The organism is Sphingomonas faeni, from assembly GCF_040407565.1.
Classification (GTDB): domain Bacteria; phylum Pseudomonadota; class Alphaproteobacteria; order Sphingomonadales; family Sphingomonadaceae; genus Sphingomonas; species Sphingomonas faeni_F.
The window spans coordinates 54,737-110,675 of sequence record NZ_JAPZPR010000004.1 but is presented as its reverse complement, the minus strand read 5'-3'; the positions used below and the strand labels follow the sequence as shown (position 1 = coordinate 110,675).

Genomic DNA, 55,939 nt, shown 5'->3' with positions numbered 1-55,939 from the left:
CTGCGTGGTATTGGGGAAGGTCATGTTCTGCAGCTTGTAGAGTTCCAGCCCGCCCTCGATCTGGGCGATATCGGCCTTCGCCTTCTGGATCCGCGCGGTGTCGCCAGAGGGCAGCACGTTGAGCGCGACGATGGTCGCGAGCAGACCGATGATCACGATGACAACCATCAACTCGACGAGGGTAAAGCCGGCCTCGCGGCGCTTCTTTTTATCTTCGGGACGCATGAACAACCTCATTGTCCGGCCAGCGTGTTGAGCTGGAGGATCGGGAGCAGGATGGATAGCACGATCGTCGCGACGATGCCGCCCATCACGACGATGATCAGCGGTTCGAGCAGCGAGAGTGCGGTGGCGGTGAAGCGGTCGAACTCGCGTTCGAGATAATCGGCGGCGCGCTCGAGCATCTCGTCGAGGCGGCCGGCAGCTTCTCCGCTCGCCGCGAGATAGGTCAGCAACGGCGGGAAGACCCCGGCGCGACGCATCGCGGCGGAGAGCGAGCCACCGCCGCGGATCGCGTCGACGATCTGGTCGGAGGCGAGGCGGAGGCGGCGGTTGTGGATCGTGCTGGCGGTGAGGTTGAGACCGTCGAGCAACGGCAGGCGGCTCGCCACCATCGTGCCGAGCGTGCGCGCCATGCGGGCCGCGTGAAGGTCTCGGATCAGGCGACCGAGCAGCGGGATGCGGAGCAGCCAGCCGTCGAACGCGAGCCGTAGCGTCGGGTCCTTGAGCGCCCGCCACCCGGCCAGGCCACCGCCGACGACGATCAGCAGCATCACCCACCAGTATCCGACGAGGAACGCCGAGAACGCCATCACCATCCGCGTGAGCAGCGGGAGTTGCTGGCCGACCGTGTCGAATTGCTCGACGACCTGCGGCACGACGAACATCATCAGCGCGGTGACGACGCCGAACGCGACGAGCGCGAGGATCGAGGGATAGGCGAGCGCGGTAATGAGCTTGCCGCGGATCTCTGCCTGGCGTTCGAGCAGGGCTGCGAGGCGGTCGAGGATGGTCGGGAGCGAGCCCGAGCTTTCGCCGGCGGAGACCATCGCGCGGTAGAGCGGGGGGAAGCTTTTCGGTTCGCGCGCCATCGCGTCGGCGAGGCGGCGGCCTTCGACGACGCCGGCGTGGACGTGCTGGACTATCGTGCGGACGCTGTCTTGTTCGGTCTGGCGCGTGATCGTGCGGAGGGATTCCTCCAGTGGCGAGACGCGGTTCAGGGTGGCGAGCTGGCGGGTGAAGAGGGTGAGGTTCTTGCCCGACATCTTCGGCGTTCCGAACTGGAGGCCGAACAGGGGGCGGCCCTTCGAGGCTTGCGGCGGCGCGCCGGGCGTTATCTTCACGACGTAGAATTTGCGCGCGTCGAGCGTCGCACGCGCAACGTCTATGTCCGACGCTGCGACGTGGCCGCGGCGTTCGGCGCCTTTGGTGTCGATCGCGATGTAGTCGAAATCAGCCACGACGCGCCCCCCTCCCTGAAAGGGAGGGGTTGGGGGTGGGTTGGCTGCTTAGGCGGGGGACGATGGCCCGAGCGGGCCGACCCACCCCCGGCCCCTCCCTTCCAGGGAGGGGGGAAGAGGCGTTACGCATCTGCCACCTCGGCTGCGACTTCGGTGGTGTCGCGGCGGGATACTCGGACGGCTTCTTCCGCGGTGATCTGGCCAGAGAGGACCAGGTCTCGCGCCGACTGCGCCAGGTTCGGGGACTTCGCAAACGCGTGCGCGGTTATCTCCGATTCGTGGCCATCGGTGTTGATCAGGCGGCGGATCGTGTCGTCGATGCGGACCGCTTCGAAGACGCCGATGCGGCCCTTGTAACCGGTCTGGTTGCAGTCTTCGCAGCCTTGCGCAACGTAGACGACCGCGTCGGAGGCGATGCCGAGCAGCGGCGCAACCGTATCCGAAGCGGGTACCGCCTTGCGACACGTCGGGCACAGCCGCCGCACGAGCCGCTGCGCAATCACCGCACGCAGTGTCGAGGCAAGCAGGAAGCTCTCGACCTTCATATCGCGCATCCGCGTGATCGCGCCGATCGCGTCGTTGGTGTGGACCGTCGACAGCACGAGATGGCCGGTAAGCGACGCCTGCACCGCAATCTCGGCGGTCTCGCGGTCGCGGATTTCGCCGACCATCACGACGTCGGGATCCTGGCGAAGGATCGCGCGCAGGCCCGCCGCGAAGGTGAGGCCGACCTTCGGGTTGACCTGGGTCTGGCCGACGCCGTCGACGGCATACTCCACCGGATCCTCGACCGTCAGGATGTTGCGGCTGCCGTCGTTGAGCAGGCGGAGCGCGGCGTAGAGCGAGGTGGTCTTGCCCGAGCCGGTCGGGCCGGTGACGAGGATGATGCCGTTCGGCTCGCTCAGCGCTTCGTTGAGCAGCGCGAACAGTGCGGGCGGCAAGCCGAGCGCCTCCAGATCGATGCCGGCGTTTTCCTTGTCGAGGATACGCAGCACTACGCGCTCCCCTGCCCGGGACGGCAGTGTCGAGACGCGGACGTCGAGCAGCTTGCCGCCCAGCGTCAGCCCCATACGACCGTCCTGCGGTACGCGGCGTTCGGCGATGTCGAGGCGCGCCATGACCTTGATGCGGCTGACGACGACCGGGGCAACGTTGGGCGGCATCCGCAGCGTCTCGCGCAGCACGCCGTCGATCCGCATGCGGACGACCAGCCCGGTCTCATACGGCTCGATGTGGATGTCCGACACGCCGTTGCGCGCGGCGTCGGCGATGATGCCGTTGATGAGACGGATCGCGGGCGCGTCGTCGGCGGTGTCGAGCAGGTCCTCCGCGGTCGGCATGTCGCCGGCTAGCAGGTCGAGTTCGTCGCCCATCCCGACCGCGGCGAGCGCGTTGGCCTGGCCGTCCATTGCGTAGACGTTGGACAGGAGCCGGTCGAACGCGACCTGTTCGACGAAAGTGACGTCGAACGGGCGGGCGAGGTAGCGGCGGAGTTCCAGCAGGACTTTCGGGTCGGCACCGGCGCGCATGGCGATGGTGAGGTGGGAGTCCGTGTCGGTATGGTCGACGACGACGCCGAACTTTCGGGCGAAGGCGTAGGGGATGGTGATCTGGGGGAGGTCACTGCTCCCCCCCCGCTCGCGGGAGGGGTTGGGGGAGGGACTGACATACCCCTCGATCGCGTCTTCCGTGAGTAAGGCAGCCCCTCCCCCGACCCCTCCCGCAAGCGGGAGGGGAGAAGAAGCGTCGATCTCGTGGCCTTCGCGGATGATCATTTTCTGGGCCGCACGACCATCGTCGAGGTGCGGACCGGCACCGCAATGCGCGGGTCTTCGATGCTGCCGGGGATCGGTGCGCTCGGGATCGGCGGGGCGGCGCCCATGTAGTCGCGGACGAGCTGGTCGATCGACGGCTCGGCGCCCGGCTCCTGCAGACCCTGCTGTAGTCGGACATAGCCGTAGCGCTGTTCGGTCAGCTTGCGGCTGTCCTCGGCAGTGCGCAGGATCGTCGGACGGATGAAGATCATCAGGTTGGTCTTCGACCGCTGTTTCGCTTTCGAGGTGAACAGATGGCCGAGCACGGGGATGTCGCCGAGCAGCGGGATCTTCTCGATCGTGCGGCGTTCGTTGTCGTCGAGCAGACCGCTGATCACCGCGATCTGGCCGTCGTCGACGGTGCGGACGGTCTCGACTTCGCGCTTGTTGAGGATCAGGTCGCTATTGTCGCTCGACACCGGGCCGGCGATCGAGCTGACCTCGAGCCGCAAGTTGAGCTTCACCGTACCCGACGAGTTCACCTGCGGCCGGACCGTCAACTCGATGCCGACATTCTGGCGCTGCGTGGTGCGGAAGGCGTTGTCGAAATTGGTGCTGAGCGCCTGCCCCGTGGTGATCGGGATTTCCTGCCCGACGAGGCTGTGCGCCTCCTGATTGTCGAGCGTGACGAGGTGCGGCACCTGGAGCAGGTTCGAGGTCGTGTCGCTCTTCACCGCGTTGATGATCGCGCCGAAGAACGTACTGCCGATCTTGCCGCCGAACCCGCCAAACCCGCCGGTGGCCGCGAGGATCGACGCGATCGCCGACTGCTGCAGCGCGTCCGCCGCGGCATTGGGGGTGTTCGTTTCGGTGCGCGTGCCGTCGGGCGCGACGACCGTCGTGCCGTTGCCGCCGATCGAGCGCGCGCCGATCGCGCCCGCGATCTGCAGGATGTTGGGCGCGGAGTTCGAGAAGGTCGATGCACCGAACGCGCCGCCGCTGGGATCGCCGACGATGAACTGCGCGCCGAGCGTGCGCGCGGTCGAATCGGAGACCTCGGCGACGATCGCCTCTACGAGTACCTGTTCGCGGCGCGTGTCGAGCTGGCGGACGACCTCGTTCAGCTGGCGCTGGATCTCGGCAGGCGCGGCGATGACGATCGCGTTGGCACCGGCAAAGCGCGTGACGACCGCGGCGGTCTTGCCGCCGGCTGCGGTGATCGCCGCCTGGCCCGATCCGCCGCCCCCGCCGCTCGAAGATGGGCCGGACTGCGGGATCTGGGGTCGCGAGAAGTTCGACTGGCCGCCGGACGCGCCGTTGGTACTGCTCGATCCGAAGTTCGAGCGCGACAATGCGGTCTGCACGGGCTGCGTCGGGGTCTGGCCGACGAGTTCCTGCAACACCGGCAGCAACTGTTCGGCATCGGCGTTCTCGAGGAACACGACCTTGATCTCGGTACCGTTGCGCGCCTTCTGGTCGAGGTCGGCAGCGACCTGTGCGAGACGGGCGACGGTGGTCGGATCGCCGCGCAGCGCGACCGCGTTCGAACCCTCGACCGCGACCACCGAAGCGCTCGGACCGGAGCCGGCGCCACCGCCCTGCCCGCCTTGACCGCCGCCTGTTCCGGTTCCGATCAGGCCCTGGAGCGCGGTGGCGATCTCCTTGGCACTCGCGTTCTTGAGCGCGACGACGCGCGTGGAAGACGTGTCGGTGTCGATCCGGCGGAGGACTTCGCGGATGCGGCGGATGTTGTCGGCGAAATCGACCACGACCAGGCTGTTGCCGCCGCGGTTTGCGCTGACCGACCCCTGCGCGCTGACGAGCGGGCGAACGGTTTCCACCGCGGACTGTGCGTCGATCGCGCGGAGGCGGATGATTTCGGTGACATAGCTGTTGCGCGCGGCACCCGCGACACCGATCCGGCTGGGCTGCGACGCGGCGTTATCGAGCGGCTGGACGCGGAACGCACCGCCCGAGGTCGGCACCGCGACGAGGCCGTTGGCGCGCAGGGTCGAGAGGAAGATCTCGAAATATTCGGAGCGCGACAGCGGGCGATCGGTGACCACCGTCACCTTGCCGGCGACGCGGTTGTCGATGATGAAGGTGCGCCCGGTGACCTTGGCGGCGTCGGCGATGAACGCGCGGATGTCGGCATCGCGGACGTTAAGCGTGGTCTGGGCGTGGACGCCGGCCGCGAGTACGAGAGCCACAACGGGGCCGAGAAACAGTTTTTTCATTTAGGTGGCGCGATCGTGATGGCGAGCGGCAGGGTATCCTGGCCGCGTTCTACGGTGATGGGGACGTTGCCGCCGCCCGCGAAATCCTTGGCGATCCGGTCGAGATCGCCGGGACCCGAGACGGGCCGCCCGCCGATCGAGGTGACGACATCGCCGTCCTTGAGCCCGGCCGAGCGGAACGCGTTGCCGGAGCCCTGCGACCGGACCGTCAGCCCGCTGATCCGGCCGCCGTCGATCCGCGGGATGAAGCCGATCTCGCTGCGCAACTGCGCGACGGGGATGCCGACGACGGGGGCAACCGCTCCAGTCGCACCCGCCGGTGCCGCGCCGGGAACGACCGGCGTGACCGCGCCAGACTGGTCCAGGAACAGGTCTTCATCAGCACCGCCCCGGTCGATCGTGACGTGATCGAACGCGACTGCCTTGAGACGCACGCCGGGCTGGATCTCGTCGCCGACCGCGACGCTCTGCTGGAGACCGTCGGGACCGGCGATGATCGCGGAGCTGCGGCCCATCGCTTCATCCATCCGCGTGCCGAACAGGGTCAACTGAAGCGACGTGACCGTAGCGGGCGCTCCCGCCGCGCCACCGAGCCGGAAGAACGGATCGAACCCGCGCAGGATGTCGGCGGGCGAGCCCACCACCATCGGCGCGGCCGGACGCCAGTCGCCGAGCGGCGTGATCGGCGTCACGATCGTCCACGCGAGCCGCGCACACTGCACGGCCAGCCCGGCCAGCAGCGCGAGTTCGACGACGTTATAGACATTCACGACGGGCATACGCCGCAAGATACGGCGCGCCCGCGCGTCCAGCTTCAATCGCATCCGCGACCCACCCCAATTTCCCGCTCTCTTCGTCGCGTAGGCATGCCATGTTACAATTCCGCGTCAATGGGTTGTCGATCGACCGCGCAAGTTCGGTCGGGATTGCGCGCCCGGTCCGCGTAGCGCGCGCTCGATCGGGGTAGCGTGGACCGTGCGAGCTTGGCAGAACGCCGGGCATGACAGCCCCCTTCCCGTCCAGCGGCTCCGGCCTGCCTCCCGAACCCGTCATCGCGCGGTTATCGGTGCCCGGCGTGCAGCGCGTGCCTAGCGCGAAGCTCGACCTGTTCGTCCGCCGCGACTTCCTGCCGCCCGACCTGTGCGTCGCGTTGATCGAGCGGATCGATGCAGTCCGACGACCATCGACGATCTCGGATTCGAACGGCGATGCAAGCTATCGGACGAGCGAGACGGGCGACCTCTCCGCCGAAGACCCGGTAGTGATCGAGGTCGAGGCACGGATCCTCGCGCTGACCGGGCTGGACCCGGCGCACGGCGAGCCGTTGCAGGGGCAGCGTTATGGGATCGGCCAGGAGTTCAAGGGCCATACCGATTATTTCGAGCCGAACGGCGTCGACTATCAGCGCTATTGCGGGATCGCCGGCAACCGGACCTGGACGGTGATGATCTACCTCAACCAGCCCGAGGCGGGCGGTGCGACGCGGTTCAAGGCGATCGACAAGATCGTCCAGCCCGAGGCGGGCAAGCTGCTCGCGTGGAACAACCGGCGGGCGGATGGGAGCCTGAACGCGGCGACGCTGCACCAGGGGATGAAGGTCCGGGCCGGAGTGAAGTATGTGATCACGAAGTGGTTTCGCGAGAAGGCTTGGGGGTAGCGTCCGATCCTCCCCCGCCAGGGGGAGGTGTCGCCGAAGGTGACGGAGGGGGAAGACACGGAACAGATGTGGCCCTCTCCTCCCCCTCCGTCAGGCGAGTGCCTGCCACCTCCCCCTGGCGGGGGAGGATTGCAGAGTGGGTCTCGATCGCCCCTTAGAACTGGACGCTAGCGCCCAGCGTGAAGACGCGGCCGAGCTTGTAACGGTTGATGTCGACCTCGGTACCGTTCGAGAAGGACTGATATTCGCGGTAGCCAGTGCCGGTCAGGTTGCGGCCTTCGAACTTCACTTCGATCTGCTTGCCGCCAACGTCGATCCCCTGGCGCGCGACGACATCGAAGCGAATGCCCGGCTTCTCGATCAGGTCGGGCAGCCGAATGCCGCTGCCGCCGCCGACCGGGCCGCGGTTGGTGACGCGATTGCTGGCATAGTTGAACAGCAGGGTGAGCTGCGACAGGCTCTTCTTGTCCTCGATGCCGAGCTGCAGGTTCACGAGGTGATCCGACTGGCCGACCAGCGGCGCGCCGTCCTGGAACAGCACGTTGGCGGGCAGCAGTTGGACCTGCGTCCCCGACTGGATCGGGCTGGCGATCAGCGAATCGTCGGCTTTGATCTTCGAGCTGGTGTAGGTGTAGTTCGCGATCAGCACGAGCCGGCGCGTCGCGAGCCAGTCGGGACCGAGACCGTCGAGATTCACGTATTTCTGGAACTCGGTCTCGCCGCCGTACAGCTTGGCCTGCGGCGCATTGGCGAAGCCGGTCTGGAGGCGATCACCGCCGGGGAAGAACGCAACCGCCTCGATCGGGTTCTCGATGCGCTTGTAGAAGCCGGCCAGGCTGAACTTCTGGTCGCGCGCGAAATACCATTCGTAGCGGGCCTCGGCGTTATACAGCTGCGAATCCTGGAGGAACGCGTTGCCGATGAACAGGCGATCGGAGTCGAAATCCTGGTACAGCTGCGGCGCGAGCTCGCGGAACTGCGGGCGGGCCAGCGTCTTCGAAAAGTGCAGGCGCGCCTGCATGTCGGCGGCGAAGTTGTAGGTGACCGTCACCGCCGGCAGGAAATAATCGTTGTTCAGGCGCGTGCTGCCGCGGTTCGCCGAGGCGATGACGCTCTCCTTGGCGGTCTCGTAGCGGACGCCGACGGTCGCGCGCAGGCCGTCGAGGATCTCGCCCTCGATCTGCCCGTAGGCGCCGTGGACCTTGAGCGACGCATCGTACGTCGCCGCGCCCTGATCCGACGAGGTGTTGCGCAGATAGATCCCGTTGGTCTGCACGGTATAATCCGACAGCAGATAGTCGGGGCGGAGCTGCGAGATCGCGAGCGGCAATGCGGCGTTGTTCGCGCCGGCATATTGGAACGTGTAGCGGCTCGAATCGCGGGTGGTGTCGTTATAGGCATAGCCGACCGACAGCGCGAACGGACGGTCCGTCGGCGCATTCCACGTCAGGCTGGCCTGACCCGACCAGAGCTCCTCGTTCAGTTCGCTGAACGCGACGGAGGCGCTTTGCAGCCCGGCGAGGCTGTTGACGTAATCCTTGACGGTCGGGCTGTACTCGTAAGTGAACTGGCGCTCGTACGGCGAATTGCGCTCGGTCTTGGCGTAACTGCCGCGCGTGTCGAACGCGAAATTGCCGAACTTGAATTCGCCGGTCAGCTGCGTGTCGATCAGCTGGCGTTCGAACCAGCTGGTGTTCTGGGTGATGAACGCCGGCACGTCATAGGGCGACGGGATACCGATGTTCGCGGTGTTGCCCGCGCTCAAACGGCCCTGCTTGACGGTGTCGTGGATATACAGATTGGTCCAGCGGATCTTATTCTCGCCGAACTCGGCGCCGAACCCGAGCAAGCCGTTCACGACCGCGCGATTGTCGGTCAGCACGGTGCGGAAGTCGCTCGTCAGGCCGCCATCGATATCGTCGGTCAGTTGCTGGCGGTTGTCGCGCGTGCGCCAGGTGTTGCTGATGCCGCCGGCGGCGATCACGCCGAGACGGGTGCTGCCGATATCGGTCGAGGTGCCGAAGCTCGCCTCGCCCGACCAGTTGGCGGGCAGCTGGTTGTTGCGCTGGAGCAGCGTGGTCTTGGCGTTCGACATCGACGTCAGGTCGATCGAGGCCGGCGACGTGCCGGCCTTGCCGGCCTGCTTGATGAACGCAGGGACATTGCGCTCGCCGCTGTCGAAGCCCGACCAGTCGTTCTTGCCACCGTCGTAGACATAGCCGAGTTCGCTGGTGGTGACGGTATCCGCGCCGACCGAACCGCCGATCTGGAGGAATGTCTTCTCAGGCACGGCCTTGGTCGTCAGGTTGATGACACCGCCACCGAATTCGCCCGGATAGTTCACCGAATAGCTCTTCTGGACCAGCGCGGAAGCGATGACGTTGGTCGGGAAGATGTCGAGCGGGACGACGCGGCGCAGCGGCTCGGGTGACGGCAGTGGCGACCCGTTGAGCAGCGACGACGAATAGCGATCGCCGAGGCCGCGGACATAGACGAAGCCGTTGCCGACCACCGACAGGCCGGTGACGCGCTGAAGCGCACCGGCGATATCGCCCTCGCCGGTCCGCGCGATGTCCGCGCTCGACAGCACGTTAACGACTTCGGCGGTGGCGCGGACGACGTTGGGGACGTTGCGGCCGATGACGACGATGTCCTCGCCGCCCGAATTGCCGCCGGGGGTCGAGACGTCGACGCGTTCCTGGTCCTGCTCGGCCTGCGCCTGGGGATCCGCCCGCTGTTCGGCAGGCGTGCCGGCCTGAGGCGACACCACGCTACCCGCCGGGGCGGCTGGGGCGGACTGCGCGAGCACATGGGCTGGCACGAGTGTCGTCGTCGCAAGAAGGACGGAGACGAGAACGGATGACTTCATGGCTGCCCCGGCAACAAGAGGAATTCTTTGATCTTGGATCGATCGCGCGGGAGGCCCCCGCCCCCCGCGCGATCCGCGTCGGTCAGCTGGTCGGAAGTGCCGTGCAGGCGCTGCCGGTGGTACCGAAGTTCGCGCGGTTCGAGTTGCAGGTCCAACCCCGATACCAGGTGTCGGTCGTGCCGTTGACCGCACCGACATAGTTAGTGCTGACCAGGAACGCGGTGCCCGACGGATTGAGCGTGGCCGCGTTGAACGCGGTCGTCGTCGAGGCGACACCGGCGGGCAGGAAGGTCCCGGTCAGGACCGAACCGACGGCGGCCGCCTCGGTGTTGTTGGTGCCTGCGCGGAACAGCGCCTGCTGCTCGGCCGAGGTGACCGTGATCCCGTTGACCGCGGTTTCGGCATACGGCGTGGTGCAGCTGAACACGACCGAGTTGAACACCGGCGGGCCGTTGTCTTCCAGAGCTGCATTGGCAGGGCGGATCGTCGTCTTGCCCCCGGCGTCTGCGCCAGCGATCACGTTGAGGCAGGCGCCGCTCGGGTTGCTGACGATACCGTTGACGAACACCGCATCGGCACCGCCGCGCAGGCGGATCGCCGCGTTGGTCGCGGTCGAGGTCTGGACGAAGGTGAAGTTCGCCAGGTTGTAGCGCTGGCGGGGCAGCGCGTCCTCGTTGTTGTTCGAATCGATCTCGGTCGAGTAATTGTCGCCGGTGGTGTTGCCCGGCTTCTGGATCGCCAGCACGAACTGGACGAAGCCCTGCCAGCCGACATCGGTATCCAGGCCGTCGTCATCCGCGCCGGTGATCGCCAGATAGCGCAGGTTGCTGCGGCCACCGAAGATCTCGATGCCGTCGTCCGAGCTGTTGTGGATCTGGATGTGGTCGAGCACGGTGCCCGATCCGGTGCCGCCGAGCGTCAGACCCTGAAGCTCGTTGTTCGGGCTGATGACGGTGCCCGAATAGCGGATCTGCACGTAGCGGACGGTGCCGCTGCTGTCGGTCGGCGTCGCGCCGCCGTAGAGCGCGGTGCTGGTGCCCTCGACGACGTTCTCGCACGCGGCCGAACCACCGACGACCGTGGTGTTGCAGTTCGAGATCGGCGCGCGACCGGCGAGGATGATGCCGCCCCACAGGCCCTGCGATTCGTCGTTCACGCCACCGGTCAGATTTGCCTGCGCGGTGAAGATGATCGGCTGTGTCTCGGTGCCCTCGGCGATCAGCTTCGAGCCGCGGTTGACGACCATGAAGTCGTTGTCCGAGTTGGTCGTGTTGGCATAGAGCAGCGAGCCCGCCGCGATCGTCAGCGTGGTGGCGATGCCGCCGGGAGCCGAGCCCGCGCCACCGATGTCGACGCCGACATCGACGCGGCCGTTGATCTCGTAAGCGACGCCGGCGACCTTGGGCAGGCTCAGCGCGGACGTGATCGCCGACGGCAGGCGGCACGACCGGTAGTTGCCGATGATCCCGACATCGGTGGTGCCGGTCGGGCACGACGTGGCGGGCGTACCGGCGGTCGGGGTCGGCGTGGCGGTCGGCGTCGGCGATGGCGTCGGCGTACCCGGCACGACGATCACGCCTTCACCCGGCGAACCGACGCTGTCGGCACCGTCGCAGGCCGACAACGCGACGCAAGCGGTGCTGGTCAGCAGGATAAAGCTCATGCGCTTGAAGATGGTCATTCAAGGGACTCCCGGTCGGATCGTTAATCTGATGGATCGACTCAGGCTCCCCCCCGCCGACCTCGATTAGCCGACTATGGGCAATGCGTGACGCTACGATGCGATTTGGATGACTGTTGGGTGACGGAGATGTGACGGATCGATGACGGTGGCGCCGGTCGCGCTCTTGAAACCGCCGCGCGCGAACACACCTCTTCCGATCCGGCGCGCGATGATTTAAAGGCGCTGCCAGAGTCATGGCCCGCGCATTCCTGCGATCGGGCTGCCAGACCTATTTTACAGGATATCTCGACCACAATGGCCTCTTTCAAGGACCCCAGTTTCCAGGACCGCACGAGCAGCGCAGCCGCCGCCAAGCAGAAGGCGCTCGAAGCGCTGCGTGCCAAGCCGCCGATCGACGAAGCGGTCGTCGCCGAGCGCCTTGCCGCGCGCGAGGCCAAGGAATTGGCCGAGCGCGAGAAGCGTGCTGCCAAGCGTGCGGCCGAGGACGATGCCAAGGCTGCGAAGAAGGCCGAGGCCGAGGCTGCTGCTGCTAAGAAGCGCGAGGCCGAGGCTAAGGTCGAGCTGACCGATGCCGAGAAGAAGGCGATTCGTGACGCCAAATATGCGGCGCGGAAGAACAAGAAGAAGTGATCTTTGGGCGGTCGTTTGGCCGCCCATTTTGATTGAACGACTGCTCGCTTGGAGCAACCGTCTCCAAAAGAGACCGCCACCCCGGCGAAGGCCGGGGCCCAGTTGGCAAGGTCGAGGTAACGAAGCGCAGTCCACCGTTGGCAACGTCCCCCAACTGGGCCCCGGCCTTCGCCGGGGTGGTGACTGAGGAATTGACGAACGTCATCAACTAGCTTGTTCTTCCGCGAAGGCGGGAGCCCAGTCTGGGCTCCCGCCTTCGCGGGAGAACAAGTAGGTTCGGGTGACGGACGAGTTAGCGCGCGCCCTTACTCCGCCTGCTCCCAACCGCCCCCCAGCGCCTTGAACAACGCCACCGTAAGCTGCCGCAACTGCGCGTCGCTCGATACCAGCTGCTCGCGCGCCGTCAGCACGTCCGTCTCCGCGTTTAGCAGCGTCGTCTGCGCCACGAAGCCGGTCCGGTACTGCGACTCCGCCGCCTTCGCGCTGCTCTGCGCATCGACCACCGCGCGCTGCAAAGCCGCATTCCGCCTCCGCTCGGCAGCAATCTGCGCGAGCGGGTCCTCGACGTCGCGCAACGCCTGCAACACCGTCGAGCGATAGCGAAGATACGCCTGCTCGCGGTCTTCCTCGCGCGACTTCACGGTCGACTTGCGCCGGCCCCAGTCGAGCAACGGAAACTGCGCCGCACCGGAGGCGGTCAGTTGGAGGCTGTCACCCGAAAACAGATTGCCGAGCGCGGTCGAGATCAGCTGGCTCATGCCGGTCAGGCTGAACTTCGGATACATGTCCGCCACCGCAACGCCGATATCCGCAGTCGAAGCCGCCAGATCGCGCTCGGCCGCCCGGATGTCGGGGCGGCGGCGCAACAGCTCCGATGGCAACCCTGCCGGGATCGTCGGCACGCCGAGCGGAGCGACCGAGGGCGCTGCGAGTTCAGTCATCAACGTCGCCGGCGGCTCGCCGAGCAGGATCGCCAGCGCGTGCATGCGGACATCGACATCGGCGCGCACCGGTTCGGCGCGCGCTTCGGTCGAGGTGATCGACGCGCGCTGGCGGGTTACGTCGATCGGCGGGACGAGGCCGACCTTGGCGATGTTACCAGCGATCGTCAGTGCGCGTTGCTGGTTGGCGATCTCGCTCTCGATCGTCGCAAGCTGCGCCTGGTCGAGCCGGAGCGCGAAATACGCCTGCGCGACTTCCGCGGCCAAAGTCACCGCAGCGTCGCGCTTCGACCAGACCGCCGCTTCGGTCCGTGCCCGTGCGCCTTCGGTGCCGCGCCGGACGCCGCCGAACAGGTCGAGCTCCCAGCTTGCGTCGAACCCGACGGAATAGGTCGTGATCCCGCTGCCGGGCAGTGCGATGCCGCCGGTCGAGCCGGTGCCCCCTGCCCCCGTGCCGCCGCTGAACGCACGCGCGATCGACGAGAGGCCGGCGTTCTTGCTGAACTCGATGTGGCTCGGGCTGGCGCTGGCGTTCACGCTCGGCAACCCTTGCGAGCGGGCGACGATCTCCTGCAACCGCGCCTGCCGAACGCGCGAGGCGGCGATCGCGATGTCGGGATTGCCCTTCAGCGCGCGGTCGACGAGGCCGTCCAGCTGCGGATCGCCGAACGCATACCACCAGCGGGCTGGGTCAACCGAGGTACCAACGCTCGCTTGCGGGCCGACGAACGCTGGCGGCACCGCCATCTCCGGCGGGGTGTAGTTCGGGCCGACGGTGCACCCCGCGAGCAGGGCCGCAACCGCAACCACCATGAACCGCGCACGCATCAATGCATCCCTCCCGAGGGGGCGCCGCCGGTCTTGCCGGAGCGCATGAATAGAACCAGTGGCGCGACGACCAGCACGACCACCATCATCGCGCGGAATACGTCGAGGAACGCGAGCATCGTCGCCTGCCGCTGCATCTGGCTGTAGAGAACGGCCAACGGCGTCGTCGCATCGCCCTGCCCGCCGAACACGCTCGTCGCCTTCTGCATCCAGTCGTTGTAGTTCGGATCGAGCGGGTTGAGCGTCTGCGTCAGTTCCGATTGGTGCCGCTGCAGCCCGCCTGCAAGCTGCGTCTGCGCGAAACAGATGCCGATCGTGCCGCCGAGATTACGCGAGACGTTGAGCAGGCTCGACGCCTGCGCGGTCTGCGTCTGCTTGAGCCCGACATAGGCGATCGCGTTGATCGGCACGAACAGGAACGGCAGCGCCATTGCCTGGAACAGCCGCGCGAACGCCGCATCGGAGAACGCGATGTCGGCGGTCAGGTGGCTCATGTTCCACAGCGCGAAAGCCTGCACCAGCAAAGCCGGGAACAGCAGGAAGCGGACGTCGACCAGCCCGCTTAGTCGCCCCGCGAACGGCACCATGACCAGCGTCGCCAAACCGCCCGCGGTTAGCGCGAGCCCAGCGTCGAGCGAACTATAGCCGAGCACCTGTTGCAGCATCTGCGGAATGAGCTGCGTGGTGCCGAACAGGATCATGCCGGTGACGCCCATCACGCCGATCGTCAGCGCGAAGTTGCGGTTCTTCAGCAGCTTGAGGTCGATCACCGGGTCCTTGTGGTTCAGTTCCCAGATGACGAGCGTGACCAGCGACACCGCGGCGATGATCGCCGACATGACGATGAAACCGCTCGAAAACCAGTCCTCGCGCTCGCCGCGATCGAAGGTGAGTTCGAGGAAGCCGAGCCCGAGCGCGACCAAAGCAACGCCGACATAGTCGATCGTCAGGCCGTTCTTGAAGCGCTCGTCACGGTCCTTCTTCACCTGGTCGGGCTCGTCGACGAACGTCTCGACCAGGAACCACGCGGCGATGCCGACCGGCACGTTGATCAGGAAGACCCAGTGCCAGCTCGAATATTCGACGATGTAGCCGCCGAGCGTCGGCCCGAGCACGGGGCCGACGACGACGACGATCGCGAAGGCGGCGAACGCCATCCCGCGTTGTTTTGGCGGGAAGGTATCGGCGAGGATCGACTGTTCGACCGGCGCCAATCCGCCGCCGCCGATGCCTTGCAGCACGCGGGCGACGACGAGCGTAGCGATATTGGGCGCTAGGCCGCACATCAGCGAGGCAAGCGTAAACAGCGCGATCGACAGCAGGAAATACCGCTTTCGACCGATTGCGTCGCTGAGCCAGCCCGAGATCGGGATGACGATCGCGTTGGCGACGAGATAGCTGGTCAGCACCCAGGTCGCCTGATCCGTGGTGATCGACAGCCCGCCCGAGATGTGATCGAGCGCGACGTTGGCGATCGAGGTGTCGAGCACCTCCATGAAGGTCGGGATCGAGATGATCGCGACGATCAGCCACGGGCTGTATTTGCCCGCCGCCGACCGGCTCGGCGACCACGTGTGACCGCCGCCCGCGTCCGCCTTCGCGGGAGTCTTTGCCACCTCAGCGGACCTTGACGGTCGGCACCACCGACATGCCGGGGCCGATCGGATAGCGCTTAGGATCGGGGCCGTTCTTCGCATCGAACACGATACGGACGGGGACGCGCTGGACGACCTTCACGTAATTGCCGGTCGCGTTCTGCGGGGGCAGCAGAGCGAACGCCTGGCCGGCGCCGCGCTGGATCGAGTCGACATGACCTTTGAAATCGACGCCGGGATACGCGTCGACATGGATGTCAACGGGCTGGCCGATCTTCATCAGCGTGAGCTGCGTTTCCTTGAAGTTCGCCGTCACCCACATTGTGTCGGGGACGATCGCCATCAGCTGCGTGCCGGGCGCGACATAGGAGCCGACGTTGACCGAGCGGTTGACGACTTGCCCCGCGACCGGGGCGGTCAGGCGGAGATCGCCGATCGTGACGTTCGCCTGCTCGACCTGCGCGCGACGGGCGTCGATCACCGACTTGGCCGCTCCGACCTGCTTCCTGGCGACGCTGATCTGGGCGGTGGCGGTGTCGATCTGCTCGCGGGCGGCGGCGGCATCGGCGGCGGTCTGGCGAGCGGTGGCGCGCGCCTGATCGAGCTGTTGGCCCGCGACCGCGCTCGGATCGAGCCGCAGCAACGCCTCGTAGCGCGCCAAATCCTGTTGGGCCTTCACGGCAGCCGCCATCGGGACGCGCGCCTGTGCGGCGGCCTGCTGGCGTTGCGCCTCGGCGGCGGTGACCTGCGCCTGCGCCTGTGCGAACTGTGCGCGGGCCTGCGATTCGTTTGCCTGCGCCTCGGCGACCTGGGCATCGCGGCCGGATGCCTTGATGACCGCGAGGAGGCGGCCCGCCTCGACGTGGCGATTGTCGATGTCGGCGATCTGGACCAGCGTGCCCGCAACCTGTGGCGCGAGGCGGACGATGTGCGTGTCGACGAACGCGTCGTCGGTCGATTCGAACTGCCGCGCGTGCAGCCAGTAGAGCACGCCGCCGATGATCAGCCCGCCGACGACGATGACGAGGATGATCCAGAAGAGCGGCTTCTTGAAGACCGACGGCTTCTTGTCGTCGCCCTCGTCCCCTTCGTCGCTAGACTCGTCCTGCTGGTCGGTATCGGACTGCTGGTCCTCGCCGTTCGGATCGGACTTGCGATCCTCATCGTCGTGGTTGGCGTCGGAGTGGTTCGTCTGGTCGGTCATGCCTGGCCCTGTTCTTCAGCACGCATCGAATCGAGAATGGCGTCGATATTGGCGTCGATACGCGCCTTGATATCGAGGATGTCGTTGGGTTCGAGCGTGTCGCGCTCGAGCAATTTCAGGCAGGTCGCGCGGTTCGCCCGCAGCGTGATGACCTGTCCCATCAAGGTGATCGTCGCGATCCTGCCGGTGCGGATCTCGGCGCAACCGGTGGCGATGCAGACCAAGTCGCTGAGCCTGCGCACCATCTGGCCCATCACGCCGCCATAGATGCGCTCGAACGCCTCGCCCGGTTTCATCTGTTCGCGGAGCACGAACAGCGTCCAATCGGCGCTCTCGTTGCTCGCCATCTTGTCCGCGAGCCGGCCGAGGATGCGGTGGATCTGGCCGCGGGCTTCGCTGGCGTCGTCCGCCGCGACGTCGTGCGACAGCTCGGATGGGTCGCCCATCACGGCCGACATGCGCTCGGCGATCCGGTCGGCGGCCGCGAGGTACAAGCCCTCCTTGCCGCCATAGTGGTAGGTGATCGACGACATTGCGGTGCCGGCGGCGGCGGCGATCCCGCGCGTGCTCGCCCCCTCCAGCCCCTTGGTGCCGAATTCGCTGATCGCGATATCTAGGAGTCGGGACTGGACCACGGGCGGCGTTTAGTTCGATCGAACGAACCAGCCTAATGAAGAAGCTGTCATGTTGTGCGGAGAGGACGTTCTTCGTCTCATGCCGACTTTCCGCGCGCGCCCCGTCATCCAGACGAAAGTCAGGACCCAGGGTTACCGAGCGTCGCACTGCGTGGCTCTGGGTCCTGACTTTCGTCAGGATGACGGACGAGGATTAATGGCGCGTGCTGCGTGATTACGCAGCCCCGACCAACCCCAGAAACAGCAACGCCGGCCCCTTCGTGCGAAGGAACCGGCGTAAATCTGGTGGGCGCGGCTGGGATTGAACCAGCGACCCCACCCGTGTGAAGGGTGTGCTCTACCACTGAGCTACGCGCCCGAAACTCGTTCGGAAGCGGGCCTTTAGGCAGGGGACGCCTGCCTGTCCAGCCCTTTCGAGGGCAATCCCTGCGATCCTCCCCCGCAAGGGGGAGGTGGCGCCGAAGGCGACGGAGGGGGAGGACCACGCAACGAAGGGCATCGCTTACCCCCCCCTCCGTCAGGCTGTCGCCTGCCACCTCCCCCCGCGGGGGAGGATTGAGGTCGCTTTAGTTGACCGCGTCCTTCAGGCCCTTGCCGGCCTTGAACTTGGGCTGCGTCGACGCCTTGATCGTCATCGGCTCGCCGGTCCGGGGATTGCGGCCGGTCGACGCCTTGCGCTTGGAGATCGAGAACGTGCCGAAACCGACCAGGCGAACCTCGTCGCCCTTCTTCAACGATGCTTCGATCGCGTCGAACACCGCCTCGACCGCCTTGACCGCATCGGCCTTCACCAGACCGGACGTATCGGCGACCGTCGCGATCAGCTCCTGCTTGTTCATATAATCCCCCGGAAAAAACTCGAATCAGCCACGATGGACTCGCGACCGCATTCAGCGCGCAATAATGCGGCGGCCCCGTCTGCTGTCAAACGAAACCGCCGCGTCATCGCCTACGATCCAAACATGGATCAGTGGTGAAGGCCACCCCCGACCGGCGCGATCGGTGCCGGCGGCAGCGCCGCCAGCTCGTCCGCATCGGTCCACTCGATCGCTTCGAGCGGCTCGGTGAGCGCCAGACGAAGCACCTCGTCGACATGCGAAACAGGGATGATCTTCAGCCCCGCCTTGATGTTCGCCGGGATCTCCGCGAGGTCCTTCTCGTTCTCCGCCGGGATCAGCACCGTCTCGATGCCCCCGCGCAACGCCGCGAGTAGCTTCTCCTTCAGGCCGCCGATCGGCAGCACGCGGCCGCGCAACGTCACCTCGCCGGTCATTGCCACCTCGCGCCGGATCGGCACGCCGGTCAGCGTCGAGACGATCGACGTGACCATGCCGATACCCGCCGACGGACCATCCTTCGGCACCGCACCCTCGGGCAGATGGATGTGGATATCCTTCCGCGCGAACAGGCTCGGCTTGATCCCATAGCTCGGCGCGCGTGCCTTGACGAAGCTGAACGCGGTCTCGATCGACTCCTTCATCACGTCGCCGAGCTTGCCGGTGAGCTTGGCCTGCCCCTTGCCCGCGACCGTCACGCTCTCGATCGTCAGCAGCTCGCCGCCGACCTCGGTCCAGGCGAGGCCGGTGACCGCACCGATCTGGTTCTCGGTCTCGCCGAGCCCGTGGCGGTACTTCTGCACCCCGGCATAGTCGCCGATGTTCTCGGGCGTGATCGTGACGCTGGTCGTCTTGTTCTCGAGGATCTGGCGCAGCGCCTTGCGGCACAGCTTGGCGATCTCGCGCTCCAGCGTACGCACGCCAGCCTCACGCGTATATTGCTGGATGAGCGTACGAAGCCCCTCCTGCGTCAGCGTGAACTCGCCCGGCTTCAGGCCGTGCGCCTCGATCTGCTTCTCGACCAGATGGCGCTCGGCGATTTCGACCTTCTCGTCCTCGGTATAACCCTCCAGACGGATGATCTCCATGCGGTCGAGCAGCGCCTGCGGCAGGTTGAGCGAGTTGGCGGTGCAAACGAACATCACGTCCGACAGGTCGATATCGACCTCCAGATAATGATCCTGGAACTTGCCGTTCTGCTCCGGATCGAGAACCTCCAGCAGCGCCGAGGCGGGGTCGCCACGGAAATCCTGGCCGAGCTTGTCGATCTCGTCGAGCAGGAACAGCGGGTTCGACGTGCCGGCCTTTTTGAGGTTCGTCACGATCTTGCCCGGCAGCGAGCCGATATAGGTGCGGCGATGCCCGCGGATCTCGGCTTCGTCGCGCACGCCGCCGAGCGACTGGCGGATGAACTCGCGCCCGGTCGCCTTGGCGATCGACTTGCCGAGCGAGGTCTTGCCGACACCAGGAGGGCCGACGAGGCACAGGATCGGCCCCTTCAGCTTGTTGGTGCGCGCCTGCACGGCGAGATACTCAACGATCCGGTCCTTGACCTTCTCGAGCGCGTAATGATCCTCGTCCAGCGTCACCTGCGCGGCGGCGATGTCCTTCTTGATCTTCGACTTCTTGCCCCAGGGAAGCCCGAGCAGGACGTCGAGATAGTTGCGCACGACGGTCGCCTCGGCGCTCATCGGCGCCATCGTCCTGAGCTTCTTCAGCTCCGACGTCGCCTTGCCGCGCGCTTCCTTGCTCATCTTGAGCGTCGCGATCTTCTGCGTCAGCTCGGCGATCTCGTCGCCTTCGCCCTCGCCGTCCTCGTTGCCGAGTTCGCGCTGGATCGCCTTCAGCTGCTCGTTGAGGTAATATTCGCGCTGCGTCTTCTCCATCTGGCGCTTGACGCGGCTCTTGATCTTCTTCTCGACCTGCAGGACGCCCAGTTCGCCCTCCATCGCCGCGAACGCCATTTCGAGACGCTTCGACGGGTTGGTTTCGAGCAGGATCGCCTGCTTCTCGGCAACCTTGATCTGGACGTTCGCGATCACCGCGTCGGAGAGCTTCGAGGCGTCCTCGATCTCAGACAGCTGCACCGACGTTTCCGACGAGAGCTTGCGGTTGAGCTTGGCGTAGTTCTCGAACTGGTCGACCACCGAACGCATCAGCGCGATGAGTTCCGGCCCTTCGACCTCGGCATCGGCGACCGGCTCGACCGTTGCGGTGAGGAAGTCGCCGCTCTCGTCGAGCGTTTCCAGCGTCGCGCGGCCCTTGCCTTCGACGAGCACTCGGACGGTGCCGTCGGGGAGCTTCAGCAGCTGGAGCACCGTTGCGGTGACGCCCATCGAATACAGGTCATCGCGCGAGGGATCGTCCTCGGCGGGATCGACCTGCGCGACGAGATAGATCTCCTTGTCCGCCGCCATCGCCGCTTCGAGCGCGGCAACGGACTTATCACGGCCGACGAACAGCGGCACGATCATGTGCGGGAACACGACGATGTCGCGAAGGGGAAGGACGGGGTACTGGGTCATGAACGCTCCGGTGGGTGCCTGCATGGGGGCATAATCTACAGCTTATATGGTGAGGATGAACCGTCCATCAATTGGTTGGCGGTGGTTAGGGGTTTTCGCGCGTTGCCCAAGGGCCTGCCGTTCTCCTGCGAACGCAGGAGTCCAGGGTAACGGGCGGCGCTTTGCGTGATCCTGGACTCCTGCGTTCGCAGGAGAACCGAAGGTACCGGATCGCACTTGTATGCGAGCCGCCCAGGCGCGAGAACGCGGCATGATCTTGCGTTTTCTACTCGCCGCCAGCGCTACCGCGCTCCTCGCCGCCGCTCCACTGCCCAAGAAGGGCGAGCCCGCGATCACCGCGCAAACCCAGCGGTCTGGGGGCGTACTGACACCCGAGCAGACCGCGCTACGGTTCGACAGCGCGGACCTGGCGTTCGAAGTGCTGCCCGAGACGGAGAGCCTGAACGGTGTCGCTACGCTGGTCTTCACCGCGAAAGCCCCCCTCACCCGCTTGCCGATCGATCTGGACCGCAATCTTCCGGTCAGCACGATCGCGATCGACGGCGTACCGCTCGCTCCGTCGGCGTGGAGCAATCCGGAGGGACGGCTGACGATCACGCTGCCAAAGCCCGTCCCCGCTGGCGGCAAGGTCACCGCGAAGATCACCTATGGCGGCACGCCGCACGTCGCGGTGAAGGCGCCGTGGGACGACGGGATGGTGTGGTCGAAGACGCCTGACGGCCGGACGTGGTTCGCGACGACCGCGGAAGGCTATGGCTGCGACCTGTTCTGGCCGTGCCTCGATTTCCCGACCGGCGAGCCTGCGCTGGTGACGCTGCACATAACCGTGCCGAAGGGGCTGAAGGCGCCCTCTAACGGCGTGCTGCTCGGCGTCGATACGCTGGCGGACGGGCGGACGACCTGGAACTGGCAGGCCAAGCATCCCAACACCTACGGTATCGCGCTGAACGTCGGGCCATATGAGGAGATCAGAGGCACCTACAAGAGCCGCTTCGGCAACAGCATCCCGATGTATTACTGGTATCTGCCGGGCGAGAAGGTGCAGGCGGAGAAGCTGTTCGCCGAGTTCGCGCCGACACTCGATTTCTTCGAAAGCATGATCGGCCCCTACCCGTTCGGCGACGAGAAGCTCGGCGTGGTCGAGACGCCGCACAAGGGCATGGAGCACCAGACGATCAACGCCTACGGCAATGGCTACGAGAAGGCGCCCGAGGGGTTCGACTGGCTGTTCCAGCACGAGTTCGCGCATGAGTGGTTCGGCAATCAGTTGACTGCCGCGAACTGGGACGATTACTGGCTGCACGAGGGGTATGGCACGTACATGCAGCCGCTCTATGGCCAGTGGCGCGAGGGGCGTGCGCGCTATGCGGCGATGATGCAGGGCGAACGCACCTCGATCATGAACCTCAAGCCGATCACGCAGCAGCGCATCACCACCGAGGAGGAGGTGTACGAGCTCGACAAGGGCGGTGCGGGGCAGGACATCTACTACAAGGGATCGTGGATGCTCCACACGCTGCGGAGCCTGATCGGCGACGATGCGTTCTTCGACGTGACACGGCTGGCGGTGTATGGGCGCGCGGATCCGAAGCCGGGCAATTTCGCGCCGCGGTTCGGATCGACGAAGGAATATGAGGCGCTCGTTCGGAAGGTGACGGGGAGGGACTATAAATGGTTCTTCGACGTGTATCTTCGGCAGGCCGCGCTGCCTGAACTGGTCGAGACGCGGACGGGGAATACGCTGGGCTTGGCCTGGAAGGTGCCGGGGAACGGCCCGTTTCCGCTGCCGGTACAGGTGCAGATCGATGGGAAGACGCGGACTTTGCCGATGACTGGGGGGAAGGCGAGCTTGTCGGTCCCGGCGGGCGCGCATGTCGTGATCGATCCGGATGCGCTGGTCCTGCGTCGGAGTATCGCACTGGAAGACGTGGCCGCCTGGAAAGCCGCGCAAACGGCGAAGGCCAAGCCCCAATGACCTCTCCACCGTTCCCCCACGAAAGCGGGGGCCCAGGGTCCCAGGAGACGAAGCCCGTGGCTCCTGGACTCCTGCGTTCGCAGGAGAACGTTTGGGCGTCGCGCGCGGCGGAGATGGCTGCGATCTTCATGGTTGGCGACGGCTTGATGGGCCTCCTCCAACCCCGCCGCCACGTCGATCTCTGGAAGGACGAAGCGCTCGGGACCGAGAAGCTCGTCGCACCGTTCGTCGACCGTCCCGGCCGCCGTCGCCTCTACGCCGTCGTGCAGATCGCCGCCGGCCTCGCCTTGGCTGTACGCCAAAAGCGATGACCCTCCCGCGGTGGCCCCTAATCGCGCTGGCGCTTGCCGGCTGCGGTTCGAGCCCCGACACCGGCACGACCAGCCAGATCGCCAACGGCGAACGCGTCTTCCGTCGCTGCACCGCGTGCCACACGATCGGGCAATATGCAGGCGATACCGACGGTCCGAACCTCTACGGCGTTATAGGCAACCCGATCGGCGAGCGGCGCCCGCGCTTCTCCTACACCGCTGGGTTGAAGTCGCTCGGCGGGAACTGGGATGCCAAGCGCATGGACGCCTGGCTCACTAACCCGCGCAGAATGGTGCCCGGCACGACGATGGCGTTCGCCGGCCTTCCCGACCCCAAGGACCGCGCCGACGTCATCGCCTATCTGTCGACGCAGGGCCCCTGAGCTTACGGCACCACCGTCGTGAACAGATAGGCCGCAAAGATCACGAGGTGGACGACGCCCTGCAACACCGTCGTCCGCCCAGTGCCGAGCGACAGCGTGGCGACGAACAGCGACAGCGCGAGCAGCGTCATGCTCTTTGCATCGATGCCGAGCGCGAGTGGCAAGTCGAGCACGAGCGACACGATCGCCACGCTCGGGATCGTCAATCCGATCGTCGCCAGTGCCGAGCCGAGCGCGAGGTTGAGGCTGGTCTGCAACCGGTTGCGTCGTGCCGACTTGTACGCGGCCAGACTTTCGGGTGCGAGCACCAGCGCGGCGATCACCACGCCGACTACTGTCAGCGGCAGGCCGGCACCGAGCACCGCGGCCTCGATCGTCGGCGACAGCGTCTTCGCGAGCAGCACCACCGAGACGAGCGCCACCAGCAACGCGGCGAAGGCAATGCCCGTCGCGCGGCCCGAGGGCGGCGCGGCATGATCGTCCTTGTCGTCGGTCGAGGGCAGGAAATAATCGCGGTGGCGCACCGTCTGCACCAGCACGAACGTCCCGTAGAGGATCAGCGATACGACCGCGACGAACATCAACTGCGATGCCGCGTAGGTCGGGCCCTGCGTCGACGAGGTGTAGTTCGGCAGGATCAGCGACAGCACCGCCATCGCCGCAAGCACGCCCAGCGCTGCGGTCATGCCCTTCAGCGTAAACCGCTGCTCATGATGCCGTACCGCGCCCGCGAGCAGGCAGATGCCGATGATGAAGTTGAGGATGATCATGATCGCCGCGAACACCGTGTCGCGCGCGAGCGTGGTGGCGTCGCCCGCGTTGGAGAGCATCAGCGAGACGATCAGCGAGACCTCGATCACGGTGACCGCGATCGCGAGGACGAGCGTGCCGAACGGCTCGCCGACCTTGTGCGCGATCACTTCTGCGTGATGGACGGCGGCAAGGACGCTGCCGATCAATACGATCACGGCGGCGGCGGTGCCGAGCGTGCCCATCTTGGCAAGGCCGACGAGGACGGCGACAAGGCCGAGACCCGGCGCGATCAGCGTCCAGATCGGCAGTGCCAGGCGGTCCGGCATCGTCTCCACTACGTGTTCGTTCGGTCGGTCGGCCACGTCGATCGTCATGCATGCTCCCTCGTTCCACTTGGATAACGAATGCGCGAGGCGCGCGATGGGTCCGCGCGACGGTGTTTCGTACGCAGCGAGCACACCGCCCGGCTGGCGCCAAGGGGCATCGAAGGTTGGTCGGCGTGTTTCATCGGGCCAACGATATCCGGCTTTCCCAGTCACCTTTGCCGTTCGACGCGGCCTTCACCGATTACCCGTTCGTCTAACCAACCAATGCATCCGGCAAAATGGGGAACACCTGATCTATGGTCACCACCAAACCCAGCCATATGCCAGCCACGAGCAGGCTCCCCAGCCAACCCGATGAAGGGAGTTCCGTGCCAGCCTGCTCGCGCCAATAGTCTGCGCGTCGGCGACACAGCCGTAGCAGCGCGCACCGGACCAGCGACGACACCATCCAGTCGAACTCACCCCAGCCGGCATCGGCCAGGATATGGATCGGCGCGCGCTGATAGAAGCTGAGTATGCGCGCCGCGATACGCCGTATCGGACCGATCTCGTGGTCGCGACCGAGCATGAACAGCACGTAGTCGGAGCGGGCTGTAGTCACGTGTTAGATGGCGCCGGGCAACGTCGTGCTACAGGCGACCTGCTCATCTGATCGACCTTGGTCGTACGGGCGGGAAGGCTCACGGTCGTATCCTGAAGGCGAACATATCCGGATACCACTGCACCAAATATGGGCCAATTCCGGCAGCGGCCAGCAGCAGCACCCCCAAAACGACGAGCGACCAGACGATTGTCGCGTTGCCATTGACGGTGGCGCCGGCGTCGATGACGTGTGCCGTCGCGACGGGTTCGTCAGGTCTATACCGCACGGTCACTTGCTGACCTTCGCCCAGGCCCGCCTGTGTGTTCGCCGGAAAGGTGAACGGCGATCCTCCACGTGGCGCAACCGTCACGATCGCATGATGTGGCCCATCCGCAAGCGCGGTAACCACTCCAGGCGCCAAGATGGTCGCGCGATCGACCGTGAGCAGGCTCGTCGCGATCTTGAACGCCGACACGAAGCAGACTGCCGCGAGATAGAGCAAAAAGAAAACGGTTACCCGCATCTGCTCACCCGATATGTCCGAGATACCCCGGGCCGCCCGCAACCAGACCCCGCGTATCCCCCTGCCATCCGATCACCGCGCGGGGGTTCAGCGGACCGCCCCCACATAGCGTGTCGACGATCATCAAGTCTGGATTGGTCAGCGTCCAGATCGGTCGTGCCACACGGTCGGGCATCGTTTCCACCACGCCTTCGCTGGTCTGTCGACAGCTTCGATCGTCATGCATGCTCTCTCGTTCCACCTGATCGACGAATGCGCGAGGGGCGATAAGGGTCCGGATGAGCGATTGCCGGCCGGTAGAGATCGAGTAGGTTGCCGCGATGCTAGCTTCCGACCTTCGCGGAACGCTCGTCATGACCGCCGACGCGATGCCGGATGCACAAGACCCTTGGTGGGTCATTTCCAGCGCAGCGGTGGCGCTTCACGGGGTAGCGCCGATCACGGTTGGCGATGTCGATCTGCTAATGAGCGTGGGGGATGCTCGACGGCTTATGGACAAGCTCAGTGTCGCACCGATCGAAGATGGGCCGAGCGCGATGTTCCGGTCGACGCTGTTCGCGCGGTGGGAGACGCCGCATTTGGTCGTCGAGATCATGGCGGGGTTTCATGTTGCGACCGGCGCAGGGTGGACGGAAGTGCTGCCCCGGACGCGCGTGCCGATCATCGTGCAGGGACGCGTCGTTTATGTGCCTGACCGCGTGGAACTAGCCGGGATGCTCAGGCTGTTCGGACGGCCAAAAGATCTTGAGCGGGTTCGGCTTCTGACTTCGCAGGTGTAGCGTCAGAGCCGCGCTTACGCCTCCCGCCGCGAGTCGTGACGAACCCTTTCCTTCTTCCAGTCGACAGAGGCAGAGGTGCCGAAGGATGCATTGGGTATAGACGGGACGGTCGATACGGACGCGCTGCGCTACCCATCCCCGTCATCCTGACGAAAGTCAGGACCCAGGGTAGAACGCGCAGGTCTTCGTCGCTCTGGGTCCTGACTTTCGTCAGGATGACGGACGGGAGTTTTCGGCGCGTATGCCCCAAAGGAAAAAGGGCGCCGATCGCTCGACGCCCTCTCCCGTATCTCAGACCAGCTCCGCCCTACGCGGCGTCGCCGGTCTTCTTCTTCTCGGCATAGACGCGGATCGGTTCCTTGCGGCCTTCGATCACGTCCTTGTCGATCATCACCTCGTCGACGCCGTCCATGCCGGGCAGGTCGAACATCGTGTCGAGCAGGATGCTCTCCAGGATCGAGCGAAGCCCGCGCGCGCCAGTCTTGCGTTCGATGCCCTTCTTGGCGACCGAGACCAGCGCGTCGTCGGTGAAGCCGAGCGCGACGTCCTCCATCTCGAACAGCTTCTGGTACTGCTTGACCAGCGCGTTCTTCGGCTCCTTGAGGATCTTCACCAGCGCGTCGACATCGAGATCCTCGAGCGTCGCGATCACCGGCAGACGGCCCACGAACTCGGGGATGAGCCCGAACTTCAGCAGATCCTCGGGCTCGACCGACTTGAGCGTCTCGCCGGTCTTGCGCTCGTCGGGTCCTGCGACATACGCGCCGAAGCCGATCGACTTGCCCTGGAGGCGATCGCCGATGATCTTCTCGAGACCTGAAAACGCACCGCCGCAGATGAACAGGATGTTGGTCGTATCCACCTGCAGGAATTCCTGCTGCGGATGCTTACGGCCACCCTGCGGCGGCACCGACGCGGTCGTGCCTTCCATCAGCTTGAGCAACGCCTGCTGCACGCCTTCGCCCGACACGTCGCGCGTGATCGAGGGGTTCTCGGCCTTGCGCGAAATCTTGTCGATCTCGTCGATATAGACGATCCCGCGCTGCGCCCGCTCGACGTTATAGTCGGAGGCCTGGAGCAGCTTGAGGATGATGTTCTCGACATCCTCGCCGACGTAGCCCGCTTCGGTCAGCGTCGTCGCATCGGCCATCGTGAACGGCACGTCGAGGATGCGCGCGAGGGTCTGCGCGAGCAGGGTCTTGCCGCACCCGGTCGGGCCGACGAGCAGGATGTTCGACTTGGACAGCTCGACATCGGCACCCTTGGCGCCGTGGTTGAGCCGTTTGTAGTGATTGTGCACCGCCACCGACAGCACGCGCTTGGCGCGCTTCTGGCCGATCACGTAATCGTCGAGGACGTCGCAGATCTCCTGCGGAGTCGGCACGCCGCCGTCCTTCTTGGACACCAGCGCGGACTTCGTCTCCTCACGGATGATGTCGTTGCATAGCTCGACGCACTCGTCGCAGATGAAGACCGTCGGCCCGGCGATCAACTTGCGGACCTCGTGCTGCGACTTCCCGCAGAACGAGCAATAGAGGGTGCTCTTCGAGTCGCCACCGCTCAGCTTCGTCATTCAATCACCTCTCGCGCATGTCGGTGCACGTGCCGTTTCCGGGGCCGCTACCGTAACGCACCCCGGAGTTCCTACAATCAAATAAACCGGCGGGGTTTACGATTCACCCCATGCCCGTCTCGTTCAGGCGGGTTTCGGGGCATCCTCAGATACCGCCGGACGCTTGTCGAACACCTCGTCGATCAGCCCGAAATCCTTCGCCTCGTTCGCTTCGAGGAACGTATCGCGGTCCATCCGGCGTTCGATCTCTTCGATCGGCTGGCCGGTATACTGCGAATACAGCTCGTTCATGCGCTTGCGGATGCGCAGGATCTCGCGGGCCTGGATCTCGATGTCGCTGGCCATGCCCTGTGCACCACCCGATGGCTGATGGATCATGATGCGCGCGTTGGTCATCGCGACGCGCATGCCGGGCTCGCCACTCGCGAGCAGGAAGCTGCCCATCGAGGCGGCCTGGCCGATGCAGACGGTGCCGACGCGCGGACGGATGTACCGCATCGTGTCGTGGATCGCCATGCCCGCCGTGACGACACCGCCCGGCGAGTTGATGTACATGAAGATGTCCTTCTTCGGGTTCTCGGACTCGAGGAAGAGCAGCTGTGCGGTAATCAGCGAGGCCATGCCGTCCTCGACGCCGCCGGTCACGAAGATGATGCGCTCGCGGAGCAGGCGCGAGAAGATGTCGAACGAACGCTCGCCGCGGTTCGACTGCTCGATGACGATTGGCACGAGCCCGGCTTGCGCCGGTGCGGGGGAAACCAGGCCTGCGTGCGTCTGCTGCAGGCCGAGCCCGGCGCTGGCCAACGGGCTCGCGAAATCGCCGGTCTCGAACGGATTGTGCATGGAAATCTCTCTTATGCCCCAGTGAACTGCTAACATCGGCTGTCCGGGAGGGGAGTTCAAGTCCTGCATGCCTGTCGCTCTGGGTGGTGAGAGAGGCTGAGCGATCCTCCCCCGCCAGGGGGAGGTGGCGCCGAAGGCGACGGAGGGGGAGGACACGAAACCGCAGTTAGCGCCGCCTCCCCCTCCGTCTGGCAAGGGCCAGCCACCTCCCCCTAGCGGGGGAGGATCACAAGAACTCAGTCGAGCTCCGACTTAGATGCCCGGTGCTGGGTAAGCGAGGTATGCCAGGCGACGGACTTCTCGGCGGCCGCGGACCACCGTGTCGAGGATCAGGCCGGTGAAGACGTTGAGGGCGGCGAAGATGCCGAGGCCGGTGATCAGGATCGCGGTCGGGAAGCGGGGGACCTGGTGGATCTCGATGTACGTCAGCACCAGCGGGATGCCGAGGATCAGCGCGAGCAGGCCGAACACGCTGCCGACCGCGCCGAAGAACCATAGCGGACGCTCGATCCGGTAGAGCGTCATGATCGTGCGCAGGATGCGCCAGCCGTCGCCGTACGTGCTGAGCTTCGATTCGGAGCCTTCGGGGCGCGCGTAATAGGGTGTCTCGACCTCGCCGATCGGCATCTTGAGTTCGAGCGCGTGGACGCTGATTTCGGTCTCGATCTCGAACCCGGCCGAGAGCGACGGGAAGCTCTTCACGAACCGGCGCGAGAACACGCGGTAGCCCGACAGGATGTCGGTGAAGCTGCGGCCGAACAGGCGGGCGAGCATGCCGGTGAGCAGCGCGTTGCCGAAACGGTGGCCGCGGCGGTAGCTTTCCTGGACCTGACTGATGCGTGAGCCGACGACCATGTCGAGTTGCTCGTCGAATACGCGCTTTACCAGGTTCGGTGCAGAGGCAGCGTCGTAGGTCGCGTCGCCGTCGGCCATCACGTAGATGTCCGCGTCGATGTCGGCGAACATCCGGCGGACGACCGCGCCCTTGCCTTGGATGCGCTCGGTGCGGACGACGGCGCCGGCGGCGCGCGCGACCTCGATCGTGCGGTCGGCGCTGTTGTTGTCGTAGACGTAGATGGTGGCGTTCGGCAGCGCGGCGCGGAAACCGGCGATCGTCTGCGCGATCGCGGCTTCCTCATTGTAGCACGGGAGCAGGACGGCGATTCTTGGTTCGGTCATGGCCTGTCCTGCAAAATTGATAGACGGGATCGGACGTCGAGCAGCAGGCATAACGTCAGTTACCGAACCATCCCAAAACGCACTTCCCCGGCGGAGGCCGGGGCCCAGTGGGGAAGGTCCATAACGGAGCTTTGCGCGCCGTTACAGCTACCTTTCCAACTGGGCCCCGCCCTCCGCCGGGGAGGTGGTATATCTAGTACCGGTCCTACCCACTCCGTCACCCCGGGCTGGTTCCGGGGTCCACCGTTCCACACGCTCATCGGCTTGAGAGTGTGCGGAACCGTGGATGCCGGAACGAGCCCGGCATGACGGAGGGACGCGTTACGCCTCGGTCTTGGTCGCGGCCTTCTTCGCGCGCGGCTTCTTCGCCGGTGCGTCTGCAGCCTCAGCACCCTCTGCGTTCTCAGCAGCAACCGGCGACGATTCCGTCACGGCGGTCTCCGCTTCGACCGGAGCCGCCTTCTTCTTGGCAGGCGCCTTCTTCGCAGGCTTGGCCTCTTCCGCTGCGTCCGAAGCGGGAGCCTCTTCCGTCACGCCTTCGTCCGAAGCTGCCTTCTTCTTGGCAGCGGCCTTCTTCTTCGGCTTGTGATTGTCGTGATCATGCGTGTGCGTGCCACTCGCGAAACCGTCCTCGCTCTCGATCGCGGCCTCAAGCTCCTCGCGCGTGGCTTCGCGGTCGGTGATCTCGGCCTTCTCGAACAGGAAGTCGACGACCTTGTCCTCGTAGAGCGGCGCGCGCAGCTGGGCGGCCGCCATCGGCTCCTGCTGGATGTACTGCATGAACTGCTGGCGCTGCTCGGCGGGATACTGCTGCGCGGCCTGGGCGAGCAGACGCTGCATTTCCTGGTTCGAAACCTCGACGCCGTTCGCCTGGCCGATCTCGGACAGGAGCAGGCCAAGGCGCACGCGACGCTCGGCGATCTTGCGGTAATCGTCGCGCTCGCCTTCCATCTCGGCCATCGCAGCCTCGGGATCGGCCTCGTGCGTGGCTTCATGCTGGAGCTGCGACCAGATCTGGTTGAACTCGGCTTCGACCATCGACGGCGGCACTTCGAAGTCATGACCCTCGGCGAGCTGGTCGAGCAGCTTGCGCTTCATGTGCGTGCGCGTGAGACCGTTATGCTCCTGCTCGATCTGACCCTTCAACAGCCCCGTGAGCTGCTCGAGGCTCTCAAGACCCAGCGACTTCGCCAGATCCTCGTCGATCTTGCTCTCGCCCGCGGTCTTCACCGACTTGACGGTGATGTCGAACGTCGCCGGCTGGCCTGCGAGCGACTTCTCCTGATACTCCTCGGGGAAGGTCACGTTGAGGACCTTGTCGTCGCCGGTCTTCACGCCGACGAGCTGATCCTCGAAGCCGGGGATCAGGCGACCCGCGCCGAGCTCGACGCCCATGTCGGTGCCGGTGCCGCCCTCGAACGCAACGCCGTCGGCGGTCTTGCCGACGAAATCGACGGTGACGAGATCGCCCATCTTGGCGACGTAATCGTCGGCCGCGTCGTCCCACTTCTTCTGCTGGTCGGCGAACTTCTGGAGCTGCTCGGTGACCGCGTCGTCGGCGACGGGCACGGTCAGGCGCTCGAGCTTGATACCGTCGATCGCGGGTGCGGGGACCTGCGGGAGGACCTCCATCTCGACCTTGACCACGGCGTCCTTGCCGAGATCATAGCCGTCTTCCAGCTCGACCGAAGGCTGCATCGCGGGGCGAAGCTGCTTCTCGGCGACGAGCGTCTGGACGCTCTCCTGGATCGCCGCGTTCAGCGCGTCCTGCGTCAGCGCCGGGCCGTGCATCTTGCGGATGAGGTTCGCCGGCACCTTGCCCGGACGGAAGCCCGGCATCTTCATCTGCGGCGCGAGGCGCTTCAGCTCGACATCGACCTTGGCATCGATATCCTTCGCGGTGATGGTGAGCGTAAAGGCGCGCTTGAGGCCCTCGTTCAACGTCTCGACAGTCTGCATGTCCGGCCTTTTGTTATAAGAGCATTCGGGATAATTCTTCGGGCGGTCGCCTCGCCTGCGCGGCGGGCTGGTGCGGGCGAAGGGACTCGAACCCCCACATCTTGCGATACTTGGACCTAAACCAAGCGCGTCTACCAGTTCCGCCACGCCCGCACAGGACATCGCCGTAGGGGGCGCGTCTATACCAACGTTGCATGCGGGGGCAAGCACATAGGCAACTCCCGCCGATTACAGGCGTTGAGTAGCGAGAAGGAGAGACATCATGGCTACCCAACCCCCGGCAGAATTCCCGACCCCGACGCCCCCGGTCGAGCCGACCGCGCCGCCGCCCGAGTTCAATCCGCCTGCGCCGGATATCGACGTGCCGGCGCCGGGAACGCCGTCGAATGATCCTGCCCCCGTTCAGCCGGAGTTTTAAGCATGAGCGATCCGCATTCCGGCACGAACCCCGAAACGCTCCCCGAGGATCGTGACGAGGATACCCGCAGCGATATCGAACAGGCGGTGGAGTCGCGCTCCGACGCGGTCGAGCGCGGCGAAGGCGGCGACGAGCCCGATACGTTCACCGACAGCGGACTGCATGATGGCGTCGGCGGCACCGGTGGTGTCGTGAAGAACCAGGACGACGACGCGCAGTAAGCGTCAAGAGGTCGGCAGATGGTGGTCGGTGCGATACGCGTCGACCGCCATCAACAGGCCGGCAATTTCCGCCGTCGAAAGCAGGAAAGAGCGTTCGCCGCCGTTTTGCGCCATGATTTTGAACGGCCATGACGTGATTCCATCGCGCCCGTACATTTTGGCATTGGCGCTGAGCAACGGCGCGGCGATCTTAAACCCGATGGTCTCGGACCTCAGGCAGGCAAAGCCCCTCGGGCATGATGCCTTCAGGCGCGCGATCCGTTGCGTCGCGACCGCGCGCGGCCCTGCGGGCGTTGCATAATTGGCCGTATTCCAGTTCGCCCAACCATAGTCGCGATACCGTATCCTGACATACGCCTGATACGAGACCCGGCCCGTCGTCTTGTCGATGAAGGCCCGAAGAAAGACGTCATCGGGCGCAGGCCCCAGCAGCGGCTTTCGCTCGACGAACCCATTCGCCGTGGTGATCGTCGCGACGGTGTCCAGAGCGTCGTCATGAAGCGTCGTTCGGACCTGGAACTGAGCCGGCGTCATCGCCGCAAGCCGCCGCTCGCCGCTGGACCGGCTTGATGCAGCCGACGCCTGACCGATGACGAGCGTCAGGATCGCGACCGTCATTGTCCCTCTGGTCGCCATCTGCCGCCTCCCCGTCTCAGTGAAGCGCGTTCGACTGACACGCGCAATCCGTGGGAACGGCAATCCGGCCGGTTTCGGATCGGTCCTTTTTTCGAGCGTCGGTCACCCACGCGTCGGTCAGCACCGATACAGGTTGCCGCGACTACGCTAAGATACTGCATTCCCCTCTGTTTCAGGACCCGTCGATCTTCACGCTGCCCAGCCTTAGCCAACCGCACACGCTGTATGTCGCACTCGGCATCGCCGTCGTCGTGCTCGTCGTCGCGCAGCGCATCCCGATCGTGCGGACGCTGGTGAATATCGGCATGACGCTCGTGCTGGTCGGCTTGCTGTTCGTCGCGGTTGACCAGCGGCGCCAGTTCGACCCGTATGTCGGCAAGATCGCCCGGTTCCTCAAGATCGAGGACCAGCAGGTGGTCGGTGGCGAGGTCCGTATCAGGATGTCGCCGGATGGCCATTTTTGGGCGCGGGCGACGATCGACGGGGTCAGCCGTCGCCTGCTGATCGACAGCGGCGCGACGATCACCGCGATCTCGGAACAGACGGCGGACGCTGCGGGGATCGACGCGCGGGTCGGCGTGATGCCGATCGTGCTGCAGACCGCCAATGGGCCGATCGCGGCGAAGACGGGGACGATCGCGAGCTTGCGGCTCGGCGCGATCGTCGCGCGGGACTTGCAGGTCGTGGTGTCGCCCGCGTTCGGCGAGACCAACGTGCTGGGGATGAACTTCTTGTCGCGGTTGGCGTCGTGGCGCGTGGAGGAGAACACGCTGATCCTCGTGCCGCATCATCCGCAGAAGGTGGACGGGTAAGGCCGCCTCCGTACACAACCACCCCGGCGAAGGCCGGGGCCCAATTGGAAAGGTTGCAGTAACGAAGCGCCGCCCATCGTTATCGCCGTGCCCCAATTGGGCCCCGGCCTCCGCCGGGGTGGTGCATGCTGAGGTGGGCGAACTACACTTCTGCTAGTTCCCTCGCGAACGCGGGGGCCCAGGAATCAAGCAGCGTCACGCTCAGTTACCCTGGACTCCCGCCTTCGCGGGAGAACGGACCAGGGCGGGAGAGCGGCTTAACCGCCAACCGCCAACCCCCAGCTTACGAAGCCACCGACTCCCCAAGCATTCCCTTCAACACCTCGTTCACCACAGCAGGGTTAGCCTTCCCCCCCATCGCCTTCATCGTCTGCCCAACGAAGAACCCAAACAGCTTGTCCTTACCGCCACGATAATCAGCAACCTTGTCCGCGTTCGCCGCCATCACGTCAGCGATCACCGCCTCGATCGCCCCGGTATCGCTGGTCTGCTTCAACCCGCGATCCTCGACCACCTTCGCCGCGCCGTCGCCGGTCTCGAGCATCACCTCGAACACCTGCTTGGCGAGACTCCCCGACAACGTGCCGTCCGCGATCAGCCCCAGCAGTTCCGCTGCCTGCGCCGGCGAAACCGGCGAGTTCTCGATGTCCTTCCCCGTCCGGTTGAGCGCCCCGAACAGCTCCGACGTCGTCCAGTTCGCCGCCGCTGCCGGCTTCACGCCCGCATCGAGCAACGCATCGAACCACCGCGCCGCCTCGACCTCGGCGGTCAGCACCGTCGCCTGATACGGTGCAATCCCGAGCGCCTCGTACCGCGCACGCTTCGCGTCCGGCAGCTCGGGCAACGAAGCCCGACACTCGGCCAGGAACGCATCGTCAAGCACCAGCGGCAACAGGTCGGGATCCGGGAAGTAGCGATAATCATGCGCGTCTTCCTTCGACCGCATCGAGCGCGTCTCGTTGCGATCGGGATCGTAGAGCCGCGTTTCCTGCTGGATCTTGCCGCCGGCTTCGAGCACCTCGACCTGACGCTTGGCCTCCTGTTCGACCACCGCCATCACGAAGCGCACCGAATTGACGTTCTTCGTCTCGGTCCGCGTGCCCAGCTCGTCGCCGGGCTTGCGCACGCTGACGTTGACGTCGGCGCGCATCGACCCCTCTTCCATGTTGCCGTCGCACGACCCGACATAGCGCAGGATCGATCGCAACTTCCGCAGGTAAGCCCCTGTTTCCGCTGGCGATGCGAGGTCGGGCTTCGACACGATCTCCATAAGCGCGACGCCCGACCGGTTGAGGTCGACGTACGACTGCGTCGGGTGCTGGTCGTGCATCAGCTTGCCCGCATCCTGCTCGACATGAATGCGCTCGACGCCGATCCGCTTGCCCGCGGCATCCGGATTCTTCTCGTCGAGGCTGATGTCGATCGCGCCTTCACCGACGATGGGATGATAGAGCTGGCTGATCTGATATCCCTGCGGCAGATCGGCATAGAAGTAATTCTTACGGTCGAACCGCGACCATTTGTTGATCTGCGCCTCAATCGCCATGCCGGTGCGGACCGCCTGGCGGATGCACTCGCGGTTCGGCACCGGCAGCATCCCCGGCATCGCCGCGTCGACCAGCGACACCTGGGTGTTGGGCTCCGCGCCGAACGCGGTCGCCGCGCCCGAGAAGAGCTTGGCGTTCGACGTCACCTGCGCGTGCACCTCGAGGCCGACCACGACCTCCCACTCGCCGGTTTCGCCCTGGATTCTGTAATCGCTCATGTTACCACCAAGCCTCTGGTCGCGCGGTAAATCCTGCCCGCTGTTCGATCGCGAGCCCTGCGTTCAGCACGCCTTGTTCGTCGAGCGGCTTGCCGATGATCTGCAGCCCGAGCGGCAGGCCCAGTTTGTCGAGGCCACCCGGCACCGACATCGCCGGCAGGCCCGCGAGGCTCGAGGGCACGGTGAAGACGTCGTTCAGGTACATAGCGATCGGATCCGCCGACTTTTCGCCGAGCGCGAACGCCGCCGAGGGTGCGGTCGGGGTCAGCAGGACGTCGCACGTCTCCCAAGCCCGCTCGAAATCGCGCGCGATCAGCGTCCGGACCTTCTGCGCCTGCGTGTAATACGCGTCGTAGAAGCCCGCCGAGAGGACGTACGTGCCGATCATGATGCGGCGCTTCACCTCGGGGCCGAAGCCATCTGCACGCGTCGCGGCGTACATGTCCTGCAAGCCGGCACCAGTCGGCAGGTCGCGGATGCCGTAGCGGACGCCGTCATAGCGCGCGAGGTTCGACGAGGCTTCGGCGGGCGCGATGATGTAATAGGCGGGCAGCGCGTATTTGGTGTGCGGGAGCGAGACCTCGACGATCGTCGCGCCGGCGTCCTTCAGCCAGTCGATGCCCTGCTGCCAGAGCGCCTCGATCTCCTCAGGCATCCCGTCGACGCGATATTCCTTGGGAATGCCGACGCGCAGGCCGTTGAGATTGCCCGACAAACCCGCTTCCCACTTCGGTACGTCGAGCTGCAACGAGGTGCCATCCTTCGCATCGAACCCGGCCATCGCCTCGAGCAGGATCGCGCAGTCGCGGACGTCGCGCGCCATCGGCCCGGCCTGGTCGAGCGACGAGGCGAACGCGATCGTCCCCCAGCGCGAGCAGCGACCGTAGGTCGGCTTGATACCGCTGATGCCGGTGAAGGCGGCGGGCTGGCGGATCGAGCCGCCGGTGTCGGTGCCGGTCGCGCCGGGGCAGAGCCGTGCGGCCACTGCCGACGACGAGCCACCCGACGAGCCGCCGGGGGCGAGCGAGGCGTTGCCGCCGTCGTTGCGCTTCCACGGCGAGATCACGTTGCCGAACGCCGAGGTCTCGTTCGACGAGCCCATCGCGAACTGGTCCATGTTCAGCTTGCCGAGCATCCCCGCGCCCGCGTCCCACAGATTCTGCGAGACGGTCGATTCGTAGGTCGGCGTGAAGCCTTCGAGGATATGGCTAGCCGCGGTCGTCGTGACGCCCTTAGTGCAGAACAGGTCCTTCATGCCGATCGGCACGCCGGCCAGCGGCTTGAGCGTCTCGCCGGCTTCGCGCGCGGTATCGGCGGCGGTGGCGGCGGCGATCGCGTGTTCGGGCGTCTCGACAAGAAACGCGTTCAAGGCCTTGGCCTGGCTCACCTTTACGATGAACGCGTCGGCGACTTCGCGCGCCTTGAAGCTGCCATCGCGGACGCCGTCGCGGATGCCTGCGATCCCGAGGTCTGTGAGGTCGGTCATTATTCGATCACCTTTGGCACGGCGAAGAACCCGTGTTCGGCCACGGGCGCGTTGGCGAGGACCTGCTCACGAATGCCGCCGCCGGTCAGCGGGTCGGCGTTGACGACGTCGTCGCGCAGCCGCAGCGTGTTGGGGATGACGGCGGTCATCGGCTCGATACCGGTCGTGTCGACCTCTTCGAGCATCTCGATCCAGCCAAGGATGTTTCCGAGTTCCGGCGCCATGCGGGCGGCGTCCTCGTCGGTGATCGCAATGCGCGCAAGGCTCGCGATCCGCTTCACGGTTGCAGTATCTACGGACATGCCGTGCGGCTAGCACCCGGCGCGGCGGGGGCGCAATATGTTTCCCTCCCGAGATGAAATCCTCCCCCGCCAGGGGGAGGTGGCGCGAAGCGTCGGAGGGGGAGGACACGGAACCGAAGTTACCCTTACCTCCCCCTCCGTCTGGCAAGCGCCAGCCACCTCCCCCTGGCGGGGGAGGATCGTTCGAGTCCGACCAACGTGAGGGAGTACATTGCAACCACGCCCCGCATACGGCACGGGAGCGACACCGCCTGCACGGAAGGTCCCGCTTGGCCCGCAAGTTTCTCTATTTCGTCGCCGCGATGATCGTCCTCGCGATCGCCGCGCTGCTCGCCTACCGCCTGTTCGGCACGCAGTTGATGCGCGCGGTGATGGTCCCTAGCGAGACTTTCCAAGCGCAACGCGAAGCCCCGCGCAACATCTACGCGCGAAAGATCATGTGGCTCGCCCGCCCCGATGCGCCGGGCAATCCCGCGCTCTGGACGCCGCCCGGCTACGCGCCCGGCGAGCGCGGCACAGGCGCGGCGATCTTCTTCATCCACCCCACCTCGTACATCAACCGCGACCACTGGAACGCGCCGATCGACGACCCCGAGACCAATGCCCGAGCGGAACTGTTCCTGCGCGGCCAGGCCAGCGCGTTCAACGAGGCTGGCGACATCTGGGCGCCGCGCTATCGCCAGGCGACGTTCGGCGCGTTCCTGACCAGCGTTGCGGATAGTGAACGCGCGCTGACATTGGCTTACGGCGATGTCTCTGCGGCGTTCGACCGGTTCCTCAAGGAAGCTGGCCCGACCCGCCCGATCATCCTTGCCGGGCATAGCCAGGGCGCATTGCACCTCACTCGCCTGCTCCGCGACCGCGTTGCGAACGACCCGAAGCTGAAGGCGCGGATCGTTGCGGCGTATGTCGTCGGCTGGCCCGTCTCACGCGCGACCGATCTTCCGAAGATGGGCCTCGCCGAATGCCGCACTGCCGACCAGACCGGCTGTATCCTGTCGTGGGAAAGCTTTGCCGAACCTGCCGATCCGTCGCTGATCATCGATGCTTATGACCAGACCACCGGCTTCAACGGCCAGCCGCGGAAAGCCACACCGATGGTCTGCACCAACCCGCTGACCGGTACAGCCGACGCGACCGCACCGGCGACGGCGAACCTTGGCACGCTAGTCCCCTCGGCCGATCTCAAGACCGCGACGATCGCGGCCGGCAGCGTCCCCGCACGCTGTGCCGACCGCGGCTTCCTGCTGATCGGCGAGGGCCCGAACCTCGGGCCGTACGTGCTCCCCGGCAACAATTACCACGTCTACGACTACAGCCTGTTCTGGGCGAACATCCGCGCAGACGCCAACCGTCGCCTGAAGGCTTTCCAATGATCACCCTCTCCGCCGCGCAGTTCCGCGACGCGCTCCCGAACGGCGGCCGGCTGATCGGTCTCGACGTCGGCACCAAGACGATCGGCACCGCGCTCTGCGACGCCGGCTGGTCGTTCGCGAGCCCCGCGCTCCTGATCCGCCGCACCAAGTTCCAGAAGGACAAGACCGCACTCGCCGAGATCATCAAGGCGCAAGCGGTCGTCGGTCTCGTCATCGGCCTGCCGATCAACCTCGACGGCAGCGAAAGCCCGCGCTCGCAATCGACGCGGGCGTTCGCGCAGAACCTCAAGGACATGGGGCTCCCGATCCTGCTCCAGGACGAGCGCTGGTCGACCGTCGCCGTCACCCGCACGCTGATCGAACAGGACGCCAGCCGCGCCAAGCGCGCCGAGTTGGTCGACAAGATGGCGGCGGCGTACATCCTCCAGGGCGCGATCGACGCGCTGGTGACCGCGCAGATCTAGCGGCGCTCGACCCGGTAGAGCGCCGATCCGCCGTTGGTCCAGATCAGCGTAAGGTCGACCGCTTTGGCCGCACCGGGGGGAAAGCCGATCGTCCAGACGTACGAGAACGCGGTGCGGGGAAACCGCGCTATGGCTGTGTCGAAGTCGGATCCGAACGTCCGGCACACTTTTGGCAGCACGATCTGCGAGGGGTCGGCGAGGTACGGCGCGGCCTGCACGTAACGGATGCGCAGGAGTTGCTGCCCCTCCAACGCCCATTGTGCATTGGTGAAGACGTCGCGGCGGACGATCGCCATGCCCGACAAAGCGTCGCGGCGGAGGTCGGACCACGTGTTGCCACACGGCCGCTGGACCAGCGAGAGGACGGTCGCACCGCGCGGGATGTGCGCGACGGCTGCGAGTTCGCGCTGCTGTTCGGTCGCTCGCTCACCGAAACTGACGGTTGTGCCGACCAGCCTCGCGATCAGGAATGCTGTGCCCGCTACCGCCAGCATCGTCGCAAATCGAGTATGGCCCGGCGAGGGCACGATTGCGATCACGGCCAGCATCAGTACGGCAGGGGCCATCCGCATATCGACATAGGCGCCCCCCATCATCAGTCGCGGCAAGATCGCGAACGCCGCCAGGCATGCCAGCGCCGGCCACCCGAGCAGCGCTGAGAAGCCGAGCCGCGGGCTCCGCGTGGCAACATACAACAACGCGGCGAAGGGCATGAGCGACGCGATGTCGAACAGCCGCCAGCGATCTCGCAGGATCGACAGTACCCAGAGCAGCTTGGCTGTCCCGTCGAACCAATCGACCGCCCCCAGACCGATCGTGCCGGTCCTGGCGGGCGCGAGCGACGCCGCCACGATCATGACGATCAACGGAATCGCCAGCGGCAGGCAGCGCACCGCCACCGTTCCAAGCGTCGGGAGCCACGGTCGCCGATCGCGCCGCAATCGCGCCAGTTCCGCTGACGCTGCCATCAGCCCTAACATGCCCCAGCCGAAGCTGTGCGCGACCCAAACCAGGAGCGCGATCGGCACGCTCACGATCGCCCGCAGCACCAGACGATCCTGTCGCCCAAGCCGTATCCACAACGCGAGAGCACAGAAAGCCAGCGCCTGCGACAGCGCGAAATTGACAAAGCCGAACTGGAACGGCCACGCATAGGCAAGCGGCAGCGCAAAGATTGCGGTCGGCGGTACGCGTCCGTGCACCTCGCGTGCTGTCCATAAAAGTCCGGCAACGGTCAGCATCGGGATCGTGATCACCGCCAGCTTGGTCGCCGGTTCGAGGTCAACCAGGCGTGCCAATGCCGGTACCAGCAGGTCCATCCCGAGGTTGGGTATCAGCGCCCAGTGGTACGCGTAGTAGCGCTGGAGATCGGGCGCGGTGGGCAACGCCATTGCGATATGCCATCGCCCCATATGCCCTGGCAGATCGGCGAGCGGAGGGAGCGCTGGCCACAGCAGCGGCACCGCGGACAGCAGAACGAGCGCCACCGCGAACGTGCGCGTTTCCCACCATCGAAGCGCCGTCGCGGTTGCCGTGTCGTCCTGCATCATGCCCCCTGCCACGCCCCGATGTTACACAGCCTTACTAAATTCGGGTTAACCATGCGGCATGGCGGGTCGACGCCGCGACGCTTGCCCCCCGCCCCCGCGCGCACTATCCCGCGGTTTTAATGCGAACCTCAGATCACCGCCCCGCCGCCCTCATCGAAGGCGGCGCCGTCTTCCCGCACCGGCATCTCACCGGCATCGACGGGCTCCAGCCGCACGAGATCGCGTTCCTGCTCGACGAGGCGGAGACGTGGGTCGGCGCGAACCGGACGCATGCGACGCCCGACAAGCGGCTCGCCGGGCTCACGCAGATCAACGCGTTCTTCGAGAATTCCACGCGCACGCTGCTGTCGTTCGAGATCGCGGGAAAGCGGCTCGGCGCCGACGTCGTCAACATGCACGCGGCACAGTCAAGCGTAAAGAAGGGCGAGACGCTGATCGACACCGCGATGACGCTCAATGCGATGCGCGCCGACGTGATCGTCATCCGCCACATGTCGAGCGGCGCAGTGCGGTTGATCGCGGACAAGGTCGACTGCCCGGTGCTCAATGCAGGCGACGGACGGCACGAGCATCCTACCCAGGCACTGCTCGATGCGCTGACGATCCGCCGCCGAAAGGGGTCGATCGCGGGCCAGCGCATCGTGATCTGTGGCGATCTTCTGCACAGCCGGGTCGCACGCTCGAACATCCTCGCGTTGACCGCGCTTGCCGCCGAGGTCCGCGTCTGCGCGCCGTCCACGCTGATGCCGCCGATGATCGAGCGGATGGGCGTCACCGCGTTCACCGATTTCGACAAGGCCTTGGAGGGCGCGGACGTGGTGATGATGCTGCGGTTGCAGAACGAGCGGATGGATGGCGCCTACGTTCCCTCCACGCGCGAATACCGGCTGCGCTACGGCCTGACGCTCGACCGGCTGGCGAAGGCCGCGCCAGACGCGCTGGTGATGCACCCCGGCCCGATGAACCGCGGTGTCGAGATCGACTCCGCGGTCGCCGATCACGCACGCTCGGCGATCACCGAGCAGGTCGAGATGGGGGTCGCCGTCCGCATGGCCTGCCTCGACGTGCTGACCCGAAGAGCACGCGGCGTGGAGGGTTGGGCATGATCCTCGCGCTTACCAATGCAACCCTCGCCTGCCCCGTCGGCGGCGTATCGAAGGGCAATCTGCTGGTTCGCGATGGCGTGATCGTCGCGACCGGCATTGTCGATATTCCCGCCGACGCGGACATCGTCGATTGCGCTGGAAAGACCGTAGCGCCGGGGATTGTTGATCTCGGCGTCGCGAAGGTCGACCGCGCCGCGTTCCGCGCGGGCGGGATCGTGCGGATCGGCCTGATGCCCGACCAGTCGCCCGTGCTCGACGACCCCGGCATCGTCCAGCGCGCCGCGCTGATCGGCAAGCCCGACCTGTGGATTCATCCGATCGCCGCCGCCACGCGCGGACTCGAAGGCCACGACCTTGCCGAGATGGCGATCTGCCTCTCGGCAGGCGCGAAGGCGGTCGGCACGGGGAAGCATTGGATCGCCGACAGCGGCGTGATGCGGCGCGTGCTCGCCTATGCGCGCGATCTCGACGTGACGGTGATCGCGCATGCCGAGGATGGCGGTCTCACCGCCGGCGCGGTCGCGACCGAAGGCGAGACCGCGACCCGGCTCGGTCTTCCCGCCGCGCCCGCTGTCGCCGAAGCGCTGGCGATCGCGCGCGACCTGATGCTGGCCGAAGACACCGGCGCGCGCATCCACATCCGTCAGGTGACGACCGCGGCGGGCTTCGACCTGATCCGCGCGGCGAAGCGTCGCGGCGTCGCCGTCACTTGCGGCATCACCCCTGCGCATCTGCATCTGTCCGAGATCGCGGTCAGCGACTTCCGGTCGTTCGCGCTGGTGTCGCCGCCGTTGCGGGCAGAGGGCGACCGTAGCGCCGCGCTCGATGCGATTGCGGACGGGACGATCGACGTGCTGTGCTCAGGTCACGAACCGCGCGGGCCGGAGGAGAAACGCCTGCCGTTCACCGATTCGAGCAGCGGGATGGCGGGTGCGGAGACGTTGCTGCCGCTCGCGCTGATGCTGGTCCGCGACGACCTACTGACCCTCGAACGCCTGTTCGCGCTGCTGGCGCGCAACCCGGCACGCGTGCTCGGGCTCGATACGGGGACGCTGGAGGCGGGCAAGCCGGCGGATCTCCTGCTGTTCGATCAGCAGGCACCTTGGCAGATCGTCGGCGACGCGTTCAAGGCGGCGGCAGGCAATACGCCGTTCGACGGCCTGCCGGTGCAAGGCCGCGTGCTGCGCTTGTGGAAGGGCGGTCGCGAGGTTCGCTGAACGGAGGCGCACGGTTCGCTGAGGTCGCAGCCTCATCCCCCGAAAACTACCACCCCGGCGAAGGCCGGGGCCCAGTTGGAAAGGTGGATGTAACGGAGGATGGCGCTCAGTTGGCGACGTCCCCCAAACTGGGCCCCGGCCTTCGCCGGGATGGAGGTTAGTTGGTGAGGACGTGCTCCACGCCAGCCCCCTGACAGCCCCCGCTTACGACCGCGACGCCATCTGCATCGCAGGCTTGCGCAACCACTGTGCCATCGCATCGCCTGCGCCCATCCGGACGAAGCACGCACCGCCCTTGGCACGGTAGTCGCGGCACATCGCGACCGCGGCCGACCGGCTGAACCCACCGACCGACAAGCGATAGAAATCCTCGCCGCGCGCCTTGAAGGTCATCCCGTTAGGCGTGTAGCCCGCGAGCGAAGCAAACTGGCGCGACGCGCGGCCCCAGGCATCCTTGGCGACTCCGGCGCTGCCGAACGCGCCGATCTGGACATACCAGTTCCCGGTCGCGGGTGTCTTCACCGCGTAGGCCGCAGTCGCGAGGCCGCGTCCGGACATCGCCGGCGCCGCGGCGACCTTGATCGGCCCCCCGGCCGGCCGCAGCATCATCGCCGGCAACGCCTGCACGACTTCCTGGCGCGGCCCGAACGAGACCTTCGAGAAGGCGGCGGACCGTGCGTCGACCGGAGCAGCGGCCACTTCGACCGGTGCTTCGGCGATCGCCGGATCCACCGCCGCCACAGCCTGTTCCGGCGCGCCCGGCATCACGGGTGCCGGCGCATTCAGCGCCAGCGCGATCGGCTGGCCTCCATCGGCCACCGCCCGCACACCGAGCAAGCTGGCAACCTGGTCCGATGCCTTGGCCGGTTGCGCGAACAGCGCCCATTGCTCGAGCCTGGCATCGACATCCGCCGGCGCCATGTCCGCCGCCGCGACCACGCGCGCCTCCTGCCAGCGCCCCGCCAGCGCAAAGCTCAACGCAAGGTTCTGCCGGACCTTCGCGCTCGTCTCCGGCGACCTGGCGACTGCGGTCAGCAGGGCGATGCCGCCAGCGGTATCGCCCGCGAGCGACAGCGCCAGCCCACGATCGCTCGCCGGGATGATCGCCGAATGCGTCGCCAGCGTCGCGCGCGCAGCCTGCCAGTCCCCCGTGGCGACCTGCGCCAGCGCCAGGTTCAGCGCGGCCTTGCCGTTGGTGGGCGACAACACGAGCGTATCGGCGAACGCGCGCGACGCCGAGGTGAAACGACCACCCTCGAGATAGCTCTGGCCCAGCAGCATACGGTATTCTGCCGATTGCGGCATCGCCGTGACCGCCTCTTCCGCATAGCCGATGGCCGCCGGTCCGTTGCGCGCCGCGAGCGCGGTCTGCGCCCGGCCGGCGTCGTTTGCCGCGGCCTTGGCCACCAGCGCCTGGCTACGATCGCTCGCGGATGCGATGCCGTTGCCGGTGGCGGCACAGCCGACCATCGTGCCACCGAGGAAAAGGGCGGACATGCCGCCCAGGAGAAGTGCGCGCGTGTTCATCGGGATGATCCCTTTTGGCGAAGACGGGTCTCGACCGGAGGTATCTGCGCAGCGAGCGCGTCGACCTCGGGCAAGGAGAGAAGGAAAGAGTCCAGCGCCTGCGTGACCAGATGCTGCGAGGAAAGATTCGTGATCGCGCCGGCGAGCCGAAGCCGCAAATGGCGCTCCGCGTCGAGCCGGAGCGTGAATGCGACCTTGGCACCATGCGCCCGAAGCACGGTTTCGCGACCGATCTGCGCCACCGTTTCGGGCGAGACCGAACGACCCGCGCGCGGTCCAGTCTCGATGCCGTCCTTCAACGCCGCGCGCGCGACCAGCACCTGCGGGATGGCGGCAAATGGCGTATCGGCCCCACCCATGTCGTTCCAGCCGAGATCGTCCGCCACCGGCGTCACATCGGCGTCGGGCTCTGACGCGGCGAGATTCTGCGGGCGCATTGCCGGACGCGCGGCCCCCTTCCGGGCCAACAGCGACGACGACAGCGATGCGAGAGGCTTGTGCTCGACCATGTTAGCCGATCACCCGGCGACCGAAGCCACCCGCCGCCGGGCGCTGCCCCGCGGCGGTCGGCACGCTGAAGACGGTGCGGCGGAAATTCTTTTCGAGCCGGTCGCAGACATAGGTCCACAGCGCTTCGATCTCGGCTGTCGACCTGCTTTTCGCGTCGACTTCCATGACGGTGCGGCCGTCGATCATCGACGCAGCGAAGTCGGTGCGCTGGTGGACGATGATCGGCGCGACCGTGCCATGCTGTGACAGTGCCAGCGTGGCATCGGCGGTTATCCGTGCCTTGGGCGTCGCGGCGTTGACGACGAAGATCAGCGGCTTGCCGGCCCGCGCGCACATGTCGACGGTGGCGCCGACCGCGCGCAGGTCGTGCGGCGAAGGGCGGGTCGGCACGACGATCAGTTCGGCGACCTGAATGACGCTCTGGATCGCCATCGTGATCGCGGGCGGCGTATCGATCATCGCCAGCTTGAAGCCTTGTTGGCGCAGGATCTCGAGATCGGCGGCAAGGCGCGACACGGTCGTCTGCGCGAAAGCGGGCTCCTCGGCGGTGCGCTCGTTCCACCAGTCCGACAGCGACCCCTGCGGATCGATGTCGATCAGCACCACCGGGCCATGACCGGCACGCTCCGCCTGGACGGCGAGATGCCCCGTCAGGGTCGTCTTCCCCGATCCCCCCTTCTGCGATGCGAACGCTAAGACGCGCATAAGTGCCTGACCCCCGGTATCCGCAACGGGCATGCCATGTACGGGTCAAGAAGCGGTTAACGCGGGTTCATACCGGGTCTTGTTGGAGCGAAATCGGTTGGAGTCCGACGACGCGCCCTTTGCCTTGTGCGACGAACGGCGGCATGGTGGCGCCGTAGTGCAATGGGGTTGAGCGATGACAGCTGGTCGTAAGCTTTTTAGACGCAAGCGGTTTTGGTCTGCGGTCGCGATCGGCGGGTTGCTCGCGGCGACACCGGCGCTGGCCGATGTGAAGGCCGGCGTCGATGCCTGGGCGAAGGGTGATTTCCCGCGTGCCGTCGGCGAATGGCGACCACTCGCGGTAGCTGGCGACGCCGATGCGCAGTTCAATCTGGCGCAAGCCTACAAGCTCGGCCGGGGCGTACCGCTCGATCCTGCGCTCGCGGAGGCGTGGTTTCGCAAGGCGGCGTTGCAGGGCCATCTCCAGGCCGAGGACAATTACGGACTTGCACTGTTCCAGGCGGGCAAAAAAACCGACGCGCTCCCGTGGCTCGAGAAATCGGTGGCGCGTGGTGAACCTCGGACCCAGCTCGTGCTCGGAACGATGTTGTTCAACGGCGACGGCGTGCCGCGCGATTTTCCGCGCGCCTATGCACTGATGACGCGCGCCTCGGCATCAGGTCTGCCATCCGCCTCGCAGACGCTGGCGCAGATGGATCAGTACATCTCGCCCGCCGACCGCGAGAAGGGCACCGCGCTTGCCCAGCAATATGCGCTCAAGGCTTCCGCAGCACCTGCGCCGTCGCGAACGACCGTCGGCCAGACCAGCGTGCCGCCATCGCGCGAGACCGAAACGCCGCGTCCGTCGAAGCTTCCGACGAGTTCGCTGCCGGACCGCGCCCCCGCCGCCACGCGCGAGCCTGTGCCGGCGAGGCAAACGCCGCCGAAGCCTGTGACGACCAAGGCCGCAACCACCAAGGCGGCGACAAAGCCCGTCGCAGCCAAGCCGGTTACCGCTCCTGCCAGAACGAGCGGGAATTGGCGCGTCCAGCTCGGCGCGTTTCGCGATCAGGGCAATGCCGAGACGCTGTGGAACCGGGTTCGCGGCAAGCTCCGAGGTGCGCAGCCCTTCTACGCGAAGGCCGGCGGCGTCACGCGTCTCCAGGCCGGCGGCTTCGCATCGAAGGCCGATGCGACCCGCGCCTGCGCATCGGCGGGCGTACCGTGCGTGATCGTCGCGCCGTGACGTCTGCGGTGGGGCTGCCCCGATGCTGTTCCTGACCCTCGCGCTGCTCGCGTCGCCGCCGGCCTGCACCGACACGAAGCAGCAATGCCGCGCCTGCCCGACCGCCGGAAGCCTGAAAGGTTGTTCTTCCGTCGGCATCGCCTGCCAGCCCATCCACCGGGTCTGCAGGCCTGCGGCCGTCGGCCCCACTGGAAAGGCAGATTCCCGGACAGTCGACAAAACACCGGGCTGAGCGCGAACGCTGCGGGATCAAAAGTCCGGACCGGTCGTTTCGTTTCGACATCGACCGGGAGCAAGATGGATGATTTCGAAGACTCTGGCGCTGGCACTTGCCGGCGCGATGCTGCTGTCCGCGTGTTCTGGACAGCAGCCGACCAACGATGCGGCCAACGACGCGATGCCCGAGAATGGCGTCTCGCTACGCAACCTCACAGAGACCGATGTCGCGGTGCCCAAACCCGAGCAACTGACCGTCAAGGGCAGGCTGATTCCCACCCCGTCCGACCCGACCTCCCGCCATTTCCTCCTGCGCGAGCGCAAGGCGGTCGGCGGCACGATCATCGCGATCCTGCGCCAGGAACATGGCGGCAAGGTCGCCTATGCACGGACCGAGACCGATTGCGCCAAGCGCCTGTTCCACGTGCTGGGCGTCGGCCCGAACCGCGCGCTGGTCGAAACCAACATCGCGCATGACGGCCCGCTGCGGCCGATCAAGGGCCTGCCGTTGCGCGAGGAACTGGCGACGTATGTGTGTGACGCGAGCGGCACGCCGCTGGCGAAGGGGTAAAGCGATTTGCATCCTCCCCCGCTAGGGGGAGGTGGCAGGCGCAGCCTGACGGAGGGGGAGGAAAGGGCAACCTCTGTTCCGTGTCCTCCCCCTCCGTCGCCTTCGGCGCCACCTCCCCCTGGCGGGGGAGGATCGCAAGGACGGCTAGTCCAAGACCCAGTGCTGCTTCGCGATACCCTGCGCATAGAGAAGCGCCGTCAGGTCGCCATGATCGATCCGTGCAGCGGCGGCGGCCGCGACGATCGGCTTGGCGTGGTAGGCCACGCCCAGCCCCGCCGCCTCGATCATCGCCAAGTCGTTCGCGCCATCACCGACCGCGAGCGACTCCTCCACCACAATCCCCCGCTCGGCGATCGCAGCGCGCAACGTCGTCAGCTTCGTATTCGACCCGACGATCGGCTTGGTCACCGTCCCCGTCAGCACGCCACTCTCGATCTCCAGCACGTTGGCGATCGCTCGGTCGAAGCCGATTGCCTTCGCCACCGGCTCGGCAAACCGCGTGAAGCCGCCCGACACCAGCACCGCGAACGCTCCCCGCGCGCGCATCGTCCGCACCAGTGCCTTCGCGCCCGGCATGATCGTCACTCGCTCGGCCAGGCAACGTTCGATGTCGCTTTCGGCTAGCCCCTTGAGGAGGGCCACCCGGGCGTCGAGCGCGGCTTCGAAATCGAGCTCGCCGCGCATCGCACGTTCGGTGATCTCTGCGATCTGGGGCTTGATACCGGCATAGTCGGCGAGTTCGTCGATGCACTCGACGGTGATCATGGTGGAATCCATGTCGGCGACGAGCAGCGTCTTGGTGCGCGTCAGGCTCGACTGCACGACCACGTCCGCCCCCGCGAAAGCGCCCTCAAGCGCGACCCGAGCAGCATCCGGCGCCATCCCGAAGATCAGGTCGGCGGCGTCGCCCTCGTCGATCCAGCCGCTGACGCCCGGCGCGCAGCCGGCGTCGCGCAAGCGGTCCATCGCGGTCGAAATATCGCCTGCGGTCAGCGTGCCCGAGGCTATAAGCGTTGCCGTGAACATAGAACATCTCCCGAAGGTCGCGCTCATCGCAGGGCCGACCGCGAGCGGCAAGTCCGCGCTCGCGCTCGCCATCGCCGCGCGCCACGACGGCGTCGTCATCAACGCGGACTCCGCGCAGGTCTACGCCGACCTCCGTATCCTCACCGCGCGGCCTTCGGCGGAAGAAGAGGCCAGCGCCCCGCACCGGCTGTTCGGCCATGTCGACGCTGCCGACGCGACCTACTCCGCCGCGCGCTGGGCTGCCGAAGCGAGGCTCGCGATCCGCGACACACTCGCGGAGGGCAAGCTGCCGATCCTGGTGGGTGGCACCGGGCTCTATATCCGCACCTTGCTCGACGGCATTGCACCCGTCCCGGCGATTGATCCGGCCCTCCGCGATCAAGTCCGCGCCCTACCCGTGGCGGAGGCGCACGCCGCACTCGCGCAACTCGACCCGCAAGCCGCTGCCAAGCTCAACGCGGCCGATACCACCCGTGTCGCCCGCGCGCTCGAAGTCGTCCGCGGCACCGGCCGGACGCTCGCCGATTGGCAGACGGAAAAGGTCGGCGGGATCGGCGACACGATCGACGTCCGCGCGCTAATCCTGATCCCCGACCGCGACTGGCTCAACGCGCGCATCGATCAGCGCTTCGCCGAGATGGCCGATACCAGCCGCGAGGAGATCGCCGCGCTGCTCGCCCGCACCGACATCCCGCAGGACGCGCCGATCCGCCGCGCGATCGGTGTGCCCGAGATCGCCGCGCTCGTCCGCGGCGAGACCTCGAAACCCGATGCCATCGCCGCCGGATCGCTCGCCACGCGACGCTATGCCAAGCGCCAATATACGTGGCTTCGACACCAGCCGCCGCCCGCCTGGACGCGCACCGAAGCCCTCGACCTCCCAACGCGCCTGCAGCAATTTGAAACTATATTGCTAAGATGATGTTTGACACGCATCTTTTATATCGGTAGCCGGCCCCTCCACGAGACGCTAAAGGCAGCGTTCTCGCAAAGGATGATATGAAATGACCGAGAAGAGTGGAGCCGATATCCTGATCGAGGCGCTGTGCGATCTCGGCGTGGAGGTCGTCTTCGGCTATCCGGGTGGCGCCGTGCTGCCGATCTACGACGCGCTGTTTCGCTCGGGTCGGATCAAGCACATTCTGGTGCGCCACGAACAGGCCGCGACGCATGCCGCCGAAGGCTATGCCCGCTCGACCGGCAAGCCCGGCGTGGTGCTCGTCACCTCGGGCCCCGGCGCGACCAATGCGGTCACCGGGATCACCGACGCGCTGATGGATTCGATCCCGATGGTCGTGATCACCGGCCAGGTGCCGACCGCGCTGATCGGCACCGACGCGTTCCAGGAGGCCGATACCGTCGGCATCACGCGTCATTGCTCGAAGCATAACTACCTCGTGAAGGATCCCGCCAAGCTTGGCGACGTGATCCACGAGGCATTCCACATCGCCACCTCGGGTCGTCCCGGCCCGGTGGTCGTCGACATCCCCAAGGACGTGCAGGTCGCGACCGCGCGGTACAAGAAGCCGGGGCCGATCCAGCACAAGACCTATCGCCCGCAGGTGAAGGCCGACCAGTCGCAGATCGAGCAGCTCGTCGACATGCTCGCCGCGGCCGAACGGCCGATCCTGTATACCGGCGGCGGCATCATCAACTCGGGCCCCGCCGCGAGCCAGTTGCTGTGCGAACTCGTTCGCATCACCGGCGCGCCGGTGACGTCGACGCTGATGGGCCTCGGCGCCTATCCCGCGTCCGGACCGCAGTGGCTCGGCATGCTCGGGATGCACGGCACGTACGAGGCCAACATGGCGATGAACCAGGCCGACCTCGTCGTCGCGCTCGGCTCGCGCTTCGACGACCGCGTGACCGGGCGGCTGGACGCGTTCAGCCCGAACTCGCGGAAAGTGCATATCGATATCGATCGCTCGTCGGTGAACAAGACCGTGCGCGTCGATCTCGGCATCATCGCGGACGTCGGGCATGCACTCGAGGACATGGTCCGGATATGGAAGAGCCGCCAGCATCCGAAACCCGACACGACCGACTGGCAGCGGCGGATCGCCGGCTGGCGCGCGGTGAAGTGTCTCGATTTCCCCGAGAACGATCCGAACGAGATCATGCCGCAACGCGCGATCCGGGCGCTGTTCGACGCGACACAGGCGCAGTCGCCGATCATCACGACCGAGGTCGGCCAGCACCAGATGTGGGCGGCGCAGCATTTCGGCTTCGAAAAGCCGAACAAGTGGCTGACCAGCGGCGGTCTCGGCACGATGGGCTACGGCCTGCCCGCCGCGATCGGTGCGCAGCTCGGCAATCCGAACGCGCTGGTGATCGACATCGCCGGCGAGGCGTCGATCCAGATGAACATCCAGGAGCTGGCGACCGCCACGCAATACCGGTTGCCGGTGAAGATCTTCATCCTCAACAACCAGTATATGGGCATGGTCCGCCAGTGGCAGGAGCTCACCTATGAGAGCCGCTATGCCGAGAGCTATTCGGATTCGCTGCCCGATTTCGTGAAGCTGGGCGAGGCGTATGGCTGGAAGGGCATCCTGATCGAGACACGCGACCAGCTCGACAGCGGGATCGCCGAGATGCTCGCCTACGACGGGCCGGTGATCGTCGATTGCCGCGTGTCGCAGCTGACCAACTGCTTCCCGATGATCCCGTCGGGCGCGGCGCATACCGACATGATCCTGCAGGCGAACGAAGTGTCGGGCACGATGGACGACGAAGCGAAGGCGCTGGTGTGATGGCGCAGTCGTCTTCTGCTCCCCTCCCTGGAAGGGAGGGGTTGGGGGTGGGTCGGCCTGCTTTGGCCACCGCCGCCTCCAATCGAAACCAACCCACCCCCGGCCCCTCCCTGTCAGGGAGGGGAGAAGGCTAGTCATGCACATTTCCCAGGAAAAGGCCGAGCGGCACACGCTCGCCGTCATCGTCGACAACGAACCGGGCATCCTCGCCCGGATCGCCGGCCTGTTCACCGCGCGCGGCTATAATATCGAGAGCCTGACGGTGAGCGAGATCACCGCGGACAAGTCGGTCAGCCGGATCACCATCGTCACCAGCGCGTCGCCGGCGACGATGGAGCAGATCCTCGCCCAGCTCGACCGCCTCGTCCCCGTCCACAAGGTCACCGACCTGACGGCACAGGGCGCGCACGTCGAACGCGAGCTGGCGCTCGTGAAGGTCCGCGGCACCGGCGATCACCGGATCGAGGCGCTGCGCCTCGCCGACGTCTACCGGGCGCGCGTGGTCGATGCGACGACATCGAGCTTCGTGTTCGAGGTCACCGGCGGCATCGACAAGATCGACAAGTTCGTCGAACTCATGGGTGAAGTCGGCCTGATCGAAGTCGCACGAACCGGCATCGTCGCGATCGCCCGCGGCAAAGAGCCGGCGTAACCACCACAAGTTTTGTTCTCCCGCAAAGACGGGAGCCCAGTCTGGACCTCCGCCTTCCCGGAGGGACACCCCATATCGAAAGGAACCCGAAATGCGTGTGTATTACGATCGCGACGCCGACCTGAACCTCATCACCGACAAGAAGATCGCGATCGTCGGGTACGGCTCGCAGGGTCACGCCCACGCACAGAACCTCCGCGATTCGGGCGTCAAGGACGTCGCGATCGCGCTGCGCGAAGGCTCGGCCACCGCCAAGAAGGCGATCGAGGCGGGCTTCGCGGTCAAGTCGAACAAGGAAGCTGCCGCCTGGGCGGACATCGTCATGATCCTCGCGCCCGACGAGCATCAGGCGGCGATCTACGCTGCCGACCTGCACGACAACCTCAAGCAGGGCGCGACGATTGCGTTCGCACACGGGCTCAACGTGCATTTCGGCCTGATCGAGCCGCGCGCCGATCTCGACGTCATCATGATCGCACCCAAGGGCCCCGGCCACACTGTGCGCAGCGAATATGTCCGCGGCGGCGGCGTCCCCTGCCTGATCGCGATCGATCAGGACAAGTCGGGCAACGCGCATGACATCGCCCTCGCCTATGCCAGCGGCGTCGGCGGCGGTCGCTCGGGAATCATCGAGACCAACTTCCGCGAGGAATGCGAGACCGACCTGTTCGGCGAGCAGGCCGTGCTGTGCGGCGGCATCACCCACCTGATCCAGGCCGGGTTCGAGACGCTGGTCGAGGCCGGCTACGCCCCCGAGATGGCGTATTTCGAGTGCCTCCACGAGACCAAGCTGATCGTCGACCTGCTGTATGAGGGCGGCATCGCCAACATGCGCTATTCGATCTCGAACACCGCCGAGTACGGCGACATCACGACGGGTCCGCGGATCATCACGTCGGAGACCAAGGCCGAGATGAAGCGCGTGCTGGCGGATATCCAGTCGGGGCGGTTCGTGAAAAACTTCATCCTCGATAATCGTGCGGGGCAGCCTGAACTGAAGGCGGCGCGGAAGCAGGCGTTGGCGCATCCGATCGAGAAGATCGGGTCGGAGTTGCGTGGGATGATGCCCTGGATCGGGAAGAATGCGCTGGTCGACAAAGCCAAAAACTGACTTCGTCAGTTTTCGCTTTATCGACCGGCCGGCACGTCGGAGCCTGCCCGTAGGGCACGGCTTCGCCGGGTCCGACGGGCTGGCGTGCGTAAAGTACTTTGCTCGAAGTCACATCCAACCTCCATACCCACCCCGGCGAAGGCCGGGGCCCAGTTGGAAAGGCCGGAGTAACGGAACGCCGTCTTCCGTTAGCAACGTCCCCGAACTGGGCCCCGGCCTTCGCCGGGGTGGTGGCGTTTTGGGGAAGCGTCAATCGCAGCCCAACCTGTTCCCTCGCGAACGCGGGGGGCCAGAATCTCGGGCGGTGATCGTGGTTTAGCTGGGCCCCCGCGTCCGCGGGGGAACGAGCGCTGGCGGTGCACTCTACCGGGAGCGCGAGTGCGACCCCACCGACTCAATTCCGAAACACCGCGTTGGCATAACGCCGTTTGACGCGCCCCCTCCCCTCGGCCAGCATCGCGCGTCAAACAGGAGACCCCGCATGCGCCTAGTCCTAGCCTCGATCCTCGCCCTCACCGCCGCGCCCGTTCTCGCGCAGACCGCAGGCGTCCCCGGCGCCCCCGTCAAGGCGCGCGTCGCCGCCGGCACCTACGCGGTCGATCCGAACCACACGCAGGTGACGTGGGCCGTCAACCACATGGGCTTCTCGATGCTCGAAGGGCAGCTCGGCGCATCGGGCGGCAGCATCACGATCGATCCCGCCAAGCCGAACGCGACCAAGGTCGAGGTGAACTTCGCGATCGACCAGCTTTCGGTCACCGCGGCACCGTTCGCGGGCCATCTGAAGTCGAAGGACTTCTTCGACGCCGCGACCTACCCGACCGCGAAGTTCGTCTCGACCAAGGTCGTTGCGACCGGCGACAAGGCGACGATCACCGGCGACCTCACGCTGAAGGGCGTCACCAAGCCCGTCGTGCTGCAGGCGACCTTGATCGGCGCAGGCGCGAACCCGATGAACAAGAAGCTTAACTTTGGCTTCCGCGCGACGACCTCGATCAAGCGCAGCGACTTCAACCTCGGCGCCTACGCTCCGGCCGTGTCGGACAAGGTTGACCTGACGATCAACGCCGCGTTCTCGGCGCAATAATATCCCAATTTCCCTATCGCGCTGGACACGGACTGTGTCCGCGCGATAGGACGACTTCAATGACGTATGGCCGCCTCCTGCTGCTTCGACTTACGCGCCCTTAGGCGCGCCGATCGTTTGCGCGGTGGCCATGCCCCGCGCCTCGCGCCTAAGGGCTGACCCGAACGCTCCCGACGACACGAGAGACACGAGCCATGCTGCGCGACCCATCGACCAAATACCGACCTTTTCCGCAAGTCGACCTGCCCGACCGCCAATGGCCGTCGAAGACCATCGTCAAGCCACCCCGCTGGCTTTCTACCGATTTGCGCGACGGCAACCAGGCGCTGATCGACCCGATGGACGCGGAGAAGAAGACGCGGTTCTTTGACCTGCTCTGCAAGGTCGGACTGAAGGAGATTGAGGTCGGATTCCCGAGTGCGGGTGCGACCGAATTCGACTTCATTTCCGGCCTCGTGAAGACCGGGCGGATCCCCGACGACGTATCTATCCAGGTGCTGACCCAGTCGCGCCGCGACCTGATCGAGACGAGCTTTGCCAGCCTGGTCGGCGCGAAGACCGCGATCGTGCATCTCTACAATGCGGTCAGCCCGGCCTGGCGGAAAATCGTGTTCGGGATGGACCGCGCGCAGGTGAAACAGATCGCGATCGACGGCGCCAAGGTGCTGCGCGACGAAGCCGCCAAGCAGTCGAACGTCCGCTGGCAGTTCGAATACAGCCCCGAGACCTTCTCGACCGCGGAACTCGATTTCAGCCTCGAGGTCTGCGAGGCGGTGATGGACGTCCTGATGCCGACGCCCGAGAACCCGATCATCTTCAACCTTCCCGCCACCGTCGAGTGCGCGACGCCGAACATCTATGCGGACCAGATCGAATGGTTCGGGCGGCACATCCGCAACCGCAACGCGGTGGCGATCTCGCTGCACACGCATAACGACCGCGGCACCGGCGTCGCGGCGGCGGAGCTCGGCATGATGGCGGGTGCGGACCGCGTCGAAGGCTGCCTGCTCGGCAATGGCGAGCGGACCGGCAATTGCGATCTCGTGACCGTCGCGCTCAACATGTACACGCAGGGTGTCGACCCGAAGCTCGACCTGTCGGACATCGACGGCGTCGTGAACACGGTCAATTACTGCACCAACATCCCCGTGCACCCGCGCA

The 55,939-nt window shown here is 66.1% G+C and carries 52 protein-coding genes and 2 tRNA genes (2 of these 54 cut by a window edge); 22 read left to right on the top strand and 32 right to left on the bottom strand.

Annotated features, from left to right (window positions below):
- From gspG to O6Y00_RS09575, 5 genes are all read right to left on the bottom strand, one after another.
- Positions 1 to 225, bottom strand: partial view of a type II secretion system major pseudopilin GspG gene (gene gspG, locus O6Y00_RS09595; RefSeq protein ID WP_121885430.1) — the 5' portion only. It extends 216 nt beyond the left edge of the window; 225 of the gene's 441 nt are visible here — the first part of the coding sequence; its start codon is at positions 223 to 225; its stop codon lies beyond the left edge, outside the window.
- Between the two features lie 8 nt (positions 226 to 233).
- The gene (gene gspF / locus O6Y00_RS09590) at positions 234 to 1,460 is read right to left on the bottom strand and encodes a type II secretion system inner membrane protein GspF (protein ID WP_353442362.1); all 1,227 of its coding nucleotides are present in this window, start codon (positions 1,458 to 1,460) and stop codon (positions 234 to 236) included.
- A 122-nt stretch (positions 1,461 to 1,582) separates the two neighbouring features.
- A complete protein-coding gene (locus O6Y00_RS09585) occupies positions 1,583 to 3,235 on the bottom strand; it encodes a GspE/PulE family protein (protein WP_353442361.1) in 1,653 nt (550 codons plus the stop codon).
- Positions 3,232 to 5,451 carry a type II secretion system secretin GspD gene (gene gspD, locus O6Y00_RS09580; RefSeq protein WP_353442360.1) on the bottom strand — a complete coding sequence of 740 codons (2,220 nt, stop codon included), beginning with the start codon at positions 5,449 to 5,451 and terminating at the stop codon, positions 3,232 to 3,234. The genes O6Y00_RS09585 and gspD overlap by 4 nt, the downstream gene beginning before the upstream one ends.
- A complete protein-coding gene (locus tag O6Y00_RS09575) occupies positions 5,448 to 6,275 on the bottom strand; it encodes a type II secretion system protein N (RefSeq protein ID WP_353442359.1) in 828 nt (275 codons plus the stop codon). Before O6Y00_RS09575 ends, gspD begins: the two co-directional genes overlap by 4 nt.
- A 176-nt stretch (positions 6,276 to 6,451) precedes the next feature.
- Between O6Y00_RS09575 and O6Y00_RS09570 the strand changes: the two genes are divergently transcribed.
- Entirely contained in the window at positions 6,452 to 7,108 is a 657-nt protein-coding gene (locus O6Y00_RS09570) for a prolyl hydroxylase family protein (protein WP_353442358.1), read from the top strand.
- Positions 7,109 to 7,262: 154 nt separating this feature from the next.
- On the opposite strand, the gene O6Y00_RS09565 is transcribed toward O6Y00_RS09570, so the two are convergent.
- Together O6Y00_RS09565 and O6Y00_RS09560 are read right to left on the bottom strand one after the other, a co-directional pair.
- The gene (locus tag O6Y00_RS09565; RefSeq protein ID WP_353442357.1) at positions 7,263 to 9,977 is read right to left on the bottom strand and encodes a TonB-dependent receptor domain-containing protein; all 2,715 of its coding nucleotides are present in this window, start codon (positions 9,975 to 9,977) and stop codon (positions 7,263 to 7,265) included.
- Positions 9,978 to 10,059: 82 nt separating this feature from the next.
- Positions 10,060 to 11,658, bottom strand: coding sequence for a hypothetical protein (locus O6Y00_RS09560; protein WP_353442356.1), 1,599 nt, complete (start codon positions 11,656 to 11,658; stop codon positions 10,060 to 10,062).
- 297 nt (positions 11,659 to 11,955) lie between these two features.
- On the opposite strand from O6Y00_RS09560, the gene O6Y00_RS09555 reads away from it, so the two are divergent.
- Positions 11,956 to 12,291 (top strand): DUF6481 family protein, encoded by a 336-nt coding sequence (locus tag O6Y00_RS09555; RefSeq protein ID WP_353442355.1) that lies wholly within the window; start codon positions 11,956 to 11,958, stop codon positions 12,289 to 12,291.
- A gap of 305 nt (positions 12,292 to 12,596) precedes the next feature.
- Here O6Y00_RS09555 and O6Y00_RS09550 read toward each other — a convergent pair whose 3' ends face one another.
- The 7 genes from O6Y00_RS09550 to lon all read right to left on the bottom strand — a co-directional run bounded on the left by O6Y00_RS09550 (position 12,597) and on the right by lon (position 20,855).
- Positions 12,597 to 14,060, bottom strand: a complete 1,464-nt coding sequence (locus tag O6Y00_RS09550; RefSeq protein ID WP_353442354.1) for an efflux transporter outer membrane subunit — start codon at positions 14,058 to 14,060, stop codon at positions 12,597 to 12,599.
- Positions 14,060 to 15,676, bottom strand: a complete 1,617-nt coding sequence (locus tag O6Y00_RS09545) for a DHA2 family efflux MFS transporter permease subunit (RefSeq protein WP_353442353.1) — start codon at positions 15,674 to 15,676, stop codon at positions 14,060 to 14,062. Before O6Y00_RS09545 ends, O6Y00_RS09550 begins: the two co-directional genes overlap by 1 nt.
- 1 nt (position 15,677) lies before the next feature.
- The gene (locus O6Y00_RS09540) at positions 15,678 to 16,859 is read right to left on the bottom strand and encodes an HlyD family secretion protein (protein ID WP_353442352.1); all 1,182 of its coding nucleotides are present in this window, start codon (positions 16,857 to 16,859) and stop codon (positions 15,678 to 15,680) included.
- A complete protein-coding gene (locus O6Y00_RS09535) occupies positions 16,856 to 17,494 on the bottom strand; it encodes a CerR family C-terminal domain-containing protein (RefSeq protein ID WP_353442351.1) in 639 nt (212 codons plus the stop codon). The genes O6Y00_RS09540 and O6Y00_RS09535 overlap by 4 nt, the downstream gene beginning before the upstream one ends.
- 283 nt (positions 17,495 to 17,777) lie before the next feature.
- Positions 17,778 to 17,852: transfer RNA gene (locus O6Y00_RS09530), tRNA-Val, on the bottom strand.
- 208 nt (positions 17,853 to 18,060) lie between these two features.
- Positions 18,061 to 18,333, bottom strand: coding sequence for an HU family DNA-binding protein (locus O6Y00_RS09525; RefSeq protein ID WP_056048186.1), 273 nt, complete (start codon positions 18,331 to 18,333; stop codon positions 18,061 to 18,063).
- A 128-nt stretch (positions 18,334 to 18,461) separates the two neighbouring features.
- Positions 18,462 to 20,855 carry an endopeptidase La gene (gene lon / locus O6Y00_RS09520; RefSeq protein WP_353442350.1) on the bottom strand — a complete coding sequence of 798 codons (2,394 nt, stop codon included), beginning with the start codon at positions 20,853 to 20,855 and terminating at the stop codon, positions 18,462 to 18,464.
- 250 nt (positions 20,856 to 21,105) lie between these two features.
- Between lon and O6Y00_RS09515 the strand changes: the two genes are divergently transcribed.
- The 3 genes from O6Y00_RS09515 to O6Y00_RS09505 are packed head-to-tail and all read left to right on the top strand — an operon-like array spanning position 21,106 to position 23,524.
- Positions 21,106 to 22,830 carry a M1 family metallopeptidase gene (locus O6Y00_RS09515; RefSeq protein ID WP_353442349.1) on the top strand — a complete coding sequence of 575 codons (1,725 nt, stop codon included), beginning with the start codon at positions 21,106 to 21,108 and terminating at the stop codon, positions 22,828 to 22,830.
- A gap of 56 nt (positions 22,831 to 22,886) precedes the next feature.
- The gene (locus tag O6Y00_RS09510; protein ID WP_353442348.1) at positions 22,887 to 23,141 is read left to right on the top strand and encodes a hypothetical protein; all 255 of its coding nucleotides are present in this window, start codon (positions 22,887 to 22,889) and stop codon (positions 23,139 to 23,141) included.
- A complete protein-coding gene (locus O6Y00_RS09505) occupies positions 23,138 to 23,524 on the top strand; it encodes a c-type cytochrome (protein ID WP_353442347.1) in 387 nt (128 codons plus the stop codon). The genes O6Y00_RS09510 and O6Y00_RS09505 overlap by 4 nt, the downstream gene beginning before the upstream one ends.
- A 2-nt stretch (positions 23,525 to 23,526) precedes the next feature.
- On the opposite strand, the gene O6Y00_RS09500 is transcribed toward O6Y00_RS09505, so the two are convergent.
- From O6Y00_RS09500 to O6Y00_RS09485, 4 genes are all read right to left on the bottom strand, one after another.
- The gene (locus O6Y00_RS09500; RefSeq protein WP_353442346.1) at positions 23,527 to 24,651 is read right to left on the bottom strand and encodes a calcium:proton antiporter; all 1,125 of its coding nucleotides are present in this window, start codon (positions 24,649 to 24,651) and stop codon (positions 23,527 to 23,529) included.
- A 205-nt stretch (positions 24,652 to 24,856) separates the two neighbouring features.
- Positions 24,857 to 25,204 carry a hypothetical protein gene (locus O6Y00_RS09495; protein WP_353442345.1) on the bottom strand — a complete coding sequence of 116 codons (348 nt, stop codon included), beginning with the start codon at positions 25,202 to 25,204 and terminating at the stop codon, positions 24,857 to 24,859.
- A 79-nt stretch (positions 25,205 to 25,283) separates the two neighbouring features.
- On the bottom strand, positions 25,284 to 25,688 hold the full coding sequence (locus O6Y00_RS09490; RefSeq protein ID WP_353442344.1) for a DUF3592 domain-containing protein: 405 nt from the start codon (positions 25,686 to 25,688) through the stop codon (positions 25,284 to 25,286).
- A gap of 25 nt (positions 25,689 to 25,713) precedes the next feature.
- Positions 25,714 to 25,935: a hypothetical protein gene (locus tag O6Y00_RS09485; protein ID WP_353442342.1), complete on the bottom strand. Its 222-nt coding sequence runs from the start codon at positions 25,933 to 25,935 to the stop codon at positions 25,714 to 25,716.
- A gap of 94 nt (positions 25,936 to 26,029) precedes the next feature.
- On the opposite strand from O6Y00_RS09485, the gene O6Y00_RS09480 reads away from it, so the two are divergent.
- Positions 26,030 to 26,488 (top strand): hypothetical protein, encoded by a 459-nt coding sequence (locus O6Y00_RS09480; RefSeq protein ID WP_353442341.1) that lies wholly within the window; start codon positions 26,030 to 26,032, stop codon positions 26,486 to 26,488.
- Positions 26,489 to 26,795: 307 nt separating this feature from the next.
- Here O6Y00_RS09480 and clpX read toward each other — a convergent pair whose 3' ends face one another.
- The 5 genes from clpX to O6Y00_RS09455 form a co-directional block, all read right to left on the bottom strand.
- Positions 26,796 to 28,061 (bottom strand): ATP-dependent Clp protease ATP-binding subunit ClpX, encoded by a 1,266-nt coding sequence (gene clpX / locus O6Y00_RS09475; RefSeq protein WP_056048170.1) that lies wholly within the window; start codon positions 28,059 to 28,061, stop codon positions 26,796 to 26,798.
- 123 nt (positions 28,062 to 28,184) lie between these two features.
- Positions 28,185 to 28,904 carry an ATP-dependent Clp protease proteolytic subunit gene (locus tag O6Y00_RS09470; RefSeq protein WP_353442339.1) on the bottom strand — a complete coding sequence of 240 codons (720 nt, stop codon included), beginning with the start codon at positions 28,902 to 28,904 and terminating at the stop codon, positions 28,185 to 28,187.
- Between the two features lie 252 nt (positions 28,905 to 29,156).
- A complete protein-coding gene (locus O6Y00_RS09465) occupies positions 29,157 to 30,083 on the bottom strand; it encodes a glycosyltransferase family 2 protein (RefSeq protein ID WP_353442338.1) in 927 nt (308 codons plus the stop codon).
- 321 nt (positions 30,084 to 30,404) lie between these two features.
- Positions 30,405 to 32,042: a trigger factor gene (gene tig / locus O6Y00_RS09460; RefSeq protein ID WP_353442337.1), complete on the bottom strand. Its 1,638-nt coding sequence runs from the start codon at positions 32,040 to 32,042 to the stop codon at positions 30,405 to 30,407.
- A 68-nt stretch (positions 32,043 to 32,110) separates the two neighbouring features.
- Positions 32,111 to 32,195, bottom strand: a tRNA-Leu gene (locus O6Y00_RS09455).
- 109 nt (positions 32,196 to 32,304) lie between these two features.
- Between O6Y00_RS09455 and O6Y00_RS09450 the strand changes: the two genes are divergently transcribed.
- A complete protein-coding gene (locus tag O6Y00_RS09450) occupies positions 32,305 to 32,460 on the top strand; it encodes a hypothetical protein (RefSeq protein ID WP_192145012.1) in 156 nt (51 codons plus the stop codon).
- 2 nt (positions 32,461 to 32,462) lie between these two features.
- Positions 32,463 to 32,681 carry a hypothetical protein gene (locus tag O6Y00_RS09445; RefSeq protein ID WP_353442336.1) on the top strand — a complete coding sequence of 73 codons (219 nt, stop codon included), beginning with the start codon at positions 32,463 to 32,465 and terminating at the stop codon, positions 32,679 to 32,681.
- Between the two features lie 3 nt (positions 32,682 to 32,684).
- Here the strand turns inward: O6Y00_RS09445 and O6Y00_RS09440 are convergent, their stop codons facing one another.
- Positions 32,685 to 33,299 (bottom strand): hypothetical protein, encoded by a 615-nt coding sequence (locus O6Y00_RS09440; protein WP_353442334.1) that lies wholly within the window; start codon positions 33,297 to 33,299, stop codon positions 32,685 to 32,687.
- Between the two features lie 68 nt (positions 33,300 to 33,367).
- Here O6Y00_RS09440 and O6Y00_RS09435 point away from each other — a divergent pair, with 68 nt between their 5' ends.
- Positions 33,368 to 34,129, top strand: a complete 762-nt coding sequence (locus O6Y00_RS09435) for a retropepsin-like aspartic protease family protein (RefSeq protein WP_353442333.1) — start codon at positions 33,368 to 33,370, stop codon at positions 34,127 to 34,129.
- A gap of 283 nt (positions 34,130 to 34,412) precedes the next feature.
- On the opposite strand, the gene gatB is transcribed toward O6Y00_RS09435, so the two are convergent.
- Genes gatB through gatC form a run of 3 tightly spaced genes read right to left on the bottom strand, consistent with a single transcriptional unit; the run spans position 34,413 to position 37,682 of the window.
- Positions 34,413 to 35,894: an Asp-tRNA(Asn)/Glu-tRNA(Gln) amidotransferase subunit GatB gene (gatB, locus tag O6Y00_RS09430; RefSeq protein WP_353442332.1), complete on the bottom strand. Its 1,482-nt coding sequence runs from the start codon at positions 35,892 to 35,894 to the stop codon at positions 34,413 to 34,415.
- A gap of 1 nt (position 35,895) precedes the next feature.
- Entirely contained in the window at positions 35,896 to 37,380 is a 1,485-nt protein-coding gene (gene gatA / locus O6Y00_RS09425; protein WP_353442331.1) for an Asp-tRNA(Asn)/Glu-tRNA(Gln) amidotransferase subunit GatA, read from the bottom strand.
- Positions 37,380 to 37,682 (bottom strand): Asp-tRNA(Asn)/Glu-tRNA(Gln) amidotransferase subunit GatC, encoded by a 303-nt coding sequence (gene gatC / locus O6Y00_RS09420; protein WP_056048145.1) that lies wholly within the window; start codon positions 37,680 to 37,682, stop codon positions 37,380 to 37,382. Before gatC ends, gatA begins: the two co-directional genes overlap by 1 nt.
- A 269-nt stretch (positions 37,683 to 37,951) precedes the next feature.
- Here gatC and O6Y00_RS09415 point away from each other — a divergent pair, with 269 nt between their 5' ends.
- Together O6Y00_RS09415 and ruvX are read left to right on the top strand one after the other, a co-directional pair.
- Complete coding sequence (locus tag O6Y00_RS09415) at positions 37,952 to 39,058, top strand: DUF3089 domain-containing protein (protein ID WP_353442330.1); 1,107 nt, start codon at positions 37,952 to 37,954, stop codon at positions 39,056 to 39,058.
- Entirely contained in the window at positions 39,055 to 39,522 is a 468-nt protein-coding gene (ruvX, locus tag O6Y00_RS09410; protein WP_132898100.1) for a Holliday junction resolvase RuvX, read from the top strand. Before O6Y00_RS09415 ends, ruvX begins: the two co-directional genes overlap by 4 nt.
- On the opposite strand, the gene O6Y00_RS09405 is transcribed toward ruvX, so the two are convergent.
- A complete protein-coding gene (locus O6Y00_RS09405; RefSeq protein WP_353442329.1) occupies positions 39,519 to 41,069 on the bottom strand; it encodes a hypothetical protein in 1,551 nt (516 codons plus the stop codon). The genes ruvX and O6Y00_RS09405 overlap by 4 nt on opposite strands.
- A 122-nt stretch (positions 41,070 to 41,191) precedes the next feature.
- Between O6Y00_RS09405 and O6Y00_RS09400 the strand changes: the two genes are divergently transcribed.
- Together O6Y00_RS09400 and O6Y00_RS09395 are read left to right on the top strand one after the other, a co-directional pair.
- Positions 41,192 to 42,178 (top strand): aspartate carbamoyltransferase catalytic subunit, encoded by a 987-nt coding sequence (locus O6Y00_RS09400; protein ID WP_353442328.1) that lies wholly within the window; start codon positions 41,192 to 41,194, stop codon positions 42,176 to 42,178.
- Positions 42,175 to 43,395 (top strand): dihydroorotase, encoded by a 1,221-nt coding sequence (locus tag O6Y00_RS09395; protein WP_353442327.1) that lies wholly within the window; start codon positions 42,175 to 42,177, stop codon positions 43,393 to 43,395. Before O6Y00_RS09400 ends, O6Y00_RS09395 begins: the two co-directional genes overlap by 4 nt.
- Before the next feature lie 204 nt (positions 43,396 to 43,599).
- Here O6Y00_RS09395 and O6Y00_RS09390 read toward each other — a convergent pair whose 3' ends face one another.
- The 3 genes from O6Y00_RS09390 to O6Y00_RS09380 form a co-directional block, all read right to left on the bottom strand.
- Positions 43,600 to 44,922 (bottom strand): SPOR domain-containing protein, encoded by a 1,323-nt coding sequence (locus O6Y00_RS09390; RefSeq protein WP_353442326.1) that lies wholly within the window; start codon positions 44,920 to 44,922, stop codon positions 43,600 to 43,602.
- On the bottom strand, positions 44,919 to 45,359 hold the full coding sequence (locus tag O6Y00_RS09385; RefSeq protein WP_435368606.1) for a hypothetical protein: 441 nt from the start codon (positions 45,357 to 45,359) through the stop codon (positions 44,919 to 44,921). Before O6Y00_RS09385 ends, O6Y00_RS09390 begins: the two co-directional genes overlap by 4 nt.
- A gap of 73 nt (positions 45,360 to 45,432) precedes the next feature.
- The gene (locus tag O6Y00_RS09380; RefSeq protein WP_353442324.1) at positions 45,433 to 46,137 is read right to left on the bottom strand and encodes a ParA family protein; all 705 of its coding nucleotides are present in this window, start codon (positions 46,135 to 46,137) and stop codon (positions 45,433 to 45,435) included.
- Positions 46,138 to 46,312: 175 nt separating this feature from the next.
- Here O6Y00_RS09380 and O6Y00_RS09375 point away from each other — a divergent pair, with 175 nt between their 5' ends.
- From O6Y00_RS09375 to O6Y00_RS09365, 3 genes are all read left to right on the top strand, one after another.
- Complete coding sequence (locus O6Y00_RS09375) at positions 46,313 to 47,362, top strand: SPOR domain-containing protein (RefSeq protein ID WP_353442323.1); 1,050 nt, start codon at positions 46,313 to 46,315, stop codon at positions 47,360 to 47,362.
- A 22-nt stretch (positions 47,363 to 47,384) separates the two neighbouring features.
- A complete protein-coding gene (locus O6Y00_RS09370) occupies positions 47,385 to 47,594 on the top strand; it encodes a hypothetical protein (RefSeq protein WP_353442322.1) in 210 nt (69 codons plus the stop codon).
- Positions 47,595 to 47,663: 69 nt separating this feature from the next.
- Positions 47,664 to 48,149: a hypothetical protein gene (locus O6Y00_RS09365; RefSeq protein ID WP_353442321.1), complete on the top strand. Its 486-nt coding sequence runs from the start codon at positions 47,664 to 47,666 to the stop codon at positions 48,147 to 48,149.
- A gap of 144 nt (positions 48,150 to 48,293) precedes the next feature.
- Here O6Y00_RS09365 and serB read toward each other — a convergent pair whose 3' ends face one another.
- Positions 48,294 to 49,175: a phosphoserine phosphatase SerB gene (gene serB, locus O6Y00_RS09360; protein WP_353442320.1), complete on the bottom strand. Its 882-nt coding sequence runs from the start codon at positions 49,173 to 49,175 to the stop codon at positions 48,294 to 48,296.
- On the opposite strand from serB, the gene miaA reads away from it, so the two are divergent.
- The 6 genes from miaA to leuA form a co-directional block, all read left to right on the top strand.
- Positions 49,168 to 50,097: a tRNA (adenosine(37)-N6)-dimethylallyltransferase MiaA gene (miaA, locus tag O6Y00_RS09355; protein WP_353442319.1), complete on the top strand. Its 930-nt coding sequence runs from the start codon at positions 49,168 to 49,170 to the stop codon at positions 50,095 to 50,097. The genes serB and miaA overlap by 8 nt on opposite strands.
- An 82-nt stretch (positions 50,098 to 50,179) precedes the next feature.
- Positions 50,180 to 51,928, top strand: a complete 1,749-nt coding sequence (locus O6Y00_RS09350) for an acetolactate synthase 3 large subunit (RefSeq protein ID WP_353442318.1) — start codon at positions 50,180 to 50,182, stop codon at positions 51,926 to 51,928.
- Positions 51,929 to 52,064: 136 nt separating this feature from the next.
- Positions 52,065 to 52,580 (top strand): acetolactate synthase small subunit, encoded by a 516-nt coding sequence (ilvN, locus tag O6Y00_RS09345; protein WP_056057922.1) that lies wholly within the window; start codon positions 52,065 to 52,067, stop codon positions 52,578 to 52,580.
- A 91-nt stretch (positions 52,581 to 52,671) separates the two neighbouring features.
- On the top strand, positions 52,672 to 53,691 hold the full coding sequence (gene ilvC, locus O6Y00_RS09340; RefSeq protein WP_120299962.1) for a ketol-acid reductoisomerase: 1,020 nt from the start codon (positions 52,672 to 52,674) through the stop codon (positions 53,689 to 53,691).
- A 481-nt stretch (positions 53,692 to 54,172) separates the two neighbouring features.
- A complete protein-coding gene (locus O6Y00_RS09335) occupies positions 54,173 to 54,778 on the top strand; it encodes a YceI family protein (RefSeq protein WP_353442317.1) in 606 nt (201 codons plus the stop codon).
- Positions 54,779 to 54,972: 194 nt separating this feature from the next.
- Positions 54,973 to 55,939, top strand: the 5' portion of a protein-coding gene (gene leuA / locus O6Y00_RS09330) for a 2-isopropylmalate synthase (RefSeq protein WP_353442316.1). It continues 692 nt past the right edge of the window; the window shows 967 of its 1,659 coding nt (coding positions 1-967); the start codon lies at positions 54,973 to 54,975; the stop codon falls past the right edge of the window.

Bases quoted from the DNA above. Each gene is read 5' to 3' on its own strand.
- ruvX (WP_132898100.1), top strand. From the start codon at position 39,055: ATGATCACCCTCTCCGCCGCGCAGTTCCGCGACGCGCTCCCGAACGGC.
- lon (WP_353442350.1), bottom strand. From the start codon at position 20,855: ATGACCCAGTACCCCGTCCTTCCCCTTCGCGACATCGTCGTGTTCCCG.
- O6Y00_RS09450 (WP_192145012.1), top strand. From the start codon at position 32,305: ATGGCTACCCAACCCCCGGCAGAATTCCCGACCCCGACGCCCCCGGTC.
- O6Y00_RS09385 (WP_435368606.1), bottom strand. From the start codon at position 45,359: ATGCGCCCGCAGAATCTCGCCGCGTCAGAGCCCGACGCCGATGTGACG.
- gspD (WP_353442360.1), bottom strand. From the start codon at position 5,451: ATGAAAAAACTGTTTCTCGGCCCCGTTGTGGCTCTCGTACTCGCGGCC.
- O6Y00_RS09365 (WP_353442321.1), top strand. From the start codon at position 47,664: ATGATTTCGAAGACTCTGGCGCTGGCACTTGCCGGCGCGATGCTGCTG.
- O6Y00_RS09350 (WP_353442318.1), top strand. From the start codon at position 50,180: ATGACCGAGAAGAGTGGAGCCGATATCCTGATCGAGGCGCTGTGCGAT.
- clpX (WP_056048170.1), bottom strand. From the start codon at position 28,061: ATGACGAAGCTGAGCGGTGGCGACTCGAAGAGCACCCTCTATTGCTCG.
- O6Y00_RS09375 (WP_353442323.1), top strand. From the start codon at position 46,313: ATGACAGCTGGTCGTAAGCTTTTTAGACGCAAGCGGTTTTGGTCTGCG.
- O6Y00_RS09570 (WP_353442358.1), top strand. From the start codon at position 6,452: ATGACAGCCCCCTTCCCGTCCAGCGGCTCCGGCCTGCCTCCCGAACCC.
- O6Y00_RS09370 (WP_353442322.1), top strand. From the start codon at position 47,385: ATGCTGTTCCTGACCCTCGCGCTGCTCGCGTCGCCGCCGGCCTGCACC.
- O6Y00_RS09440 (WP_353442334.1), bottom strand. From the start codon at position 33,299: ATGACGGTCGCGATCCTGACGCTCGTCATCGGTCAGGCGTCGGCTGCA.
- gatA (WP_353442331.1), bottom strand. From the start codon at position 37,380: ATGACCGACCTCACAGACCTCGGGATCGCAGGCATCCGCGACGGCGTC.
- O6Y00_RS09465 (WP_353442338.1), bottom strand. From the start codon at position 30,083: ATGACCGAACCAAGAATCGCCGTCCTGCTCCCGTGCTACAATGAGGAA.
- gatC (WP_056048145.1), bottom strand. From the start codon at position 37,682: ATGTCCGTAGATACTGCAACCGTGAAGCGGATCGCGAGCCTTGCGCGC.
- O6Y00_RS09515 (WP_353442349.1), top strand. From the start codon at position 21,106: ATGATCTTGCGTTTTCTACTCGCCGCCAGCGCTACCGCGCTCCTCGCC.
- O6Y00_RS09550 (WP_353442354.1), bottom strand. From the start codon at position 14,060: ATGCGTGCGCGGTTCATGGTGGTTGCGGTTGCGGCCCTGCTCGCGGGG.
- O6Y00_RS09395 (WP_353442327.1), top strand. From the start codon at position 42,175: ATGATCCTCGCGCTTACCAATGCAACCCTCGCCTGCCCCGTCGGCGGC.
- O6Y00_RS09400 (WP_353442328.1), top strand. From the start codon at position 41,192: ATGCGAACCTCAGATCACCGCCCCGCCGCCCTCATCGAAGGCGGCGCC.
- O6Y00_RS09575 (WP_353442359.1), bottom strand. From the start codon at position 6,275: ATGCGATTGAAGCTGGACGCGCGGGCGCGCCGTATCTTGCGGCGTATG.
- O6Y00_RS09405 (WP_353442329.1), bottom strand. From the start codon at position 41,069: ATGCAGGACGACACGGCAACCGCGACGGCGCTTCGATGGTGGGAAACG.
- serB (WP_353442320.1), bottom strand. From the start codon at position 49,175: ATGTTCACGGCAACGCTTATAGCCTCGGGCACGCTGACCGCAGGCGAT.
- O6Y00_RS09540 (WP_353442352.1), bottom strand. From the start codon at position 16,859: ATGACCGACCAGACGAACCACTCCGACGCCAACCACGACGATGAGGAT.
- O6Y00_RS09565 (WP_353442357.1), bottom strand. From the start codon at position 9,977: ATGAAGTCATCCGTTCTCGTCTCCGTCCTTCTTGCGACGACGACACTC.
- O6Y00_RS09390 (WP_353442326.1), bottom strand. From the start codon at position 44,922: ATGAACACGCGCGCACTTCTCCTGGGCGGCATGTCCGCCCTTTTCCTC.
- O6Y00_RS09445 (WP_353442336.1), top strand. From the start codon at position 32,463: ATGAGCGATCCGCATTCCGGCACGAACCCCGAAACGCTCCCCGAGGAT.
- O6Y00_RS09335 (WP_353442317.1), top strand. From the start codon at position 54,173: ATGCGCCTAGTCCTAGCCTCGATCCTCGCCCTCACCGCCGCGCCCGTT.
- O6Y00_RS09480 (WP_353442341.1), top strand. From the start codon at position 26,030: ATGCTAGCTTCCGACCTTCGCGGAACGCTCGTCATGACCGCCGACGCG.
- O6Y00_RS09485 (WP_353442342.1), bottom strand. From the start codon at position 25,935: ATGCATGACGATCGAAGCTGTCGACAGACCAGCGAAGGCGTGGTGGAA.
- gatB (WP_353442332.1), bottom strand. From the start codon at position 35,894: ATGAGCGATTACAGAATCCAGGGCGAAACCGGCGAGTGGGAGGTCGTG.
- O6Y00_RS09555 (WP_353442355.1), top strand. From the start codon at position 11,956: ATGGCCTCTTTCAAGGACCCCAGTTTCCAGGACCGCACGAGCAGCGCA.
- ilvN (WP_056057922.1), top strand. From the start codon at position 52,065: ATGCACATTTCCCAGGAAAAGGCCGAGCGGCACACGCTCGCCGTCATC.
- O6Y00_RS09470 (WP_353442339.1), bottom strand. From the start codon at position 28,904: ATGCACAATCCGTTCGAGACCGGCGATTTCGCGAGCCCGTTGGCCAGC.
- O6Y00_RS09380 (WP_353442324.1), bottom strand. From the start codon at position 46,137: ATGCGCGTCTTAGCGTTCGCATCGCAGAAGGGGGGATCGGGGAAGACG.
- O6Y00_RS09525 (WP_056048186.1), bottom strand. From the start codon at position 18,333: ATGAACAAGCAGGAGCTGATCGCGACGGTCGCCGATACGTCCGGTCTG.
- O6Y00_RS09585 (WP_353442361.1), bottom strand. From the start codon at position 3,235: ATGATCATCCGCGAAGGCCACGAGATCGACGCTTCTTCTCCCCTCCCG.
- O6Y00_RS09505 (WP_353442347.1), top strand. From the start codon at position 23,138: ATGACCCTCCCGCGGTGGCCCCTAATCGCGCTGGCGCTTGCCGGCTGC.
- O6Y00_RS09500 (WP_353442346.1), bottom strand. From the start codon at position 24,651: ATGACGATCGACGTGGCCGACCGACCGAACGAACACGTAGTGGAGACG.
- tig (WP_353442337.1), bottom strand. From the start codon at position 32,042: ATGCAGACTGTCGAGACGTTGAACGAGGGCCTCAAGCGCGCCTTTACG.
- ilvC (WP_120299962.1), top strand. From the start codon at position 52,672: ATGCGTGTGTATTACGATCGCGACGCCGACCTGAACCTCATCACCGAC.
- O6Y00_RS09560 (WP_353442356.1), bottom strand. From the start codon at position 11,658: ATGACCATCTTCAAGCGCATGAGCTTTATCCTGCTGACCAGCACCGCT.